50 protein-coding genes and 1 pseudogene (1 of these 51 only partly in view) are annotated in these 57,255 nt (G+C 64.3%); 18 read left to right on the forward strand and 33 right to left on the reverse strand.

The window, feature by feature from the left end; all coding sequences use genetic code 11:
* Window positions 1–3: 3 nt before the first annotated feature.
* From AC3WT0_RS13250 to AC3WT0_RS13265, 4 genes are all read right to left on the reverse strand, one after another.
* Window positions 4–1,011 carry a hypothetical protein gene (locus AC3WT0_RS13250; protein ID WP_492753869.1) on the reverse strand — a complete coding sequence of 336 codons (1,008 nt, stop codon included), beginning with the start codon at window positions 1,009–1,011 and terminating at the stop codon, window positions 4–6.
* 192 nt (window positions 1,012–1,203) lie between these two features.
* On the reverse strand, window positions 1,204–2,523 hold the full coding sequence (locus AC3WT0_RS13255; protein WP_492753870.1) for an RES family NAD+ phosphorylase: 1,320 nt from the start codon (window positions 2,521–2,523) through the stop codon (window positions 1,204–1,206).
* Window positions 2,524–2,694: 171 nt separating this feature from the next.
* Entirely contained in the window at window positions 2,695–3,564 is an 870-nt protein-coding gene (locus AC3WT0_RS13260) for a HEPN domain-containing protein (protein WP_492753871.1), read from the reverse strand.
* 131 nt (window positions 3,565–3,695) lie between these two features.
* Window positions 3,696–3,908 carry a sigma factor-like helix-turn-helix DNA-binding protein gene (locus AC3WT0_RS13265; RefSeq protein ID WP_492753872.1) on the reverse strand — a complete coding sequence of 71 codons (213 nt, stop codon included), beginning with the start codon at window positions 3,906–3,908 and terminating at the stop codon, window positions 3,696–3,698.
* A 412-nt stretch (window positions 3,909–4,320) separates the two neighbouring features.
* Between AC3WT0_RS13265 and AC3WT0_RS13270 the strand changes: the two genes are divergently transcribed.
* The 6 genes from AC3WT0_RS13270 to AC3WT0_RS13295 all read left to right on the forward strand — a co-directional run bounded on the left by AC3WT0_RS13270 (window position 4,321) and on the right by AC3WT0_RS13295 (window position 8,991).
* A complete protein-coding gene (locus AC3WT0_RS13270; RefSeq protein ID WP_492753873.1) occupies window positions 4,321–4,860 on the forward strand; it encodes an RNA polymerase sigma factor in 540 nt (179 codons plus the stop codon).
* Entirely contained in the window at window positions 4,857–5,873 is a 1,017-nt protein-coding gene (locus AC3WT0_RS13275; RefSeq protein WP_492753874.1) for a FecR family protein, read from the forward strand. Before AC3WT0_RS13270 ends, AC3WT0_RS13275 begins: the two co-directional genes overlap by 4 nt.
* Before the next feature lie 375 nt (window positions 5,874–6,248).
* Window positions 6,249–6,374 carry a benenodin family lasso peptide gene (locus AC3WT0_RS13280; protein WP_492753875.1) on the forward strand — a complete coding sequence of 42 codons (126 nt, stop codon included), beginning with the start codon at window positions 6,249–6,251 and terminating at the stop codon, window positions 6,372–6,374.
* Window positions 6,375–6,425: 51 nt separating this feature from the next.
* Complete coding sequence (locus tag AC3WT0_RS13285; RefSeq protein WP_492753876.1) at window positions 6,426–7,073, forward strand: lasso peptide biosynthesis B2 protein; 648 nt, start codon at window positions 6,426–6,428, stop codon at window positions 7,071–7,073.
* Complete coding sequence (locus AC3WT0_RS13290; RefSeq protein ID WP_492753877.1) at window positions 7,070–8,863, forward strand: asparagine synthase-related protein; 1,794 nt, start codon at window positions 7,070–7,072, stop codon at window positions 8,861–8,863. Before AC3WT0_RS13285 ends, AC3WT0_RS13290 begins: the two co-directional genes overlap by 4 nt.
* 2 nt (window positions 8,864–8,865) lie before the next feature.
* Window positions 8,866–8,991 (forward strand): hypothetical protein, encoded by a 126-nt coding sequence (locus AC3WT0_RS13295; RefSeq protein ID WP_492753878.1) that lies wholly within the window; start codon window positions 8,866–8,868, stop codon window positions 8,989–8,991.
* A 46-nt stretch (window positions 8,992–9,037) separates the two neighbouring features.
* Here AC3WT0_RS13295 and AC3WT0_RS13300 read toward each other — a convergent pair whose 3' ends face one another.
* From AC3WT0_RS13300 to AC3WT0_RS13340, 9 genes are all read right to left on the reverse strand, one after another.
* On the reverse strand, window positions 9,038–11,149 hold the full coding sequence (locus tag AC3WT0_RS13300) for an Atxe2 family lasso peptide isopeptidase (RefSeq protein WP_492753879.1): 2,112 nt from the start codon (window positions 11,147–11,149) through the stop codon (window positions 9,038–9,040).
* Window positions 11,143–13,734, reverse strand: a complete 2,592-nt coding sequence (locus AC3WT0_RS13305) for a TonB-dependent receptor domain-containing protein (protein ID WP_492753880.1) — start codon at window positions 13,732–13,734, stop codon at window positions 11,143–11,145. The genes AC3WT0_RS13300 and AC3WT0_RS13305 overlap by 7 nt, the downstream gene beginning before the upstream one ends.
* Window positions 13,735–14,009: 275 nt before the next feature.
* Window positions 14,010–14,549 carry a PRC-barrel domain-containing protein gene (locus AC3WT0_RS13310; protein ID WP_492753881.1) on the reverse strand — a complete coding sequence of 180 codons (540 nt, stop codon included), beginning with the start codon at window positions 14,547–14,549 and terminating at the stop codon, window positions 14,010–14,012.
* A 175-nt stretch (window positions 14,550–14,724) separates the two neighbouring features.
* Window positions 14,725–16,020, reverse strand: coding sequence for a PQQ-dependent sugar dehydrogenase (locus tag AC3WT0_RS13315; protein WP_492753882.1), 1,296 nt, complete (start codon window positions 16,018–16,020; stop codon window positions 14,725–14,727).
* On the reverse strand, window positions 16,017–16,460 hold the full coding sequence (locus AC3WT0_RS13320; RefSeq protein ID WP_492753883.1) for a DUF2231 domain-containing protein: 444 nt from the start codon (window positions 16,458–16,460) through the stop codon (window positions 16,017–16,019). Before AC3WT0_RS13320 ends, AC3WT0_RS13315 begins: the two co-directional genes overlap by 4 nt.
* Complete coding sequence (locus AC3WT0_RS13325; RefSeq protein WP_492753884.1) at window positions 16,450–16,608, reverse strand: DUF3309 family protein; 159 nt, start codon at window positions 16,606–16,608, stop codon at window positions 16,450–16,452. Before AC3WT0_RS13325 ends, AC3WT0_RS13320 begins: the two co-directional genes overlap by 11 nt.
* Before the next feature lie 137 nt (window positions 16,609–16,745).
* On the reverse strand, window positions 16,746–17,447 hold the full coding sequence (gene gst / locus AC3WT0_RS13330; RefSeq protein WP_492753885.1) for a glutathione transferase, Atu5508 family: 702 nt from the start codon (window positions 17,445–17,447) through the stop codon (window positions 16,746–16,748).
* Window positions 17,448–17,627: 180 nt separating this feature from the next.
* Window positions 17,628–17,906: a hypothetical protein gene (locus AC3WT0_RS13335; protein WP_492753886.1), complete on the reverse strand. Its 279-nt coding sequence runs from the start codon at window positions 17,904–17,906 to the stop codon at window positions 17,628–17,630.
* Between the two features lie 254 nt (window positions 17,907–18,160).
* Window positions 18,161–19,048: an SDR family oxidoreductase gene (locus tag AC3WT0_RS13340; protein WP_492753887.1), complete on the reverse strand. Its 888-nt coding sequence runs from the start codon at window positions 19,046–19,048 to the stop codon at window positions 18,161–18,163.
* A 203-nt stretch (window positions 19,049–19,251) separates the two neighbouring features.
* Between AC3WT0_RS13340 and AC3WT0_RS13345 the strand changes: the two genes are divergently transcribed.
* From AC3WT0_RS13345 to AC3WT0_RS13355, 3 genes are read left to right on the forward strand one after another with little or no spacing between them, the layout of a single operon-like run.
* Window positions 19,252–19,554, forward strand: a complete 303-nt coding sequence (locus tag AC3WT0_RS13345; RefSeq protein WP_492753888.1) for a DUF3175 domain-containing protein — start codon at window positions 19,252–19,254, stop codon at window positions 19,552–19,554.
* 13 nt (window positions 19,555–19,567) lie between these two features.
* The gene (locus AC3WT0_RS13350) at window positions 19,568–19,747 is read left to right on the forward strand and encodes a hypothetical protein (RefSeq protein ID WP_492753889.1); all 180 of its coding nucleotides are present in this window, start codon (window positions 19,568–19,570) and stop codon (window positions 19,745–19,747) included.
* 23 nt (window positions 19,748–19,770) lie between these two features.
* Window positions 19,771–20,037 (forward strand): DUF2171 domain-containing protein, encoded by a 267-nt coding sequence (locus tag AC3WT0_RS13355; protein WP_492753890.1) that lies wholly within the window; start codon window positions 19,771–19,773, stop codon window positions 20,035–20,037.
* A gap of 27 nt (window positions 20,038–20,064) precedes the next feature.
* Here AC3WT0_RS13355 and AC3WT0_RS13360 read toward each other — a convergent pair whose 3' ends face one another.
* Window positions 20,065–21,297: an NAD(P)/FAD-dependent oxidoreductase gene (locus tag AC3WT0_RS13360; RefSeq protein WP_492753891.1), complete on the reverse strand. Its 1,233-nt coding sequence runs from the start codon at window positions 21,295–21,297 to the stop codon at window positions 20,065–20,067.
* A gap of 34 nt (window positions 21,298–21,331) precedes the next feature.
* Window positions 21,332–21,940 carry a flavodoxin family protein gene (locus AC3WT0_RS13365; protein WP_492753892.1) on the reverse strand — a complete coding sequence of 203 codons (609 nt, stop codon included), beginning with the start codon at window positions 21,938–21,940 and terminating at the stop codon, window positions 21,332–21,334.
* Between the two features lie 171 nt (window positions 21,941–22,111).
* Between AC3WT0_RS13365 and AC3WT0_RS13370 the strand changes: the two genes are divergently transcribed.
* Window positions 22,112–22,624 carry a hemerythrin domain-containing protein gene (locus AC3WT0_RS13370; RefSeq protein ID WP_492753893.1) on the forward strand — a complete coding sequence of 171 codons (513 nt, stop codon included), beginning with the start codon at window positions 22,112–22,114 and terminating at the stop codon, window positions 22,622–22,624.
* 6 nt (window positions 22,625–22,630) lie between these two features.
* Entirely contained in the window at window positions 22,631–24,871 is a 2,241-nt protein-coding gene (locus tag AC3WT0_RS13375) for a hypothetical protein (RefSeq protein ID WP_492753894.1), read from the forward strand.
* Between the two features lie 6 nt (window positions 24,872–24,877).
* On the opposite strand, the gene AC3WT0_RS13380 is transcribed toward AC3WT0_RS13375, so the two are convergent.
* Window positions 24,878–25,171 (reverse strand): plasmid stabilization protein, encoded by a 294-nt coding sequence (locus AC3WT0_RS13380; RefSeq protein WP_492753895.1) that lies wholly within the window; start codon window positions 25,169–25,171, stop codon window positions 24,878–24,880.
* A gap of 127 nt (window positions 25,172–25,298) precedes the next feature.
* Between AC3WT0_RS13380 and AC3WT0_RS13385 the strand changes: the two genes are divergently transcribed.
* A complete protein-coding gene (locus tag AC3WT0_RS13385) occupies window positions 25,299–26,087 on the forward strand; it encodes an SDR family oxidoreductase (RefSeq protein WP_492753896.1) in 789 nt (262 codons plus the stop codon).
* 102 nt (window positions 26,088–26,189) lie between these two features.
* Complete coding sequence (locus AC3WT0_RS13390; protein ID WP_492753897.1) at window positions 26,190–26,573, forward strand: PRC-barrel domain-containing protein; 384 nt, start codon at window positions 26,190–26,192, stop codon at window positions 26,571–26,573.
* Window positions 26,574–26,895: 322 nt separating this feature from the next.
* Here the strand turns inward: AC3WT0_RS13390 and ligD are convergent, their stop codons facing one another.
* The 8 genes from ligD to AC3WT0_RS13430 form a co-directional block, all read right to left on the reverse strand.
* Window positions 26,896–29,400, reverse strand: a complete 2,505-nt coding sequence (ligD, locus tag AC3WT0_RS13395) for a DNA ligase D (protein ID WP_492753898.1) — start codon at window positions 29,398–29,400, stop codon at window positions 26,896–26,898.
* Between the two features lies 1 nt (window position 29,401).
* On the reverse strand, window positions 29,402–30,247 hold the full coding sequence (gene ku, locus AC3WT0_RS13400) for a non-homologous end joining protein Ku (protein ID WP_492753899.1): 846 nt from the start codon (window positions 30,245–30,247) through the stop codon (window positions 29,402–29,404).
* An 88-nt stretch (window positions 30,248–30,335) separates the two neighbouring features.
* Window positions 30,336–30,953 carry a cysteine hydrolase family protein gene (locus tag AC3WT0_RS13405; RefSeq protein WP_492753900.1) on the reverse strand — a complete coding sequence of 206 codons (618 nt, stop codon included), beginning with the start codon at window positions 30,951–30,953 and terminating at the stop codon, window positions 30,336–30,338.
* A complete protein-coding gene (locus AC3WT0_RS13410; protein ID WP_492753901.1) occupies window positions 30,950–31,444 on the reverse strand; it encodes a DUF421 domain-containing protein in 495 nt (164 codons plus the stop codon). Before AC3WT0_RS13410 ends, AC3WT0_RS13405 begins: the two co-directional genes overlap by 4 nt.
* Window positions 31,445–31,462: 18 nt before the next feature.
* Window positions 31,463–32,746: an NRAMP family divalent metal transporter gene (locus AC3WT0_RS13415; RefSeq protein WP_492753902.1), complete on the reverse strand. Its 1,284-nt coding sequence runs from the start codon at window positions 32,744–32,746 to the stop codon at window positions 31,463–31,465.
* Between the two features lie 176 nt (window positions 32,747–32,922).
* Window positions 32,923–33,540: a UdgX family uracil-DNA binding protein gene (locus AC3WT0_RS13420; protein ID WP_492753903.1), complete on the reverse strand. Its 618-nt coding sequence runs from the start codon at window positions 33,538–33,540 to the stop codon at window positions 32,923–32,925.
* Window positions 33,540–33,755: a hypothetical protein gene (locus AC3WT0_RS13425; protein WP_492753904.1), complete on the reverse strand. Its 216-nt coding sequence runs from the start codon at window positions 33,753–33,755 to the stop codon at window positions 33,540–33,542. The genes AC3WT0_RS13420 and AC3WT0_RS13425 overlap by 1 nt, the downstream gene beginning before the upstream one ends.
* A gap of 263 nt (window positions 33,756–34,018) precedes the next feature.
* Complete coding sequence (locus tag AC3WT0_RS13430) at window positions 34,019–35,020, reverse strand: sensor histidine kinase (protein ID WP_492753905.1); 1,002 nt, start codon at window positions 35,018–35,020, stop codon at window positions 34,019–34,021.
* A 133-nt stretch (window positions 35,021–35,153) separates the two neighbouring features.
* On the opposite strand from AC3WT0_RS13430, the gene AC3WT0_RS13435 reads away from it, so the two are divergent.
* The gene (locus AC3WT0_RS13435) at window positions 35,154–35,336 is read left to right on the forward strand and encodes a hypothetical protein (protein ID WP_492753906.1); all 183 of its coding nucleotides are present in this window, start codon (window positions 35,154–35,156) and stop codon (window positions 35,334–35,336) included.
* A gap of 265 nt (window positions 35,337–35,601) precedes the next feature.
* Complete coding sequence (locus tag AC3WT0_RS13440; protein WP_492753907.1) at window positions 35,602–37,128, forward strand: Fic family protein; 1,527 nt, start codon at window positions 35,602–35,604, stop codon at window positions 37,126–37,128.
* Window positions 37,129–37,835: 707 nt separating this feature from the next.
* Here the strand turns inward: AC3WT0_RS13440 and AC3WT0_RS13445 are convergent.
* The 5 genes from AC3WT0_RS13445 to AC3WT0_RS13465 all read right to left on the reverse strand — a co-directional run bounded on the left by AC3WT0_RS13445 (window position 37,836) and on the right by AC3WT0_RS13465 (window position 47,551).
* A complete protein-coding gene (locus AC3WT0_RS13445; protein ID WP_492753908.1) occupies window positions 37,836–43,808 on the reverse strand; it encodes a hypothetical protein in 5,973 nt (1,990 codons plus the stop codon).
* A gap of 393 nt (window positions 43,809–44,201) precedes the next feature.
* On the reverse strand, window positions 44,202–45,452 hold the full coding sequence (locus AC3WT0_RS13450; RefSeq protein ID WP_492753909.1) for a phthiocerol/phthiodiolone dimycocerosyl transferase family protein: 1,251 nt from the start codon (window positions 45,450–45,452) through the stop codon (window positions 44,202–44,204).
* 176 nt (window positions 45,453–45,628) lie between these two features.
* Window positions 45,629–45,985 (reverse strand): hypothetical protein, encoded by a 357-nt coding sequence (locus tag AC3WT0_RS13455; RefSeq protein ID WP_492753910.1) that lies wholly within the window; start codon window positions 45,983–45,985, stop codon window positions 45,629–45,631.
* Window positions 45,982–46,308, reverse strand: coding sequence for a hypothetical protein (locus tag AC3WT0_RS13460; RefSeq protein ID WP_492753911.1), 327 nt, complete (start codon window positions 46,306–46,308; stop codon window positions 45,982–45,984). The genes AC3WT0_RS13455 and AC3WT0_RS13460 overlap by 4 nt, the downstream gene beginning before the upstream one ends.
* A 118-nt stretch (window positions 46,309–46,426) precedes the next feature.
* Entirely contained in the window at window positions 46,427–47,551 is a 1,125-nt protein-coding gene (locus AC3WT0_RS13465; protein WP_492753912.1) for an SGNH/GDSL hydrolase family protein, read from the reverse strand.
* 318 nt (window positions 47,552–47,869) lie between these two features.
* Here AC3WT0_RS13465 and AC3WT0_RS13470 point away from each other — a divergent pair, with 318 nt between their 5' ends.
* Entirely contained in the window at window positions 47,870–49,108 is a 1,239-nt protein-coding gene (locus AC3WT0_RS13470; protein ID WP_492753913.1) for an MFS transporter, read from the forward strand.
* A 62-nt stretch (window positions 49,109–49,170) separates the two neighbouring features.
* Here AC3WT0_RS13470 and AC3WT0_RS13475 read toward each other — a convergent pair whose 3' ends face one another.
* From AC3WT0_RS13475 to AC3WT0_RS13485, 3 genes are all read right to left on the reverse strand, one after another.
* On the reverse strand, window positions 49,171–49,539 hold the full coding sequence (locus AC3WT0_RS13475; protein WP_492753914.1) for a DoxX family protein: 369 nt from the start codon (window positions 49,537–49,539) through the stop codon (window positions 49,171–49,173).
* Window positions 49,540–49,609: 70 nt separating this feature from the next.
* Window positions 49,610–50,665, reverse strand: coding sequence for a LysR substrate-binding domain-containing protein (locus tag AC3WT0_RS13480; protein ID WP_492753915.1), 1,056 nt, complete (start codon window positions 50,663–50,665; stop codon window positions 49,610–49,612).
* Window positions 50,666–50,894: 229 nt separating this feature from the next.
* Entirely contained in the window at window positions 50,895–52,382 is a 1,488-nt protein-coding gene (locus AC3WT0_RS13485) for a helix-turn-helix domain-containing protein (RefSeq protein WP_492753916.1), read from the reverse strand.
* Between the two features lie 132 nt (window positions 52,383–52,514).
* Here AC3WT0_RS13485 and AC3WT0_RS13490 point away from each other — a divergent pair, with 132 nt between their 5' ends.
* Both AC3WT0_RS13490 and AC3WT0_RS13495 read left to right on the forward strand, forming a co-directional pair.
* Complete coding sequence (locus tag AC3WT0_RS13490) at window positions 52,515–52,865, forward strand: helix-turn-helix domain-containing transcriptional regulator (protein ID WP_492753917.1); 351 nt, start codon at window positions 52,515–52,517, stop codon at window positions 52,863–52,865.
* Window positions 52,866–53,355: 490 nt separating this feature from the next.
* Window positions 53,356–54,505, forward strand: a pseudogene (locus AC3WT0_RS13495) (IS3 family transposase).
* A gap of 115 nt (window positions 54,506–54,620) precedes the next feature.
* On the opposite strand, the gene AC3WT0_RS13500 reads toward AC3WT0_RS13495, so the two are convergent.
* Window positions 54,621–57,255, reverse strand: the 3' portion of a protein-coding gene (locus tag AC3WT0_RS13500) for an ATP-binding protein (RefSeq protein WP_492753918.1). It continues 188 nt past the right edge of the window; 2,635 of the gene's 2,823 nt are visible here — the last part of the coding sequence; its start codon lies beyond the right edge, outside the window — the gene reads right to left on this strand; the stop codon is at window positions 54,621–54,623.

The following is a 57,255-nucleotide window of genomic DNA, read 5'->3' on the forward strand; positions in this document are numbered from 1 at the left end:
CGGCTATTTTTTACGAGCATCGAAACGGTTGAGGAAGAGCCGGGCGGTGATCAGCACGACATGGCGGCGGAATGTGCTGTCCTCCTGATCCGAGAGGCCTGGATGCGAGCCAGCCGGGTGAAGCCGCTTGAAGAGGCCGTTGACGTAGTTCTTCCCGTCGCTTCCCCACTCGTTCAGGTTGGGATCGATGAATCCGTCCGCAGCCAGTGCCGCCCGCCGGTTCTCGCTCGTCGTCAGCGATCGACCGTCCGGCAGGAGCTCGTAGGCAAACTGGTCGAACATCGCTTCGTAGAAGGTCCGCAACTGCGCGTTCGCGGACGCCCAGTCGCCACGGGTGTGCGATGCGAGCGCTTGGTCGAGGTGACCCTTCACAATTATGAAGCTGTGCACTTCAAGCAGTCTAGTCACATCATCCTGCGCTTGGGGAAGCTCGAGCTCAGCCGGTGTCGTGCGATTCAGACTGCCACGCTCGACGCGGAAGCCGTCGAGGTCGAGGAAGCGGATGAAGGTCTCCTGCTGGCGATTGTAGTGTGGCTCGTCGTAATCGCTGACGGGCAGCGTCTCGACCGCGCGCCACACGAGGACATCGACGAGGAACTCGCCGTCTTCGAGCCGATAGCCTGACGTGTCGGCGAGCTTGATGAGATGGTTGAACCGGTCCGCCAGGTTTCCACCGTCGCAAATTTCAGCGATTTCGGCGCCTAGCTTCAGCAACTCGCGGGTCGTCCGGGAGTGCGTCTGCCAAGCCGCCTCGAGGAGTTCAATCGAGGCGATGCCCGTTTTGCGGGAGAACGAAGGGGAGTCGGCCATCGTCGCATCGTAGCGACGGCGCGCCGGCCCCGGTAGCACCACTGTAGCAGAACGCCGTCGGAGTGAACGAATCAGATAGCTTGGTACCTGGAATGGCGACACGTGCGAACGTAAACCGATGCACGCATTGACCATTTTTAGCAATGGTGCGACCTGCTCGGCGGACCGATGTCGTTCTGCCAACTGGTGCTGATTGTTCACCGAACGTCTGCTCTTGAGATCATCAGTCGGGGCTGATCAAATGGCAGATTCTCGGAAGTAGCTCGAGGGAATTGGACGACCGCGATTAGGACAGCATAGCTGCCAACCGAGAGCGCCGGCACTTTCGTCATTCATGTGATTGGCTGAAGCTCCCCAACGGTGCCAAGTGTCGATGATTGATGTGCCCGCGGTCTACAGCAGATCGTCGAACTCATCCGGATCTTCGGACACGCCTGTCTTGGGGCTGAATTCCACACTGTCTATGACAGTCCAGCGCACCGTATCGGGCTCGACTGCCAATCCTGGTTTCTTGTCCGCCCGAACAGACTCCAGCTCATGCTCGAACCAGATGTCGAAATCGTCATGCTCTGCCGGGCCAGCGGGCTCGTCCAGGCCGCCAGGATTCCCGGCTGCCTTCGTCTCTACGATCGCCGCGTCCCCGAGAATGACAATGTTGCGACCTTCCGGCCGTTGGGCCGAACGAAAGATCACCGCGTCGATCGCGCGCTTCTCTCCGGCGAAAGTCAGCTTGAAGCGCCGGTTCAAAAATTCGGCCACCGCCTGGGTCGGGAGATATTGCAGATGTTCTTCGCCCGGGAAGACGGGTTGGGCGATCTCCTCCATGAAGGTCTGCATGAACGTCCACTGCCTCTTGCGCTTGAGCGCGCCCGAAGCGAACAGGTTGACCATCCGGGGCCGGTCGGCGAACAGGGTCGTATCGAGCACACAGATCTGACGCTTGAGCTCGAACCGGGCCGAGATCACGCCGCCGCCTACCGACGGGCGCAGCTCGGCGATGCAGGTTGGAAGATCGAAGGCCCCGTAAAAGGCGCTGATACCGGACGGATTGAGGCGCCCTGCCTTGCGAAGCTGCTCAGGCGGTGGTCCCAGCTCTCGCGCAAGATCTGCCTTGATGCGCTTCGCCTCCTCCCGGGTGTTGGCGATACGTGCCCTGAAGAAATGAGCTTCGGGCGTTTCCGGCTGGATCAGATAGACCGGCCCCTTGCCGTTGGCGTCGCGCAGTTGCTGGATCCCGTCAAAAATCCGGCCCAGTGCCTGCTCTGCGTCCGGGTTGAAGAAGCGACTTTCGAACATCAGGCTGCGCCGGAACGTCCTCCAGTCGTGCAGGTGCAGGCCTGCCTCGTCATCCTGCAGAACATAGAGCGCCTCTTCGTCATAGTAGGCTTCTTCCCCGTCAGGCGGCCAATATTCATCCTGATCGATCAGGGCGCTGCCCAACGCCCGGCTGATGTCATCATCGATCGCGCCGGTGAGATCATAGAGTGTTTCGACAAGGTCGCCGCCCCGACCATGATGCCAGACGTTGCCATCGTCAGCGGTCGGCCAGTAAAGCCCGCGGAATAACGGATCGACAATTTTTGCCAGCTCCTCGATCGGGATACCCTTGCGGTTGGGGTGCTCATCGCATTGTCCCTCCGAAACCTTGGGACGGACTTGAACAATCCTTCGGCCAAGGCCCTCATTATCGAAACAGTCCGGGCATACGTTCACCCTGCGCTCTCCTGATTCCCCGGATGCAGGCGCGTCCGTTTGTTGTGTGACCGTGCCTCAGGATGAAGCGGCCAGCCGACGTGCATCAAGGACCGCTTTCGGGAAAGCAACAGGATGGAAAGGCCGGAGTTCCGGACCCAAGCCCGCCGTCCCGACGGGCACACCCCGATCTCAGGCGGCCGCACTGCGTTCGAGCACCGCAATGTGTTCTTCGCAGATGACCTGCACCGCGCGGCCGAGTTCTTCCACCCGCTCACCGAGCCAGGTCAGCTCCTCATCGCTGATGCGGTAGTGTTTCGAGTAGCGCGCTTTCACATAGGCTTCCTTGAGCTTCTCGAAGCGGCCGCGATCGGCGCGTGTGTCGCGCGGCCACGCATCGATCAGGCGGAGATCGATCCGTTCTGCCTGCGTTCGGAGAAAACCGAGATTGTGCACGTGCGGCGTATAGAAGGTACAGACCAACAATACGCAGTGATATAGGCGCTCAACCGTCTGGTGCAGATCGAATGCCGCGTCTTTGAAATTCCCGCGCTCGATATGGAATTTAGCTCCGTCAAAGCGTTTGATCGCCGCCGGAAACCACTCCGCGAAATATTCCTTCGCCATTGCCAGCGCCTGCTGCGGCGTCTTGGGCTTCGGCTCATGCAGTTCGGTGCCGTCGCTCTCGTAGAGCGCGATGCCGTCGCGCGCGACATCCATGAAGAAGTAGCGGCCATGCGCCAGCCCGTCATTTACTTCCTGCAAGGTGTGGACGATAAAATTGACCGGCGTGCGGAGCGTCCGGGTGACCGCCAGCTCGCGGTTGAGCCGTTCCTCGGCGTTGGACCAGAAGGCGGCCCGATCGGTCAGCTTGTCGTGATTGACGATGATCAGCAGATCGAAATCGGATTGATATCCCTTGGCGGTATGCGGCTCATCGACCCAGCCGCCGCGCGCATAGGAACCATAGAGGATGACCTTGAGAATGCGCGCCTGGCGCTTCCACTCGACCGTGGCGGCGGCAGTGGCGTCACGGAATTCCTCGAACAGGATCTGCACCACGCGCTCGAGTTAGCGCTGCTTGGCGGGTGGCAGATGATCAAGGTCGGTGCGCATAGTCAGAATCCTAGACCGCCACGGCCGCGATGCAACAGGGGCGAGCGATATCCGCTGTATTTCCGGGCGGATGGTGGTCACCCGCCGTCGCCGAGATGCCGGTCGAGGAAGATGAGCGCGGTGGCAAGCAGACGCTCGACCTCCGCCTCGGTGATGAAGAGCCGCTTCGCGACCGTCGCATAGTCCAGGCCTTCGACAGCGGTGAGCATGAACACGCGCTGCTCGCTCATGGGCATGATGGCCAGCGCCTGATGCAGTCGGGCGGCGGGGCTGAGAGGGATGTCGGACATGGGAATTGCTCCTTCCTGCCGGCCAGGATGGGCCGGCGGCGACGCATCAGCGGGCGCGACAGGAGCGGTGGCCTGCACCGCAGGGCGAAGCGCCAGCGGAGCACCCGGCCGCAGGCCCGGGTTGCGGGCCACCGCGGCGCGCCCGACAAGCGGCGTCCGGCACGGGCCGGCAGGAGCGATCATTGACCGGCGACGTCCATGAAGGTTGCACCCGGCTGCGAAGTGCCGCAGACTCCGGCGTGCAGCGTGGTTTCGAGCCGGCAGCGCGCTGCGGACTGACCGCCAGGCATCAAGCGCTTCCGACCATGATGGTCGGGGGTCATCTACCGAGGCATCGCCCGGCACGAGACTGGCTCTCGTGCGATCGAATTCTGATGCCCGCGCGCCGCGCGGCGGCAATCCGGACTAGCCCATGCGGCGGTCCGATGACGAGACCGGTGCATCGCCTGGCGGCGACGGCAATGGCGAGGCGCGCTTCGACGATCTGTACCGCGAGCAGGCGCCGCGTCTGCGGCGCTGGCTCGATGCACGCCTGCGCTCGAGCGAGGAGGCGAACGATCTGGTGCAGGACGCCTTCGCCCGGCTGCTCGGCTCGAGGGCACGGCATGGGCTGCGTCAGCCCGAGGCATTCCTCAACCGGATCGTGCGCAACCTGCTGATCGACCGTTCGCGCCGCCTTGCCAATCGCACAGCGCATGTGCCGATCGACGAGGCGAACGAACCGCTTGTCCGGGCAACACAGGAAGACGGACTGGAGCTCGAACAGATGCGCAGACGCTATCGCGCCGCGGTCGACGCATTGCCTCCACGGATGCGCGAAGTGTTCATGCTGCACCGTGTGCAGGGACTGGGGTACAACGAGATCGCGACTCAACTCGGCATCAGCATCCGCACGGTCGAATGGCATATGGGTGAGGCGCTGTTGCGGATCGGCAGGGAGCTGGAGCAATGACCATCGCCGATCAGAAGCCTGGCGAAGACGGCAGCGGCCTCGCGAGGGAAGCGGCGCACTGGTTCGCGCGGATGCGTTCTCCGGAGGCCGATGCCGGCCGCGGGGAATTCGATGCGTGGCTGGCCCAGGGGCCTGAACAGCGTGCAGCCTATAATCGCGCCGCCGAGATATTCGCGATGGGCAAGCTGCTGGCCGAGCCCGACGAGGGCGCGCCTGCACCCGCGCCACGACGCAACAAGGCGCGCGCCGGGTTTCTGGCCGTGATAGCGCTCTGTGCGCTGGGCGGAGGCGCCTGGGTCGTCTGGCATCCGACCGGGCCGGCGCAGGACCCGCAACCGGCTATCGCCTCGATTACCGGCCCGCAGACATTCTCGACGATAGCCGGGGAAACGCGTGTCGTGCGGCTCGCCGATGGTTCGACGGTGCGCCTTGCCAGCGACACCGCGCTTGAGGTCGATATCAATGAGAGCCGGCGCCGCCTGAAGCTGTTGCATGGCGCCGCACGCTTCGAGGTCGCGCATGAACGCCGGCCGTTCATCGTGTTCGCCGGCGGCGGCAGCGTCACGGCGCGGGGCACGATCTTCGAGATCGCGCTGGTGTCATCGGGCAAGGTCGATGTGCGGTTGTTGCAGGGGGCGGTCGACGTGGCGCTGCCGCGCCGCGACCCTGGGTCCCCGCCGCCGGTCCGCAAGCTTGCCGCAGGTGAAAGCGTGTCCTTTAAGGGCCTGCCGGAGAGCGCTGCGACCATCGCCCCCACCAGCGCGATCACCGCACCCGATCAACCCGCGGCGAATGACTATGCGGCGATGCCGCTCGCCGAGCTGGTCGCGCTGGCGAACCGGGGCGCGGCGCGTCCGATCCGGCTGGCCGATCCCGCACTTGGCAGCGTGCGCATCTCGGGGCGGTTCCGCATCGACGATACCGAACTGCTTGCCCGGCGGCTCGGCGCGCTGTTCGACCATGGCGTGGACACCCACGATCCGCGTGAGGTCGTATTGACGGCGAGGCAATAGGCGTTCGCGCACCCGCCCGCGCGAAACCCGTGCCAGGCTGCCGTCTACGACGGCTAGGGTTACGCAAATGTGCCGTAGGCTCTGATCGCGTCCGCCTGTCGGTCTGTTGTGCGGGCGCGATCCGGCAATATACGCTTTGGCAATATCATCGGTGGACAGATCAATACGGCCGGGTGGCCACCATTATGTCCAGGCTTTACGGCTAAAGGTGGTGGCGCATGTCCAGACATGCTTTTCCCGCCCGGCTTCAGTGGCTTGACGTCTGCCCTGTGAAAACAATCGGATTATAATCCGATTATAACCTTCCTGTAATCGCGCGCTCGGGTACATTGGGCTGGTCATGGCCATGACGTTTCTCGCAACTGGAGAAAAGCCATGAACCGCGAACATGAAGACACGATCGAACTCGGCGTGGTGAGCGTCGATACCAAGGGCCTTCCGGTCGGCGGCGCCGACACGGAGTTCAGCCACCAGAAGCCGATCGGGCTCAGCGACGACTGACGGACCTGGCGCGTGCCCGGAAGGGCACGCGCCCTTCCGGGGAGCCTCGCCATGCCCTTCAGCCTGCGCTCCGGCCTGTCGTGGTGCGTCTGTGCCGGCCGGGCCGTGTTCCTCGACCTGCCGCGCAACCGCTATTTCTGCCTGCCCGAGACAGCTGATGGATTCTTTCGGCGCTGGGCGGATGGCGAGACACTCGCCGCCGACGAGCTGACGCTGCTCGCAGGATGTGGGGTGATCGAGACAGGCCCGGACGATCGTGCGGCCGCGACCCGTCATCCCGCTGCGGTGCAGGACTATGCGCCAGACGGCGCGGGTAACAGATCGCCTTCCGACGTGATCGCTGCGGTCGCGGGCCAGCTGCGCGCCCGATGCTGGTTGAAGCTGCGCCCTATGGCCGATATCGCCGCGCAGCTGGCGGCCGAGCGCGCCGATGGCCGGACACGGGACGAGGCGGCGCGGCGGAGAGTCGCAAGCGCGTTCGTGACCAGCGCGATGCTCCTGCGGGCGGCCGACCAATGCCTGCCGCGGGCGATCGCGGCGCGCCGGCTGTGCCAGCGGCACGGCCAGCAGGCGGCCCTCGTCTTCGGGGTGCGCCTCAATCCCTTTGCAGCCCATAGCTGGGTCCAGTGCGACGACGCGGTGATCGTCGGGGACCTCGAGCATGTGCGGCTGTACACACCGATCCTGGTGCTGCCGTGAGGCCGCGCTACCTCGTCCTTGCGTTGGCCGGCGGCGACATTGTCGAGGCGGCCGAACGTATTGCCGGGCGGACAGGCATGCGGATTGCCCGTTCCACGCCGCCCTTCGCAGTGCTGGTCAGCGAGGCATGCCGCTGCCTCGAGATCGATTCCGACGGCGTGGTGATCGGCACGCTGTTCCACCGGCACGGGCCGGCACGCGCCATCGAGGCGCTTGGCGAGACCGAGCGCAGTGTGCTGGCGCGCGAGGGCACCGATGCACTGCTGAAATCCTGGTGGGGCGGCTATCTCGCCGTGCGGTCGCGCGGCGATGCGGTTGAGTTCCTGCGCGATCCCTCAGGCGCGCTGCCTTGCTACCGGGCACAGATGGGCGGCATGACGATGTTCGCGTCCGACGTCGAGCTCCTGGCGAGTGCGGGGCGCGCACCGGACAGCGTGGCCTGGGACATGCTCGGGCGGATTCTCTATTCCTGCGGCCTCCCGATCGTCGACACGGCACTGGGCGGAATCACCACGCTGCTCCCGGGCACGGGCATCGCCCTGAACGGTAACTCCGAGCAATCCCTTCCGGGCTGGTCGCCCTGGGATTTCGTCGCGCCGCACGCGGGCGAGGACCCGTCCGAGACCGCAGAGCGGCTCCGCCGGGTAGTGGAACAATGCGTCGCCGCCTGGGCGTCGCTCTATCGGCATCCGCTTGTCAGCCTCTCGGGTGGCCTTGATTCCTCGATCGTCGCTGCAAGCCTGGCCCGCTGCCGAAGCAGCGCAACCTGCCTCACCATGTTCACCGACGACATAGCCGGCGACGAGCGAGCCTTCGCGCAATCCGTGTGCGCCAGTCTCGCACTGCCGCTCGCAGAGGCGCACTATGACCTGGATGCCGTGGACCTCGGCCATGCGCTCGGGGCGCATCTCCCGCGGCCGCTGGGACGGGCGGAAGCGCAACCCTATGAGCGCGCGCATCGCGAAACCGCCGCCCGGATCAGCGCGGACGCATTCTTCACCGGCAATGGTGGCGACAATGTCTTCGGCTTCTCGCAATCCGCAGCGGCACTGGCGGATCGGGCCCTGCACGAGGGGCCAGGCGCGGGAGCGTTCGCCACGCTGCGCGATATCTGCCGTCACACCGGTGCCGGACCGCTCAGGGTCACGCGCGCGGCGATGGGCATCGCCAGGCGCCCGCCCGCCTATCGGTGGAAGCCGAGCCCATCCTTCCTGCATCCCGACCTTGTGGCATCGCTGCAGGGCCTCGAGCTATGCCACCCATGGCTCGAGGCGCCTCACTCGGCGCTTCCGGGCAAGGCTGCGCACATCGCCGGGATCGTACGCGCGCACCCCACGCTCGAGTCCGATCGCAGCCGGTTGGCGCCGGTGATCAATCCCTTGCTGTCGCAGCCCGTTATTGAAGCCTGCCTTGCGATCCCGAGCTGGCAGTGGCGGGAGGGCGGTCGCGACCGTGCAATGGCCCGGACAGCCTTTGCCGACCGGCTTCCGGCGGCAATCGTCGAGCGGCGGGTCAAGGGCTCGCCGGATCCATTCTGCGGCGAGATCGTCCGGCGCAAGCGCGAGGAACTGCGCGAGCGGCTGATGGACGGCCGGCTCGCTGAACATCGAATCCTCGACAAGGGCGCGATCGAGGAATCTCTCCGGCCGGATCGACTGACTGCCGGCGAGGAGAATACGCGCCTGCTTGAGCTGATCAATGTCGAGGCATGGGCGACCGCATGGTCGTCCCGTCCCATGGGCACGACGATCACCGGGCACGAAAGACGGCAACTGCAACCTGGAGAATGAAGATGCGAACCGAAGACATGAAGGTGGTCGAGCTCGGCAGCGTCAGTGCCGATACCCGCGGATCCATGATGGGCATCTCGGACAATGAGTTCGGATGGATGCGGCCGACCGGCCTGCACAACGATTGACGCGGGGCGAGCGGGCGCTGCTGCGCCCGCTCGAACCTTCGCCGCTTCAGGGCGGCGGCGGTGCCCCGGTGGTAGCTTCGGCCGAACCCGACAGGCCGCGCCGAAGCGTTTCCCAGCGCGCGATTTCTTCCGCACGCCCGGGCGCCTTCACGCCGTTCAACCAATAGTCGAACCAGTCGATGGCGCGGGTATAGACGGCGAGCCGGTGTGCGGGCTGCCATTTGACGTGATGCTCATCGGGAAAGACATAGAGGTCGATGGGACGGCCGAGCTCGCGGAGCGCCGTGACGCTTTGCAGCGCAACCCAGAATTCGTCGTCCGAAACCTGTGCGAGGATCGGCGCCCGTATCTCCCCGGCATTGCGCGATACGGCGAACTGCCGCCAAAAGGCCCGGGCGGCCTCATCGTCGTCAACGGTTCTCGGATATCCCATGTAATAGAATTGCCGCGCCGCCATCGGCCCGACGCGGAGCGGGAGGCTGGTATCCCAGCAGCAGCTGCTCATGGCGAAGGCGGAGAACAGCTTGCTGTGGAGCAGCGCATACTGGACCGTGGACGAACCGTCGCTCAGTCCAGTGATCCCGATCCGGGCGGGGTCGGCGATGCCTCGCTCGATCACCGTCCGCACCGGGGTCTCAATTGCCTCGAGCACGCTGCGGCGGTCGGCGAAATCCTTGAGGTTGATCCGGTCGGCTTCGAGGAAGTCGGTGGTGGACTTGAAGCCGACGCTGCGTGGCCGATCGAAGCTCAGCACCGCGAAGCCGCGGTTTGCGAATGCCTGGATCGGATAGTCGTCGCCGGTCCCGCCCCGAAGGAAGCCCCGCGAATTATATTGCACAACAACCAGCGGATAGCGTCGGCCGGGCACGTACCCGACGGGCAGGACAAGGTCGGCGAAGGACTCGATGCCGAAGCTGTTGCGCGAGCGCAGGCGTTCGACCTGGCCCAATTTCAGGCTCGCGAATTCGGGGTTGGGATCAAACAGCAGCGTGCGCTGCCCACTGGCGGGATCGAGTCGCTCGAGGCGACGGGGCCGTAGCGCGCTCTCGCGCAGGCAGACGAGCGTCGTGCCCGAAGGAACGCAGCCCACAAACATGTCCTCGGTGCTGTAGAGCCTTCTCACCGCGCCCGCGCCTGGTGTCCACTCGTAGATCGCGGTGACGCTGTTCGCCCAGCCTTCGTGTCGCAGGAAGCGGACCCGGCTTCCCACCCACCAGGGCTGGCTCGCATCGGCGCAGGCCGCCGCATTGCATGACACCGTACGCGCCGGGCTGGTAACGGTCAGCCGGCCGCGCGAGGGGAAGAGCGTCCTGGCCGGGACTTTCAGCCATGCCCGCGCGCCCGCAGAGGATGTCGCCTCAGTCCAGCTTCCCTCCTGCATCGACGATCCGTCGAGCAGGGCCGATTCTTGCGATGTCGCCGCACGGACCGTCCCGCTGGCAAGGTCGAGGTGCCATGCGGTGCTGGCGATTGGCGCCTTCGGGAACGGGCGGCTGCTCGCCGCGGGGACGAAGCGATCGTCATAGTGGAAGCCGGACCGGCCCTCCTTTCCAATCGCGCCTAGCACATCCCGTAGTCCCGGCCTGGTCGTGTAGACGAGACTTCGTCCATCGCCGGTGACACGGAAATCGTCGATGTCGTCCGCGCTGTCAGTGACCGCTGCGCTGCCGCTCCCGTCCGCCTGGGCACGCCACAACTGTACGGTGCCGCGATCGCGACGCCGATAAACGATCCACCGGCCGTCAGGCGACCAACGCGGCGTGATCGGATCGGTATAGCCGCTCGGGAAGGCGGCGATGCCGCGAGTATCGTAGCGCAGGCGGATGAAGTCGCCGCCCCGGTCGACCACGCGCGCGGCTCCGGTGTGCAGATCCACCACCAGCATCGCGAGGCAGAATGTATTGGTGGCGGGATCGCCGCGGCGAAGCTGGAAGGCGGCCTGACGACCGTCCGGCGACACCGAAAACAGGCCGTCGTCCTGCTGGTTCGGGTCAACCGGGCCGATGTCGCGCAGCCGCACCAGATCCTCGGGCACGAGATTGCGTGGCGGAGACTTCGCCCCGGACGGCACCAGGTCAACACAGTCCGGGGCGGCCCACGCCGCCGCTGGCGCCAGGAGCAAGGCAACGGCGGCGAGCACCAGGCGCAGGCTCACCATTGCTTGGTCACCGAGAAGCTGACGAATCGTCCGATCGGCGACTGGTTGGTCGAATCGAACGGGATCGAAGACGCCGCCGCGTTCCGGATCGGGTCGGGCGCCTTGTTCAGCAGGTTCTGCAGGTTGAGGCGCAGCTCGATATTGCGGAACGGACCACGCTCCACTGCAGGGCGGATGGCACCGCTCAGGTCCAGCGTTGTGAAGGCACCGATCGTCTCGGTCTGGGGAAAGCGGTTGTCGCGTGTGCTGCCGACATAGTTGAGCGCGGCCGAAAGCTGCAGGCCACCCCGTTGCCAGCCGGCGGACCCGTGCGCTCGAAAATGGGGCGGCGTGAAGATCAATCCCGCGCGCCCCTCATAGGGCGCGCCAGCAACCGGCTGGCGTTTGCCATCGAGATAACTCGCCGATGCCGCCAGCTGGAACTGGCCACCACCCCTCAGCGCCGTGCTGTAGTCGATCGCCAGATCGACGCCGCGGGTATGCTCGCGGGCGGTGTTGCGCAGGCTCTCGTCGACCACGGCCGCAACTTGTGCAGGGTCATAGGCGTGACTGCTCTGGTTTTCGAGCCCGAGCGGTGCGTCCGCAATCAACCCCTGAAGCAGGCTCGCGCCGGGCGCGAACAGGACGAAATTCGCCGCAATCGGGTTGGTCAGCGCAGTCGTAAAATCGCTGATTCCGCTAGCGATACGGCCACGATAGTCGATGTCGAACCAGCTCGCCTCGATACGCAGGCCGTTCGCCGGTCTGAATTCGATCGACACCGTCGAGCTGGTCGCCCGCTCCGCGCGCAGGTCGGGATTGCCGCCGGCCAGCAGGAGCACTGTCGACCCGGCAGGAAGCGGCGGCACAGGCTGGGGGGAGAACTGGTCAAGGTCGAGCAGGACGGCTTCCCGGGGCTGGTTCACCTGCTGCAGCGTCGGAATCTTGAAAGAGCGTCCCCAGCTGTACTTGAGCGTGATATCGCGGTGCGGCGCATAGACCAGCCCGAGTTTCGGGGTCGCGACAGCGTCGATGCCCTTGTAGCTCTCGTACCGGACGGCGGCACTCAGGCTCAACGCATTGATGAGCGGCATGCGATTGGTGGCGCCAACGAGCGGCACCGAAAGCTCACCATAGCCGAAGAAGCTTTCTCGCCGCTCGACCGCATCGCGCACCACCTGCGTGACGCCGCCGCTGGTGGCCCGGACATTGAAGGCGAGCCGGAAGCGGCGATAGCCGCCCCCCAGGGCCAGACGCACGTCACCACCGGGCAGGCGGACGAGCGGGCCCTCGGCGCTTGCCTCGAAATTGGTGAGATAGTCGTCATAGGCCGAGCGTCCGACGAGCAGTGCGCCATTGGTATAGCGCTGCGCAGTGCTGACAGTGGAACTCTCCCCCTGGGTCGCTTCCAGTGTCGCCTCCCAGCCACCGCCGGGACGGAGATGAAGCGACGGCGTGATCGCATAGGAGCGCACCACGGGCAGATTGACCTGCCCGAAATAGGTGGCCGGCGCCGTCACGGAAAAGGCGTTCGCCTTGCGTGAGCGACGATCGGCAAGCTGGGCGTCCAGCTCGAACGAGACCCAGCTCGCGATATCCTGATGGCCCGCGAGCACGCCGCTTACCTGCCGGCTTCCTGTGCCGATCATCTGCGAAGGATTCAGGCTCCGCGAATAATCCCGCTGGTCGGCATAGATCGGTGTCGCCTTGCTGTAGTCGAGCGCGGCCATGAAGCCGCCGCCGGTCCAGCGAGCACCGCCGACACCCGAATATTGCTGCTGGACATTGCCTCCATCGGTGGAGGCGCCGACCCGGGCACTGGTCTGCAGGCCGCTATAGTCCCGACGCAGGATGAGGTTGGCGACGCCGCCTACTGCGTCCGAGCCATAAAGCGCCGAAGCTCCGTCCGCGATCACCTCGATGCGGTCGATGGCTTCGAGCGGAATGACCGAGATATCGACACCCTGGTTGACGGCATCATAGGCGAGCCGGTGACCATTGATCAGCGTCAGCGTCGCGTCCGGACCCAGACCCCGAAGGTTGAGCGTCGTCGAGTTGTTGATGTTGTTGTATCCGCCCTGGTCACCGCCGCCGGCGACTCCGGGATTCTGCCCCCCGGTGAAATTCTGCGGGATGATCCGCGAGAGGGCCGCAAGATCGGGGATGCCCTGCTCCTCGAGCCCCCGGCGCGTTATCACGGTGACCGGAGATGGGCCGGTCGTTCCCCGGATACGCGTGCCGGTCACCGTGATGTCGGCCTGTGACGGGTCGGTCTGGCCCTGTCGGTGACGCACCCGGACAACCAGCGCGTCGGCCTGTTCTTCGACAGTCAGGTCGCTGTCACCAATGGCGATGCGCACCGCCTGTTCGGCCGTGAAACTTCCCCGGACTGCCGGCGACCGCTTCCCCCGCACATCCTCGTCCGCGAACAGGATTTCCCGTCCTCCCTGGCGAGCGATCTCACGCAGGGTCGTCGCAAGATCCCCGGCAGGCAGATCGAAGCTTGCCGTTGCTACCTGGGCGCAAGCCGGCGTGGCGGCCATCCCGACATACGATACCGTTGCGGCGAGCAGCGCCGTATAAAATGCCTTTTTCGAGATCGTCATTCTTTCCCTCCCGCCGCCGGTGGTTCCGGCGTTGGGGGGATTGACGCAGCGGACGTGGAACTACGGGCAGGGCTGCAAAAATATTTTCGGCGGCGGAACCTCAGGCGCCCGTCAGTGCTGCTCCCGCGCCAGGGAATACTGATGGGCTGCCTGTGCCTGACGCCCTGGCCGCTCGCGCCTGAGCAAGCGGGCAAGCGCCGTCGCCTTGTCGCCATACCATGCGGAGCCCGGCGACGCGGGGGATGAAGCCTCGATGATGGATCCGTTTGCCAGTCCTAAACTGACTGCAATTTGTCGAACTGTGTGCGGGTCAGATCGGTGAGAAGCCGGTCGTCTTCGATGGAAACCTGGCACCACGGCACTTGCCTGAAGCCAGACGTCGCGGCGTCCTTGTCGGCGGTGCGAACCAGAACGAACCTGGCCTCGCCGTTCGATTTGTCGGCCAGCGCGCCAACCACGTCACCCAATACGATGCCCGCCCGGGTCCGGACCGTCATGCCGATCATGTCTTCAAAGCTGAAAAGCTCGCTGCCGGCACGACGATGACGGCGCCTGGATTTTGCGATGGCGTCCTCCGCCTGCGCGCGCCGGTAAAGCCACCGCCACACACCGAACAGATCGACAATGGCGAGGAACGCGTTTGACCACAGAAGCTGACGCTGGCCGGTGAACGCTCCAACGGCACACCAGGCCAATGCGCCAATGAAGAATATCGCAAAGCCGGTGCCGGTCACCCTCGCGCCCAGATTGGCGGCGGTCATGATGGCGGCTACACACGTCGCTGCCAGCGCCAGCCAACCAAGGCTATCGACCATCGGGAACGCCGCGGGCCTCGTATCTCTGCGTCAATCGCAATCGGCGCATCTGGGCGAGAATCTCGTCTGCCGGCCTGCCCAGAACGGAGGCCATCTGGTGTATGGGCCATCCTTTCCACAAGAATGCCCGAAGCCTGCGATTGGCGGCTTCCGGCCAGGACGGCTCCGTCATCGATCAGCCTCCCGTCACTCGCCAGACGGTGTTCCCGAGATCGTCAGCGATCAGGAGTGCCCCGGCCTTGTCGAGCGCAAGGCCGACCGGACGACCCCGCGCTTTCTCGCCGACGACGAACCCAGTCACAACGTCAATTGCCTTGCCCACCGGCCGACCGTTGGCGAATGGCACATAGATCACCTTGTAGCCGTTGAGATGGCCGCGATCCCAACTGCCATGCTCTCCGACAAAGGCACCTGATCGCCACTGCGCCGGCAACGCGGCGGCATCGTTCGAAAAGACCATGCCAAGCGGCGCGACATGGCTGCTCAGCCCGTAATCGGGGACGATAGCCTTCGCCACGAGATCGGGGCGTTGCGGCATCACACGCGGGTCCACATGCTGCCCCCAATAGCTGTAGGGCCATCCATAGAACCCGCCGTCGCGCACCGACGTAAGATAGTCGGGGACGAGATCGGGACCCAGTTCGTCACGCTCGTTGACCACGGCCCACAGCGCATGGGTCTGCGGCTCGAACTGCAGGCCGTTCGGGTTGCGCAGCCCGGTGCCGAACAGGCGATGCGCGCCGGTTGCGCGGTCGACTTCCCAGATCGCTGCACGGTCGCGCTCGGCGTCCATGCCGTTCTCGGTGATATTGCTGTTCGAACCGACCCCGACATAGAGCTTGCTGCCGTCGGGGCTCGCAACCAGGCTTTTGGTATAATGATGGTCGATCGGGCCGCCCGGCAGGTCGACCAGCCTGGTGCCCGGCGCGGTAATCCGGGTCTGGCCCGGCTGATAGGGATAGCGCACGATCGCGTCGGTATTGGCGACGTAGAGATCGTTGCCGACCAGGGCGACGCCGAACGGTGAGTTCAATCCGGTGATGAATTTGGTCCGCACATCCGGCAGGCCGTCGCCATTGGTGTCGCGCAGCAGGATGATGTCCATCCCGGCGTTGGCATCGCCATGGCCGTGGGCCTGGATCATCGCCATGACAATGTCCTTGGGCCGGTGGACCGGCTCGGGCGGTCCGTCGGTCTCGACGACAAGGATGTCGCCGTTGGGCAACGTGTAGAGCGAGCGCGGATGGGCAAGGCCGGTCGCCAGCGCCTGCACCTTGAGGCCGGCCGGCACGCTCGGCGTCGCGCTGCCCCATGGCGCCGGCGGAACCACGTGCATGGGCGGGACAAGATACTGGCTGATCGCCGGCAGATCCGGATTGGCGCCGATCTGCCGGGTGGGATCGCCGCCCTGTCTGGCGCAGGCAGCGAGCGTCAGGGAAAGGCTCGTTCCGAGAAGAGCGGCGCGGATCATCGCACACTCCCCAAGTTCCGGCGGATCAGCAGCACGCCGATGACCGCGGTTGCCGCCAGCGCCAAAACGGTCAGTACCGAAAGAACCAGTCCGACGGGCATCGCGCCATAGGCATCGCGGCTGTGAACGAAATTGTCGGACAGAGCGATGATCATGGCGACAGCATAGGCGGAGGCATATGGCCAGATCAGCCGGTTGGCGCGTACCCGGGGACGAAAGAGATCGATCAGGCCGACGATCGCCGCCAGCGCGCCGACGATCATGCCGGCGGCCAGCAGCCAGTCGGAGAAATTCTTCCAGGTGACGTCAAAGGTCCGCGCATAGGCGATATCAGTACTCATCGCTGCTACGAAACAGACCAGCGGTGCCGCGAGCAGCGACAGATGCATCGGGCGGCTGGCCGCCAGATGCGGCGATACGGCTCCACCATCAGATGCCATTGCTGAGTACTACAACGAGAAGGACAATCAGAAGGATGGTGCCCAGGCCAACCGGCGCATATCCCCAATTGGCGTTGTAGGCGCCCTGGCGGGGAAAGGCACCCGCCAGCCACAGCACCAGCAGGATAATGAGGATGGTGATCAACATCTCCAGGCCCTCTCGGTTATGTCCCACCAGAATGCGCACGACGGAGTGGAAGTTCCCCGCTTCAGGTCCGGCCGGGAAATCACTGCATGCTGCACGTCTCCGGTGATGCGGCGCCCGCGAGACCCGCAGCGACCACGTCAGGCACCAAGGACCTTGCGCAGCGAGGCCTCGATCTCACCCCCGCAATAGGCATCGCCGTAATCCTCACGTGCCCTGGCTGCGAGTGCCGCCAATGGCGGCAGGGAGGAAATCCGTCTCGTCAAGGCGGTGGTCATTGGCATCGCCTCCTCCAGGATCGCGGCGATCGCGGCAAAGCGATCGGCCATGGTCGACCACAGGGTGGCGGTCACGATATCGGCAACGCCCGGTGTTTCGCCGCCGAGCATATAGCCGGAATGGGTCGACAGCCCGTGGCGACGGCCGGTTTCCTCCCAGAGCGACGCCCATTTTCTCAGGCGCGGAACGAATTCCTTCCACCGTTCATGCGTCCACATCTGCCGGCCGCCGTCGAGGGTGATCTCATCTATCACGTCATTCGCATCGTTGACGATCTTCATGGTCAGCGCGCGCAAGGCTGAACTGGCAGGCAACAGCTCCAGCGTCTCGCCGAGGTAGAGGATGATCGCCGGCATCTCGGCAATGGCGACGTCGGCCTGGTTGTCGATCAGAAGCGGCGGTCCCATGAACGGCACCGGCATGTCGCTGACCGGCCCGTCCATCAGCGCGGAGATCGCGGCGTCGCCGGCCTCGCGCCATGATTTGCCGGCATACGCCAGAACGGCGCGCACGAACTGGCCGCGAAACGGCGCAGACCAGTAATACAGGTCATAATCGGGCATGAGAACTCAGCATGGCTTGTGATTTCCCATGGCGGAGGGGCAAGATCGTGCGGTTCCCGGCAGGATCAAGATCCGGTCCTGCACAATTACCCCCAACCCATCAGCCGCGGCGGCAACGCGGACGTGCGGATCGGATGCCGGGAAGGGAATGCGCGGCGGGATCCGCCGCCGCGCCAGACATTAATGTTTGTTCCTGTCCATCGCGTCGGCCTTGTTCTCGCCAGCCGCGCGAACCGCATCAGCCTTGTTGTTCAGGGCATCGGCGGCGTTGTCCATGGCGTCTTCGGTGTTGCTGGCCATGGCACTGCCTTCGTCGCGGATCGCTGCCGCATTGGCGTCCATGGCATCCGCGACGTTGTCGGCATTGGATGCGACGTTGTCGGCCGCGTCCGTCCTGTGACCGCAGGCCGCAAGCGGCAGGGCCATCGTTGCGGCGATCAGGAGAAATTTCTTGTTCATGGGCTTTCCCTTCCGGAACAGTTTATAAGGCCGGCCGGTTGGACCTCTCAGGTGAGAAGGTCCGTAGCCGCCCTCGTCCCAACACCTGTAAGTGCCAGGAGTTGCGAGGGCGGCCCGGATTTCTCTCCTGGACTTCGGTCGGGAGGCTGCCCTGCCAAAATGCTCCCGGCGGGGCAGCCTTTCTCGAACGGAATGCGCAGCCCACGTGCGCCAGCAAGACACGGTGCCCGGCGCGCATGATCCTGCCAGCGCACTCAACTCACGCCTGTGCCGCCGTTGGCGCCAAAGACGCTGCCGGTCGTGAAGCTGTTGCCGGATTCAGCCAGGGTCACGTACAGCCCCGCGAGTTCAGCGGGCTGGCCCGCACGGCCGAGCGGCGTGTCCTGTCCGAACCCTTCGACCTTGCCGGGAAGCTGGCCGCCCGAAATCTGGAGCGGCGTCCATACCGGGCCCGGCGCCACGGCATTGACGCGGATGCCTTTGGGGGCGAGCTGCTTGGCGAGTCCCTTGGTGAAAATCTCGATTGCGCCCTTGGTGGTGGCATAATCGAGCAGGTCGTCGGCCGGGTTGAAGCTGTTGACACTGGCGGTGTTGATGATCGCCGATCCGGCCGGCATGAGTTCCGACGCACGCTTCGACATCCAGAACATCGCATAGATATTGGTCTTCATCGTGCGGTCGAACTGTTCGTGGGAGATATCCGCTATCGATTTCTGCGCCTGTTGGTAGCCGGCATTGATCACCAGGATGTCGAGCCCGCAAAGACACTCCCTGGCATCGTCCACGAGTTTAACGCAGAATTGCTCGTCGGTCAGATCGCCGGGGAGCTGGACCAGATCGAGGCCATCGCGTGCCAGAACGCCTTTCAGATCGTCGGCATCGACCTGCTCGCGCGGGTGATAGTTGATCGCCACCTGCGCGCCTTCGCGCGCGAAGGCGATGGCGGCGGCCCGGCCAATCCCTGAATCACCGCCGGTGACCAATGCGCGTCGACCTTCGAGACGGCTGCTGCCGCGATAGCTCTTCTCTCCGCAATCGGGCACCGGGTCCATATCGCGTTGCAGGCCGGGCCAGTCCTGCGGCTGCTCGGCAAACCCTTGCGAATGATATTTGTCCTTGGGGTCGATCAACAGGGATTCCATGGCTGGCTCCTCGGTCTCGGGTGCTGGCAATCTTGCTCATGAACCTTGGGCAGCGCGCGGCGGTTCCGCCGCCCGCAGAAACCGGACCGGCTGATCGCCGGTTATGCGACGACACGAGCGCGATTCAGGAAAGACCGAGTGCGCATGAGAGGCCGACCGCGCCGAACGGGCGTTGAGGCATCATCAGCGAAAAGGCAGCAATCATGGCGCAGGAAAAATGGTCGCACGAGGTAACCAGGCACAGCGACGCGCTGGATCTCGACGAGGGCGTGTTCAAGCAGGACGATCCGGCGAAGATCGCCGCCTCGCTCAAACGATCGGCCGAGCACAGCAAGCGCCGCAAGGGCACGCCGCTGCAATCGGCGATGAGCATGCTCAATTTCTATATCAACCGTGCAGGCGACAATCTGGGCGAGAGCCAGCGGCATGTGCTCGAAAAGGCCAAGGATGAGCTGCGCGAGGCATTCGGCAAGGACCCCGCCCCCCGCTCGAAAACCCATGGCTGACCAGGAGATGACAATGCAGGACCGGTCAAAAGATCGCGGCGATCGCGACGATGTACCCCGCGGCCCGTTGGGCGATGCCCGGCCGGACGCCGGCGGCGACGGGCAGACCGAGGGCGGGCAGCCCCCGGAGAAGGTGGAGGATCGGCCGGGTGTCAGCACCGTCAAGCCCGAGGACTATCCGTCGCAACAGTGAATTCCCGCAACAGGAGCATGAACATGACCGATCTCAGCCAGATTCGCGAGCATATGGAAATCATCGGCGCTGACGGCGTCCATATCGGCACCGTGGACAAGGTCGAAGGCGACCGGATCAAGATGACGAGAGCGGACAGCGGATCGCACGACGATCATCATCATTATCTCTCGGGCGGTCTGGTGGCGGCCATCGAGGGCGACCGGGTTCGCCTTTCGGCGGCCGGCGCGGCGGCAGTCATGCTCGAGGAGGAAGAAGACGGGGAGCCGCTCGCTGACAGGAATCCCTGAGCCGGCGGGCACGAGGCCCCTTGGCACTCATCCAAACCGATAAGGGCTGAAACAGTCGCGGTCGGGATCCTCGATGCGGCGTATTTCGCGCTCGAGGATATCGGCGGCGAGGCTCGCGAACGCGATGCCGTTGCCACCAAAGCCCGCCGCAAGCCAGACGTGCGGCATCGTCGCTACGGCGCCGATCGCCGGCAGGCCATCGGGCGAGGAGCCGAAAGTCGCTGCCCATTGGCGATCGATCGCGACCGGGCCGGCCTGGAGCATCGCTTCCAGCCTCGCGGCGATCGCCCCGGCCTTCGCCCCGGCCTTCGCCCCGAGCAGGGCATCGCGCGCGCTTTCGTCCGGCGACGCAATGTCCTCGCCCCCGGCAATGATCCGGCCCAGCCGGTCGGTGCGGACATAGAGGTACGGGTCGGACGCTTCCCAGATCATCGCCCGTTCATGCCAGAGCGGCGCCGCGCCCGGCGCGGTGGCAATCGCGAATGTCGAATGAAGCGCAAAGGCGGGAGGCAGGAACAGGCTCGCCCGCTCATAGCCGGTGGCAAGGATCACCTCCCTTGCGCGACAGCGTCGCCCATCGGCGGTTTCGACGACGACGCCGTCCCCGGCGGGGTGGAGCGCGGTGACGTCGGCGGGCCAGACCAGCGTGGCGCCCCGGCGACAGGCGCTGTCGAGCATCGCATGGCAGAGGCGGACCGGTTCGATTTCGAATCCGCCTTCCGACACGATACCCGCGCGCGGGGCGATACCGAAGCGTCGCGCAACGTCATCGGCGCCAAGAAAGTCTGACGGCAGGCCATGCCGCCGGTGCATCGCCGCCTCCTCGACCAGCCCGTCTTCGTCGAGGATCGTGCCGTCGAGATAGAGGACCGGGCATTCCACCCGGGCGCCGTCGATCTCCAGCGCGTCGATCCTGTCCGCGAAGTTCCGGACCGCGTGGTGCACGCGTTGCCAGCGCCGGGCCGCCTCCGCCTCGCCGATCTCGCGCGCAAGGTGTGTCAGCGGCACATCCGCTGCCCACATGATCTCCGCCGTCGATGCGGCGGTGCTGCCGCAACCGGGCGGGCGGCGGTCGAACAACGCGATGCGCCGGTCCCCGTCGCTCAGACGTTCGGCGATGATCGCGCCCGCGATCCCCGATCCCACGATGGCGATATCCACCGGACCCGCCGGAAAGCGACCGGGCGGATACACCGCCCACTTCGCTTCGTCCCAGGGGACCTCGCCACTGCGCAGATCGTGCGCTTCGGTAAGTGTCATCCGGCAAGCGGCCCGGCGCCGGTCGATATACCCCTCATCCGGGATAGGCCTGCCGGCTGAGCAGCCCGGCCAGATGCGCGGCATTGCCTGCCACCATCTTCGCGGTCTTCGCCACCATCTCCGGCGTCGCGTCGAGATCCTTGAAGTCGGTCGACCCCATCGCCTCGCCGACCCAGTAACATGCCGCGACAGCGGGAATGGTCCAGCCGACATCGTTGAGCGCCTGGAAAATCTGCGCAGAGCAGAAATGCGCCCCGTCCTCATTACCGACGATCGCCGCTACGGCGACTTTGCCATAACTCGGCATCCGCCCCTCATCGTCGGTCTCGGACAGGAAGGCGTCCATGCGTTCCAACACGCGCTTCGCAATGCTGCCGACCTGTCCCAGCCAGATCGGCCCGCCCAGGATCAGGATGTCATGGGCGAGAATTTTCTCGCGCAACGCCGGCCAGTCGTCGCCCTCACCCTCGTCGGAGGTTACGCCGGGCTTGATATTGAGTGCGGCGACGCGGACGGTATCGCTGACCGCAACGTCCCGATCGCGAAACGCCTGCGCCAGCACCGCGATCATCGCATCGGTGGATGACGGTTCGTCGGAATCGCTTTTCAACGTGCAATTGAGCGGCAGCGCCTTGATCGCCATGACGTCTCTCCTGTTCGCAGCCGTCTTTCGCCTTGTCCTGCACGGCTGGAACTCAACCCCTTGGCCGGCCCGGCGTTCCGCCTGACCGATAACAATCCTGTCGATACGCCAAAGGCGGAACCCGAACATCATCCGGGCTTTTCACCATCAGGAGAGTTCGGGAGAATATCGATGGCCGACCAGACCTATACCGACGCAATCGCGCTGCTGAAGGCCGACCACCGCAAGGTCGAGCAGTTGTTCGAGCAATATGAAGCCGCGAGCGGGTCGGCGAACAAGAAGAAGCTCGCTCACCAGATTTGCACTGAACTCAAGGTCCACACCGCGATCGAAGAGGAAATCTTCTACCCCGCCTTCCGCGGCAGGATCGAGGACGACACGCTGGACGAAGCCTATGTCGAGCATGACGGCGCAAAGGTGCTGGTCAACGACATCGAGGCCGGGGCGCCAGGCGATGAATTCTATGATGCCAAGGTCCATGTGCTTTCCGAAGAGATCAAGCATCACGTCCATGAAGAGGAGATGCCGGCGGAAGGCATGTTCGCGCAGTGTCGCAAGGCCGATGTCGATCTGGTCGCCTTGCGTGATGCGATGCTGGCCCGCAAGAATGAGCTGATGGCGACGGCCCGGACGGGGACCCTGCCACCAGCCGAGCCGCGAGCGGTCAATCTGCAGCCCGCTTGAGGCTGCGTGAGTGCGCATCATCGGCCCCCGGCAGCCAGGCCGGACACGGTAAAGGGAGTCGCGCCAGGCGTCGCATTGCTGCGCGAGGAATTGCGCGGGAGGACGATGCGGCGGCTGGGCGAGCTTCGCCTCGGGATGCATGCGGTGCGGCTGTGTGCGGGCCATGATGCGGCCTGGGTGATTATCAGGCGCGCAGGCAGGGGCGGCATCGCGATGCGGGCGGCTTTCTGTCCTGCCGGATACAAGGATATGCGCCTCGTCCCCCCTGATGCCGGTGAGGCGGCGCGGATCGAGATCGACAGCGCGATCGGTCGCCATCGTATCGCGGTTCGCCTCCATGACGACGCAATACCCGTGCTGCGCGTGACCACCACGCTGGAACCCGCAGAGCCGCTGCTCGCCAGTTTTGTGCCGCGCGACCTCTATCCGCTCGATGCGCAGGGCGATCCCCTCGGTGCTGAGGGCACGGTCGAGGCGGCGCAACGCGGATACAACACCGGCGCAGTCTATTTCCGGCTCACCGAACCGGCATTCGGCAGCGCGCTCTATGTGCAGAATTTTACGGCGCTCAACGACTATTTCCGCGCAACCGACACCAGGCCCGACGGTGCCGTGGGCGGCGTGTGGCCGGAGATCGGTTTCCTGCTCCCGACCCCACCCCAGCACGGCATTCCCCCGGTCGAGCCGCTGCCGCAGACGCGCGAAACGGTGATCTCCGACGCCCTTCTCGCCATTCACGAAGATGCCGCCGGCGACGAACAGGATATGGCCAGGCGTTATCTGTCACTGCTTGGTGCGGCGCGACGGCATATCGATGCGCCCGAGACCCGGTACCGGGACTGGGTGAGCCGCGCCGAGCGCACGCTGGACGACCTGTCCAGATCCCCCAAGGCGACGATCCGCCATTACGGGCATCTGTATGTCCACCCCTATACCGATGCCGAATATCCGGATTCGATGGTCCAGCTGTCGGTGCTCGCGGCGCTCCGCGACTATGAGGTCTGGAGCGGCGCCAAAGCGCCGCTCGGCGCCGAGATGGCCGCGGGGTTGGGGAAATTCTACGACCCCAGGCTCAAGGCGCTGCGTCGCTACCTGCCCAATGTTGGCAGGGACAAGGACCGCAACGCGGTCGACAGCTGGTATCTCTATCACCCCCTGTCGCGGCTGGGTCGACTGGCGATCGATGGCGACAGGCGCGCGCGCCGACTGTTCGAAAAGTCGATCGGGTTCGGCATCCGCGCAGCCCGTCATTTCGGTTACAAATGGCCGATCCAGTATGATCTTCGCGATTTCCGGGTGATAACGCAGTCGCGCGACGATACGGGGCTGGGCCAGACCGACGTCGGCGGGCTCTATGCCTATGTTATGCTGCAGGCCTTCGAGCTGACCGATGAGTGGTGCTATCTGGACGAAGCACGCGCCGCGATCGACGCAGCGAAGGGCATGCGGTTCGAGCTCAACTATCAGGCCAATCTGACCGCCTGGGGGGCGGTGGCCTGTCTCCGGCTGTGGCGCATCACCAACGAGGAAGCCTATCTGCGCCAGAGCTACGTCTTTCTCGCCAGCTTCTTCCACAATACGGCGATGTGGGAGTCGCAGATTGCGAATGCCCGTCACTATCGCAATTTCCTGGGCGTCACCGCCCTCCACGATGCGCCGTATATGGCGATGTACGAATGTTTCGACAGCTTCGCCGCGTTCGAGCGCTACCTGAAGGACAGCGGACCGGACCTTGATCCGGCGGTGCGGTTGTTGCTCACCGACTATTGCCGCCACGCGCTTGACCGGGCGTGGTTCTATTATCCCGATGCGCTTCCGGCGGAGGCGATTGCCGGCGAGCAGCGGGAGAATAACGGCCATGTCGACCGTTCGCTCTCCTTTCCGCTGGAGGATCTCTATATCGATGGCCAGCCGGCGGGCCAGGTAGGTCAGGAGATTTACGGCGCCGGCGCGGCGTTTGTGTTCGCGAGCCGCGCGTTCCATCACGTCCACGAAGCACCGTTCCGCATCTTCTGCGATCATTTCCTCCTCGCCAGCGAGCGCCCCTCGGAACGCACGCTCAGTTTCCAGCTTGGCGGGGTCGAAGGCTGGGAGGCAGGCCTGTCGCTCGTTCGCGTCGGTCGTGCCAAACTGCCCGAATTCCGCGTGACGACGCTGGCAGGTGATCCGATCCCCGTTCACGCCAGTCAAAAAGACCGCGTCGACTATCGCGTGCCGGCGGACGGGCGGATTTCAATTGCCTGGTGACGAAACTCAATGCGCATTTGCGCGTCGCGTTTCCCAACCTTTCCTGGCTGCCGCGGAACGACTGGACGCGCTCTGCGAACTGCCGCCCTTGTGGCCGCCCTTTCGCGCGCTGTCGTGATTTCCGGTCTTTCCGCGACCGGAGCCCGATTTCTTGCCGCCTCCGGATTCCTTGTTCACCGTCGCCCAGGCGCGACGCTCCGCTTCCTTATGGCTGACGCCGCGATCCTCATATCCTTCCTCGATATGCCCGGCCTTGCGCTTTTGCTTGTCAGTATAGCTGCTCTTGTCTCCACGGGGCATGGCTCTTTCTCCCTCGACAATCCTCAAGGCGTAACGCGCGGGGAAACCCGAAGTGCCGGAAAGCACGCGATACATGCCCGCGGAACCGGGGCTGGCTCGTTCGGGTTCAGCACAACGGAGGAACATCATGTCCGATCTTGCCCAAGTGCCTGAACCCGGGACCATTGATGCAGGGGATGCTCACACCGGGCAGCCGGGCCTCGCCGGCCGCAAGGCGGTGGTCACCGGCGGAACGACCGGCATTGGCCGCGCGATCGCCGTCCTGCTCGCCGCCGGAGGAGCGAAGGTGTTCGTCTGCGGCCGGACGCCCGGGCACCTTGAAGACGCGCTCACGCGAATCCGTGCAGTTGGCGAAGGCGACGGGATCACTGTCGATCTCGCCAGCCGCGACGCCGTAGAAAAATTCTTCGACGCTGCGGGAGCCTTCCTGGGCGGGTTGGACATTGCGGTGATCAACGCCGCAGTGCCGGCGGAAGCGCTGGAGGAGACGCGGGATGACGAGACCGATTACCAGATCGCGGTGGATTTCACCGCATATCTGACCACTGCGCAAATGGCCGCCAGGCGCATGAAGGCCGGCAGCGACATCATATTGATCGGCTCGACATCCGCAGTTTCGCAAAGCGGTGGCAATTCGATCTACGTCGCAGCCAAATCGGGTATACAGGGATTTGCCCATTCCCTGCGCCAGGAACTCGCCGAGCAGGATATCAAGGTAGGACTGATCGAACCGGGTTTCACCGGTGCCGACTTCCAGTATCCCGACTTCCCGCCCGAAAAGCAGCGTGAGTTGATCCGCGAAGCCAGAATGCTGCGTGCGGAGGATATCGCTGTCGCGGCGCAATTCATGCTCACCCAGCCGCGCCGGACCGCCGTTTCGCTGATGCGGGTCGAAACACGCCGCGAGCACCCCTGAAGGCGCGCGAGCCGGAATCGACGCGATGATCTCTCGGCGCGTCGCATGGTGGGGATAGCGACGAGGGCTGACGGGTTCATCTCCGGGGCATGAAGGAGAAGGATGATGAACGACACCATCGCGACCACCGAGACCACCGAGACTCCTCGGCTTATCGCTTCGAACAAGGTCGACGGGACCTCGGTCTATAATCTCGAGGGCGAAAAACTCGGTTCGATCTATAATTTCATGGTCAACAAGCGCTCAGGCCAGGTCGAATATGCTGTCCTGACCTTTGGCGGGCTCTTCGGGCTGGGCGCCGATTATTACCCGTTGCCCTGGGACGTACTGACCTATCAGCCGGAACAGGGCGGCTATGTGATCAATCTCGACAAAAGCCTGCTTGAAAAAGCGCCGCATTATCCTGCCGATCGCGAGCCCGAATATAACGAGGACTTCGGGCGTCGCGTCCATGATTATTACGGGCTGGGCTATCCCACGCTCTGACTGCCGGCCCGGCCAGCCCGGCCGGGCCGATTTTTCCTCTATTCCACATCAGCACCCGTCACCTGCGCCAGCCTCGCACAAGGTTCATCAGGCGGGGAAACGCCGCGCTCAAAAGCGCGGGCGCGATATTCGCGCCCCATTGCGCGGTGCAGATTTGCGATGGCTGGCGTCGCGGCGCAACGCGCCCGCTCCTCGGATTGCAAGGCCCGCTTCAATAGATATTCGCTGTCTGGTCCGGGCATCGACTCTCTCCTGCCCGCCGCCCGATCTTCTGTATGACAGAAAGCCAGCGCGCTTGCGAATCCCTGCCCGGAAGCCCTGACTATATCGGAGGAAGCGTCTGCGCGACGCGGCACCAGTCGTGCAGTTCCTTGCTTCGTGCCCTACCGACCAGTGCCGCCGCATCGTCGATATGAAACGGGCGCGCGTCCTTCAGGTCAGCCAGTTCGTCCCAGCTGATCGGCGCCGCCACCGACGACACCTCGCGGGCGCGCGCCGAATAGGGCATCACGGCGGTCGCGCCGCGTTCGTTGCGCAGCCAGTCGATGAAGATGCGCCCCTTGCGCTGGGCCTTGCGCATGTTTGCGGTGAAACGCTTTGGGTGTGCTTCGGCGACGGCGCGGGCGAAACGCGAGGCGAAATCCTTCACCGCGCTCCAGTCGGCCGTGCCGTCGAGGCTGGCGATCACATGAATGCCCTTCCCCCCGGTCGCCATCGGGAAGGTCGCCAGCCCCATTTCGCCCAGCAGGTCGCGGATCTGCAGCGCCCCGCGCCGCACCTCGGCGAAGTCGAGCCCTTCCTCGGGATCGAGATCGAACACCAGCCGGTCGGGATGCTCGATATCGCTCGCCGGTGCTCCCCAGCCGTGAAACTCGATGCTGTTCATCTGCACGCAGGTGAGCAGTGCCTCGCCGTCATTGACGACCAGATAATCCGCCGTTCCGCCGTCCTTCTCGCGGATCGCGACATGGTCGACCTTGCCGCCGAACGCACCGCTGTCGTGCTTCTGGAAGAAGCAATGTCGCGCGCGACCCTGCGGGCAGCGCACGAGACTGACCGGTCGGCTGGCGAGCCAGCGCAGGATAGGGTCGGCGACGGTCGCATAATAAGCCGCCAGGTCGCCCTTGGTGCGGCCATCGCGGTCGAAGATCACGCGGTCGGGGTGGGTGATCGCCACACCGAACGGCGGTTCGCCGGAGGTGCTGTCCATGATCGCCGGAGCCTTCTCCTCTACCACGTCCGCTGCAGGCTTGTCCTCACGCAGGCCGAGGAAGCTGGCGTGACGCACCATGCCGTCGCCGGTCATCTCGGCAAAAGCGACCTCGGCGACGAGTTTCGGCGTTACCCAGACGACACCCCTCGCCGCGGCGCGCGGCACGTCGGCAGGCGGAGTCTTGCGGCGCAGCGGCGCGAGGCGCGCGAGCAGCATTTCGCGCGTTTCGGCGTCGAACCCCGTCCCGACCCGCCCGACATGACGGAACGCGTCGCCGTCATGCACGCCCAGCACCAGCGATCGCAGCCCGCGCCCCTTCTTGTCGCTCTCGACATAGCCGATGACGACGAACTCCTGGCGGCGGGTGCATTTGATCTTGAGCCAGTTGCGCGATCGCGTGCTGCGATAGGGCGCATCGGCGCGCTTCGACACCACGCCCTCATAGCCGCCGCGGCACAGTTCGGCGAACAGCTTCTCGCCGCCATTCCCGACATGCTCGGCGAGGTGGAGCGGCGCCTCCGCGCCGGCAAGCAGATCGGCGAGCCGCGCCTTGCGCTCGGCATTGCCCAGCCGGGTGATGTCCTCGCCGCGGTCGCGCAGCAGGTCGAACGCGAAATAGCGTAACGCGCCGCCATGCTTGAGCGCGTGCTGGAGCGCCGAGAAGCCGGGGCGTCCCTTGTCGTCGAGCGCGACGATCTCACCGTCGATCAGGCTGGGGCCCGGCAATCGCGCCGCCGCCGCGACGATCTCCCCGAATCGGTCGGACCAGTCGAGACCCGCGCGCGTATAGGCGATCGCTCGCCCCCCGCCGACGGCAAGCTGCACGCGATAGCCGTCATACTTCACTTCATGCAGCCAGCCCGGCCCGGCAGGCACATGATCGGCCAGCGTCGCGAGCTGCGGCGCGACGAAGGCCGGCGGCTTCGCGTCGTCGGGCGCAGCGCGCGAGCGCGGCGGCTTCTTCCCCGGTGCGTTGGCCGCCGTCCGGTCGGCCCTGGCCTTGTCGCGATCCGAATGCCAGACGGGATCGCCGCCGCCCGCAATCTCCGCCATCGTCCGGCCGCTGTCGACGCTGGTCAGCGCGATGTCGACCAGCCCGCCCGATGCGCCGGCATAAGCATCCTCCACCTTGCGCAGCAGCCAGTTCTCGCGCTTCTCACCCGGCCGCGGCTTCATCCTGACCAGCAGCCACTCGCCCTTCATCCGTTCGCCGTGGAGGATGACATGGACATGCCCTTCCTCGATCGTCTTGGCCGGGTCTTTGCCCCCGACCGCTTCCCAGGTGCCGCGATCCCACAGCATCACCGTCCCTCCACCATATTCGCCTTTGGGGATCGTTCCTTCGAACCCGGCATAGGCCATCGGGTGATCCTCGGTCCGCACCGCGAGGCGCTTGTCGGCGGGATCGAGGCTGGGCCCGCGCGTCACTGCCCAGCTTTTGAGCACGCCGTCCATCTCCAGCCGGAAATCCCAGTGCAGCCGCGTGGCATCGTGCTTCTGGACGATGAACAGGTGGCCGTTGTCGCGCGACCGGGTGCCCTTCGGTTCGGCGGTTCGCCCAAAGTCGCGCTTGCGCTTGTAGGTGGCGAGCGGATCGGGGCTGCGCGCCGCCATGTCAGGCGCTCTTGCGGCGGCTCGCGGCGGGTTTTTTCGCCGCCCGCCTGGTGGCGGCCGGCTTGTCGAGCGATTTTTTCAGCGCCGCCATCAGGTCGATGACATTGCCGCCGCCCGAGGGGCGGTCGTCAGCCGCCTCGACCGAGACCTTGCCCGATTTCGACTTGCGTTTGCGCGCGATCAGCTCGCGCAGCGCGTCGACATAGCGATCGTGGAACTCGCCGGCATCGAACGTGCCGCCCTTCTTCTCGATAAGCGAGGTGGCGAGGTCGAGCAGCTCGGGATCGGGTTTCGTGTCGGCAATCTCGCGGAAATAGCCCGTCGCCTTGTTGACCTCGTCGGCGTAGCGCAGCGTCTCCAGCAGCAGCCCGCGCCCGCACGGCTTCAGGGCGACGACATATTCGCGCCCGCGCATCGCGAGCTGGCCCAGCCCGACCTTGCGCGTCTTGCGCAGCGCCTCGCGCAGCACGATGAACGCTTCCTCGGCGAGGTCGTCCGCCGGCACCACATAATAGGGCTTCTCGAAATAGATCGCGTCGATCTCGCCGATATCGACGAACTGGGTCAGCTCCAGCGTCTTGCGGCTTTCCAGTTTCACGCCCTCGACCTCGGCCTCGTCGAGCAGGACATATTCGCCCTTCTCATATTCGAAGCCCTTCATGATCTCCTCGGGGTCGACCGGACCGATGCCGTCGACCACCTTCTCGTAATGGACCGGCTTGCCCGACGGCTCGTGGATCTGGCGGAAGGAGACGCTGGCCCCGCTCTTGGTCGCCGAATAGATTTCGACCGGTATTGACACCAGCGCCAGCCGGATCTGGCCTTGCCAATAGGCGCGGGCGGGCATGGGCGGTCTCCTTCGTTGCTCGGGCGATTCAATTCGTGCTTGCCGACATGGTTCCAATGCGGCGTGCCGGGCCTGCCGGGAGCTGCGTTCAACCTCGCTTCGGATTCAGCCAATGCGCCAGCTCGGCTTTGGAGGCAGCCGTTGTATGCGTCTTCATCGCCGATCGCATCAGTGCCAGCGCGGCCTTGCCCCGTTCCTCGTTGATCGCCGCGACGCAATCTTCGGGCACCCACGTCTCATAATCGCGCATATGTGCGTCGGCAGCCGTGAAGAGAATGCAAATCTCGGTGGAGATCCCGGTCAGGATGAGGCGCCGCACGCCGAGCTTGGGCAGCAGGACAGCCAGGTTTGTCGAGTAGAATCCTGAAAATTGCGGCTTTATCACGAAGAAATCGCGATCGCGCGGTTCAATGCGTCCATCTGCCAGACCGGGCCGCGTCCGCTCGACAAGCCGCGATTTCTCCGAATGCCATTCACCGAAATTATCGTTCACATAGATAGCGGGAATCCCTTCCGCGTCCGTCCAGTTCCGCAGGGATGCGATGGCGGCCGCCGCCCTTTCAGCCTTGATACGCAGTGCGTCCCCACCTTCGAAATCGAAGGGGTTGATCGTATCGACGATCAGCAGTGCAGATCGATTGCCGGGTTGATCCCTGTCGGGCGCGACAGGCGAGCGACCGGCGGCGTCTGCGCTATGCCGGATCATCTCCTGTCCCGCCGTACGACGCTGATCTTGCCGCCGCGCTCCATCGTGGCGAGCTCGACGTCTTCCACGCATCGCACCTGTTCCATGCGGAGTCCCTCCAGAAGGTCTTCATCGCTGATATTGTAGCGTAGCATCGTCGCGCGATCGGCCATTCCGTCCCTTACCAGGACGGCAGGACGCCCCTTGACGAACCGGGCCAACGGGTTTGATCGCACCGTGGCCATTGCCACAAACCGGTGCAGGATCACGAGCAGGAGAGTACCGGCCAATGAAGCGAGAAAGGGGGCCTTTCCGGTCATGGCGCGGCTGATGTTGGATCCCACCACAATCGCGACGATGATGTCGAGCGGACTGAGACTGGAAAAGGTGCGCCGGCCGGCGATCCTGATGCACAGCACACCGAATGCGAACAGGATGACGGCCCGCGCGCAGAACTGGAGGATGCCGGGCGTCCCGTCATCGGGACCGACGATCGTGACGATCCATTCCATCCTGGGTTTCCTTTTGCTTCAGCCCGGTATTGCAGCCATCGCGACCACGGCCGTGGCCATCACGATGGTGGCAAGCCAGCCGAACAGCTTGAGCGATGGCGATCCCGCAAAGTCGCGCATGATCCGGCGCGACGAAACGACGACCATCAACCCGACCATCACGGGTACCGCCACGACGCCGTTGATCACCGCGCTCCAGAACAACGCCTTCATCGGGTTGACCGGCGACCAGTCGATCGCGACACCTGCGGCAATGCCGAGAGCGATAACCATATAGAACAGCTTGGCTTGCGCCGGCTTGCTCTCGAGACTCGCCGCCTGTCCGCCAACCTCGCACACCGCGTAGCCGGAAGCGCCGGCAAGGACAGGCACGGCCAGCAATCCGGTACCGATGATGCCCAGGCTGAAGATCAGGAATGCCAGCTTGCCGGCGATCGGCTCCAGCGCGCTTGCCGCGTCAGCCGCGCTCTGGATGTCGGTCTTTCCGGCAGCATGCAGTGTTGCTGCCGTGCCGATCATGATCGAAAGGGCGACGATATTCGATACGGCCATCCCGGTGAAGGTGTCCCATCTGATACGGCTGAAGGCATCCGCCGCCTGGTCTCGGGCCTGTTTCAGCGGCTCGCGTTCTTCAACCTGCTCCAGTTCCTCGACTTCCTGCGCTGCCTGCCAGAAAAAGAGATAGGGGCTTATCGTCGTCCCGAAGATCGCCACGATCGTTGTAACTGCCTGCCTGCCGCCAACATGCGGTATCACCAGCCCCCTGGCGATGGCCATCCAGTCGAGCCTGACCATGAACAGCAACGCGATATAGGCGAGCAGCACAAGGGTCAGCCATTTCAGGAAGGCCGCATAGCGATGATAGGGAATATAGAGCTGGAGCAGGAGCGACAGGATCGCAAAGGCCATAGTGAAGCCGTGCTTGCCGCCGCCCGCGACCAGCGCCGAGGATTCGCCCATAGCGGCGAGATCCGCGCCGATATTGATGGTGTTCGCGAGCACGAGGAGCGCCACCAGCGTGACAATCAGCCAGGCCGGCATGACGGTCCTGAGGCTGTGGGCAAGGCCCTTGCCGGTGACGCGTCCGACCCGCGCGCTGGCCAGTTGCACCGCCACCATCAACGGATAGGTCAGGACCATCGTCCAGAGCAGACCAGTGCCGAACTGCGCGCCGGTCTGGGAATAGGTGGCGATGCCGCTGGGGTCGTCATCGGCTGCCCCGGTGACCAGACCCGGGCCCAGACGTTTGAGCTTCTCCGCAAGACCGTGGCGTGTCCCGGCATTTCCGTCGCTGGCCGACATCCTGCTCTCCCCGGCTTCCTGTATTTTTATGGGCCGGAGTCGCAACGCCCATATCGGCAAATCGTTCGCTTTGGCTGTTGCCTGCTATCCGCCACGATGGCCGGGGAACGCCTGGCATAAGCCAGACCAAAGCCATGCAGGGCTGCCGGGCGCCTTACCCTCGTCCTTCATCCTGTTCATTTCGCCGGCTTTGCCGGTGCGCAGCGGGCAGCCTTGCGGAGATCCTCGATGAAAGCGTGACGTTGGGCCGCACGGTCAACGGCGTCGCGAATCCGCAGCAGGAAGCTCGGGTGGATCGTTGCAAACAATACCGGCTGTTGATCCCATGGCACGGGATGTCTGCGGAGCGGGGCGAGCGTCTGCCGGGTGCCGGTCAACGCCTGGAGTGCTGTGGCGCCCAGCGCGACCACTACCACAGGGGAGACCAGCTGGATTTCGCGCATGAGCCACCAGCGATAATGAACAATCTCTGCGGTGGTTGGGCGGGCGTGTATTCGCCGCTTGCCCCGCAGCGTGAATTTGAAGCGCTTGACGGCGTTGGTGAGGAAGACCGCCTCGCGCTCGATGCCCGCTTCTTCCAGGCTGGACGTCAATAGCTGACCGGCCGGACCGACAAACGGGCGGCCGGCCCGGTCCTCCTGATCCCCCGGTTGCTCGCCAACCAGCGCGAGAGGCGCAGATGCCGGACCTTCGCCGAACACGAGTCTCTCCGAAAAATGGCCGGGAGACGGATTGTCCTCCCGGACCAGCGCCGCGTACAGTTCGGCCAGGCTTGAAAAGGCTCGTTCAGCCATCAGTCGTTTGTCACACGAATGGCCACGATCGATCCCCAGGGAAGACAGTCAGTGACCGTCCTGTCCTCTTCCGATCGAACGAAACACGCGCCCTGCGGGTCTATCGCCACCAGGCTGCCTTCCAGCCATCGCGGCTCCTGGTCGATACGGCCGAGATAGTGCACGGCAAGAGGCACGTGCCCTGCGGCCAGCTTCCGGCCGAGATATGCGATCATTCACGGTCTCCCATCTTCGCTCGTCCGATGCCGGGGCTTTGTCTGGGCCGGAAACGCATGATCATTGTTCGGAGAATCATCGCCTCGCGCGAATAGAGACAGGACGGCCCGCAAAACCGCCAGTCACCCTCAAACTTGGCCTTGTTTGCAACAGCCGGGCGAAAGGACGGATCGATCAGAGACGGGGAATGCCAGTTCGGACTTCGAGTGCGCGGCCGTAAGGCAGATCCACGAAGGTTCTGAAACTTGCGCAGGAGATCCGATCAGCGCGCCAGGATATTGCGCGGGAGCGTCAGGGAGATCTCGAAGAATACGCCGCGCCAGTGGCTTTCCATCGTTCCCTGAAGCCCTCTCAAGCTTGCCTGCAGCAGGGTGGTGCCAAAGCCGGCGCGAGGGCTTTCCGACCGCTGGCCACCCGTTTCGCGCCAGAGGATGGAAACGAATTGAGGATCAACGGTAATTTCGACGCGGAGCGATCCGTCCGGGTTGGAGAGCGCGCCATATTTGACCGCGTTGGTGGCGAGTTCGTGGAACAGCAGCGCAAGCGAGGTCATCGCTCGCTGCCCGACCACCGCGTCGCAATCCATCAGGGTGATACCGTCGCCGCTATAGGGTGCCATCACGGCCGCCAGAATCTCGCCCAGGGTCGTGCAGGCACCTTCCTCTCTGTCCTCGCTCTGAAGTACGAGCGCCTGTGCGGCAGCGAGCGAAGTGAGGCGTGCAGTCAACAGCTCGGAGAAGGACCGGACATCGTCGGTTCGGCGGCTGCCGATAGTGACAAGGCCCTGAACGATCGACAGCAGGTTCTTGATCCGATGCCGCATTTCGCTCAGCAACAGCGCCTGTTCGTTCGCATGGCGCACACGATCGCTGATATCGCGCGCAATCGTCGAGGCGCCGATAATCGCCCCTTCTGCGTTTCGGAGCGGCGATATGGTCACTTCAACCGGAATCGATATCGCGTTGCGGGTTCGCCGGACGGTCTCGAGCCGACCGATGCGTTCGCCCAGACGCAGGCGGGCGACGATATCGGCCTCCTCGTGCAAATGGTCTTCCGGGATGATCAGGCTGATTGGCTGGCCGACGGCCTCCTCCTGCGAAAAGCCAAACAGGTGCTCGGCTCCCGAGTTCCAGCTGGTGATCGTGCCGTCCAGCGTCTTGCTGAGGATGGCATCGGTCGTGTCCTCGACGATTGCTGCAAGCCAGGCTGCGGTGTCGGCGGAAAAATTGGGATCAGAGAGGGAATGCAGGCTGGCGGGGGGCATGTCTCATCCTTCCTTGCGACTGCGCATTCAAGGAGAGCATGTCGTCTGCGGCAGATTCGCGGTTGAGTTCCGACTGTGCATTGGCCGGCGGCCAGCCAGCGGAATAACAGACCCGCCTGCTGACGACAAATCAGTGGCGCCGTATTTCGATATGATCGAGCCTCTACTGGCTCGAACCGGCCTTGCTGGCGATCTGGACGACGGATGTATTGCGCTCGCCAGGAAGGCGGACGCCGAGGCATTCGTCGCCGCGCTGTCGCCCCTGCGCTTCTGGGCGCGCGAGCCGCTGATTGACCTCGATGCCCCTTCTTCCTGACCCGTCGCCAGGAGAATGCCCATATGCGGAAATAATTTTCAGCGGCGAGGCCTGGCGCCTCGCGGCATCACCGGCCCGGTGCAGACGGGCCAGGTCACAGCAGTTTTTCGCCCTTGGCCCAAAACTCCGCGCGCGATTCAATTTCGCAAATCATCCATTCTGTGATAGTTTTACGCATATCGTGAACCGTTTGCGCAATCGGGCCATGGCCCCGTGAATATTTTTCGCGGAATTAATAATGAAAAAATGGCTTTCGCAGCCTGTGATGGAATTTCGCACGCTCCCCCTTCCCGAACCGGGGATACCCGTAGGCTATGCGGCGCTGATCGACCGCTACAGCCTGGAAGTGCCTCTCTCCGGACGCCTGGCGGCGATCGCGGAGCGCCATCACCCCCGCTCGTCCGACGGGTGGTTGATGCTCACGCCCCGCCATGCTCCAGCCCGCGATCTTGCTGGCCAGTTGACCTTTGCCCTTCGCTACGAAGGCCTGGACCTTGTGGTGCTGGCGCGGCTCTTTCGCGTCGTGGCTCCAGGTGAGATTGCCGCGATCGTCGAAGCCAGCCCGACCGGCGCCTATGCGCGCCGGATCTGGTTTCTTTACGAATGGCTGACCGGCACCCATCTCGACGTGCCCGATGCCGGCAAAGTGCGCGCGGTGCCCGTCGTCGATCCTGGCCAACAACTCGGGCTCGCCGAAGGCGAGCCTTCGACACGCCACCGGGTGATCAACAACTTGCCAGGCACGCCCGCCTTCTGTCCGATGGTTCGCCGTACGCCCGCGCTCGACGCCTATCGCAATCACGCCCTCGACGTGCGCGCACGCGAGGCCGCCGGACGGATTCGACCGGACCTGCTGGCGCGGGCAGCGGCGTTCCTGCTGCTCAACGATTCCAAATCCTCGTTCGCGATCGAAGGCGAGCGGCCCTCAGGCACGCGCGCGACGCGCTGGGGACAGGCGATCGCGCAGGCGGGCACGCGCCCGCTCAGTCTCGCCGAGCTCGACCGGCTGCAGCAGGTCGTGATCGGCGACGCACGCTTCGTGCGGCTGGGGCTGCGAGAAGAGGGCGGCTTCGTCGGAGTCCATGATCGCGACACCAATATGCCGGTGCCCGATCATGTCAGCGCGCGGGCGCAGGACCTCGGATCGCTGCTCCAGGGCCTTATCGACTATTCCGGGCGCGCGATCGGGGGAGGCATGGACCCGGTGGCGGCAGCGGCCTGCCTGGCCTTCGGTTTCGTCTACATCCATCCCTATGTCGATGGGAATGGACGGCTCCATCGCTGGCTCTTCCATCATGCGCTGGCGCTGGCGCGCTTCAACCCGCCTGGACTGATCTTTCCGGTGAGCGTGGCGATCTACCGCAGGATCGAGGAGTATCGTCGTGTGCTCGAATCCTATTCGGCGCCGCTGCTGCCGCTGATCGAATGGCGTCCGACGCCCGACGGCAATGTCGAGGTGCTGAACGATACAGCAGACTTCTATCGCTATTTCGACGCAACGACGCATGCCGAGTTCCTTTATGCGTGTGTCGAACAGGTCATCGAGCAGGACATGCCGGCGGAAGTCCGCTTCCTCGAGGCGTTCGATGCGTTCAGCGATCGCATCCAGCAGATCGTCGACATGCCAGCTTCCCAGGTCGAATTGTTGCGCGGGTTTCTGGCGCAGAATGACGGGCGGCTATCGCAACGAGCCCTGACCCGTGAGTTCGCGGCATTGAATGAGGATGAAGTGGCTGAGGTTGAACGCGCCTATGCGCTGACCTTCATCGAGTGGCCGGTCAATCCTGATTGATTGCGGAGCGCGTTGAACCCACTGCGTGATGACGGCTGTTCGAGACAATAAAATTGATGGACCCGCGCAAGTCCGTATGGACATGTCCATGTCAACACAGTATAGATCAGTTGTCGGAGAAGATAAGAGGAAGACTGGTATCCGAGAACTCAAACCGCATACACCGAGGCTGGAAAGGTGTATTTTGCTGGTACAAGATTACCACCGATTTTGGTTGGGTAAATATTCTCAAATTTATACAAATATTTGTTGAGTTCTCTTCTGCACTTTCCCCATCCGCAGACATCCGTCGACGTCGCGCAAGTGGCTGGGGAAACAGCGTTTTTTCAAATATCATTCCGACGAAATTTGGGCGGGTTCGCCGAGAGACCAACGCTTTTGTTGGTCTATTTCAGCCGCGGATTCGCCCGTTTTCGGACGGAGATACCAACATGGCTCTTACCGCACTGGGGATCAGGAACGCACAGCCCCGGGCCAAGGCGTACAAGCTCAGCGACGAGCGGTCCCTCTACCTCCTGGTGATGCCCACCGGCTCGAACTCGCCGCCGCACTCGCATTCCGGATCTGAATGAGTCTCAACCCCAAGACGGCGGCGGGACAATATACCGGGATCTCGGCGAGCGGTGAATTCCATCGCGCTACCCCCGGCGGATCGCTGCGGGAGGCAGCGGCCCACCGGGGAGAGGCAGTGTCTGACGCTTTCAGGTTCAAAAGCGCCAGGTAAGACGGGCGAGACCACTGTTAGAGGTATAGCCCTTGCCGATGTCAGGTACGTATTGCACCGAGAGACTGACATTCTTCAGGCCGAGCAACTCAGCACCGACCGAGAAGCGTCCGAGCGTGCCCGGCCCGGCTGTTCTGATGTCGAAGCTCTGGCTCTGTGGTTGATCCGCAAAGCGCGCGTTGATGGTCCAGTCGCGGTGTGTGCCGAACTCGACTGCGGCACTGGCAAAGGGCCGGAGCGTAAGCGTGCGGCTGAGCTTCAGCGTTGCACCAAGTTCGGCGCCTGCAACGCCGATCAGCGCTGTGTCGGCCCGCCCTTCGACTGCCAGAAGGAATGGCGAGTTGCCGGTCTCGGTGAAGGCCTTGTCGACCACGTGGATCGCGTGGCCCTCGACGAAGGGGCGCAAGAAGCTGCTGGTCCCCAGCGGCAGGCTGTAGGCGGCGCGGAGATGCGCACCGACCTGCCACTGCCGGGGCTTGGCGTCGGCCTGGTCGGTCAGCCCGGCCACCGTCACCTTGCGCGCCGAGCTATACCAGCCATAGGCACCATCGACCCCGCCCGACAGCTCGACCGCGCCCGAGGCATAAAGCGCGCCGATGCCGCCGACGAGCGCATCGCCCGACACGCGCGCCCCGCCTTGCTTGTCACGCAGGTTGCTATGTTCGTAGGCCATCGACCCGGTGAGCGCGAGCTCAGGCGAGAGCTGGATCTGCCCGCCCATCTGCCAGGCAGTCGCCGTTGCATGATAGCCGAGCGTATCGACACCTTCCTTCTGGTCCGAACCGTTGACCAGAACGCGACCCCATACGCAGCTGTCGGTATCCTTCGCGCTCAGCGGCGCGCCCGAGCATCCGCCATAGAGGTTCATCGCGAAGGTGCGGCTGCTGTTGAAGCGGAACGCGCCGATCGCGCCCAGCGCCCTGCCCGACATGGACGAGAGGCTGGACATATAGTCGGCATCGCCATTCACGCCGCTGAGCCGCGCGAAGCCCTTGTCCATCGTCGCGCCGCTGTCGAACAGCGACTGGAGGTTGTTCGCCACTGCGCGCTGGTTGGCACCCATGCTGCTGGCCTTGTCGCTGAAGTGTGCGCTTGGCGTCACATGCAGCGCCTTGCCGTCAGTATCGAAGGCGAAGCTGTAGAGGTGCGTATCCGATGCCGAGGAGATTGTCGGATCGAGGCTGAGTGTGCCCGTGGCGGTCGCCAATGTCGTGGTGGCCTTGCGCATCACCGTCGGATGAATCTCGACCTTGCCGCCGATCTTGGCGTCGCCATCGATCGTCAGCCCGACGCCCGACTTGTTCGAGAAGTCGCCCGTCAGCACCAGCGTGCCGCCTGCGCTGTTGGTGAAGCCACCCGTGATCGCCAGCGCCTTGCCACGCACGTCCATCACGCCATTGTTCGTCACGCCGCAGGCGCCGACGGTCACCTGGTCGCCGCCGCCATAATGGCCGTTGTTGGTGAAGCAGCCAGTGCCGCCGCCATTGGTCAGCAGCACGTCGCCGTTCATCGTGCCGTTATTGATCACCTGCGTGTAACCGGCATTGCTGTAGACCGCGACGGCGTTCATTTCCGTGCCATAGGTCTGGATCGTGCCGTTGTTGGTCACGGTGTTGACGACGGGCTTGCCGTTCACCTCGGCGCCGGTGCCGCCATGGTCGATATAGATGCCCGCCGACGTGCCGTTATAGCCGGTCGGCACGCTATTGGTGCCGATCTGGATCAAGCCGCCCGACGCCACCGTCACGCTGATCGGCGAGTTGGATTTATCGTCTCCCTGGCTTTGCGCGAATACGCCCAGCGAGGAATAGCCGGTGGTCTGGATGGAGCCGCTGATCGTCACATCGATCGCGCCGCCCTGACCGGACCCGCCGGCGGTGCCGATGAACGCGCCGTTCTTGTTGGAGATGCGGCCGCCACCGCCGCCGATCGACTGGAGGAAGATCGCTGGCGTGCCGTCACCCGTGGTGCTGATCGACACGCCCGCGTCGACATTGACGTTGATATAGCCGCCGCTCCCCGACATGTGCGTTCCGCCGTTCATGCCGAAGAATTGTTCGGTCCAGCCGGTATCGCCGGCAAGGCCGCCGCCGCCGCCGATCGACTGGGCCAGGATGCCGATCGCACCCTTGCCGCTGGTGGTGATATTATCGCCGACGGAGACGAACAGGCCGCTATTGCCGCTGTTCGGATCGTTGACGCCGTCGTCGTTCACGCTCCCGGAGCGGCTTCCCGAACCGAAGAAGTCCGCAGTGGTGCTGCCGACCGGCTTGCCGCCGATCTGAAGGCCGCCGCCGCCCGAGATCGACTGGGCAAGGATGCCATAGCTGTTGTCGCCCTTGGTGGTGATCGCGCCGCCCTTCTGGGTCGTGACGTTCACCAGCCCGCTGACGCCCGCGCTGTAGCTGCTCGACCCGCCGAACTTGAACTGGATGTCATAGTCGGTGCCGCTGGTGCTTGCCGAGCCGCCCGCGCCTTCGAGGTTGGTCGCCAGCGTTTTCACGATGCCGCCGCCGCCGGCGATCGACTGCGCGATGATGCCGATCGAGTCATGCGCGGTCGTCGCGATCGTGCCGCTCGACGTGATCCGCACCTGGCCGGAGGCATCGCTGCTGCCGCCATTGCCGCCCGCCGAGATGGACAGCGACTTGAAGGCGCCGTCATTGGCGTCGTCGTCGCCATTATTCTTGCTGTCGGTGCTGACCGAGCTGGCCGATGCGCCGCCGATGCCGCCGCCGCCCGAGATCGACTGGCCGACGATGCCGGCCGCGAGCGCGCCCTTTGTATAGATGCTTCCCGTGTTGCTCACGGTGACCTGGCCGCCAAAACCGCCGCCGCCGCCGCCGCCGCCGACCGACAGGTTGCCGCTATAGTCGTTGGTCGAGGCCGTGCTCGCCGCACCGCCCTTGCCGCCGCCGCCGCCGATCGCCTGCGCGAGGATCGCGTCCGAATGATTGCCGAGCGTCGCGATCTCGCCATCGTTGGTGACGGTGACGAGGCTTGCCGCTCCGCCGCTGCCGCCCTTTGCGCCGAGGGCGACGGTAAGCTGGATGCTCGTCGATTCATTGTCGTCGTCGGTCTCGCCCTTCGACTGGGCTTCGCTATCGAGCTCGCTGTCGATATCGTCGTCGGCGACCGCGCGCACGCTCGTCGTGCTGTCGCTGAGCAGGCTGCCTGTGAAGCTCACCGCATTGTTGAGCCCGAGATAGGCGCTGAGCGCGCCGCTCCCGCCCGCATCATAGGCCGCCTGCAACTGCGAGAGCGCCGTCAATGCGTTCCCGCCGCTGTTGCCGCCCGCAGTGTCGGACTTCTTGGTGCCGATATTCGACCCCGCCTTGCCCCCGACGCCGCCGCCGCCGCCGATCGACTGCGCGACGATGCCATTGGCGTCGGCGCCGAAGGTGACGATCGTCGAGTTGGCGTCGTTGAGCACGGCGACCGTATCGATCTCGTTGCCGTTGCCATCGGTATGATAGGTGCTGCCGCCATTGCCGCCATTGGCGCCCAGCGTGACCGTCGCCACATAACTGCCCTTCGACGAGCCTGCGGCACCTCCGCCATGGCCGCCGCCGCCGCCGATCGCCTGTGCGCCGATGCCGAACGCACCGTCGCCAAGCGTGATGATCGTGCCGCCGATATTGTTCGCGATCGCGCCATAGCCGTCGCCGCCGCTGCCGCCGGTGCCGCCCATGGTGAGCGTGGTCGAGATGGTGTTGCCGTCGCCGCTCGACGTGGCCTGCCCGTCGCCCGCGCCGCCCGCGCCGCCGCCGCCGCCGACCGACTGGACGAGCATGCCAGCTGCAGACTCGCCGGTCGTCACGATGACGCCGCCGCTGTTGGTGGCGGTCGCGTTGCCGCCCGCGCCGCCGGTCTTGCCCTTGCCGCCGAAATCGAGCGTGGCCGTAATGGCATACCCGCCGCTCGATGCGGTCGAGGCCGAGGAGGCGTCGCCGCCGGCGCCGCCGCCGCCGCCGACGGACTGGACGAGGACGCCGACCGCACCCTCGCCGGTAGTGGTGATCAGCCCGTTGTTGGTCGCCGCCAGCAGACCGCCGTCGCCCGCCTGGCCGCCCGATCCGCCGATGGCCGCCGTGATCGAGATCGCGACGTCTTCGGCTGCATAGACGTGCGCCTTGGCAGTCGACGCGCCGCCCGCGCCGCCGCCGCCGCCAATCGACTGGGCGAGGATGCCGTAACTGTCCGAACCATCGGTCGTAATGCGTCCGGCGTTCACGGCCGTGGTGCCGGTGCACCCGTCCGATGCCGCGCAGGCATCGCCGCCTTTGCCGCCCGAGCCGCCAACCGACATCGACACGCCGAGGCCCGCGCTCGTCACCGAGCTATAGGCGGACCCGCCTTGTCCGCCGCCGCCGCCGATCGATTGGACGAGGAGCCCAGGCGAATGCGCGCCATGCGTCAGGACCGAACTGCCGGCGAGGCTGGTCAATGACGAGGTGAAACCATTGCCGCCCTGTCCGCCGGATCCGCCGACGACATAGTTGAAGCCGGCGCTGGTTCCCGTGGCATCGCCCGCCTTGCCGCCGCCGCCGCCGATCGACTGCGCCGCGAGGCCGTCCGAGCCGAAGCCGAAGGTCTCGACCGTCGACTGGACCGAAACCGAAACGCTGTTGCCGTTGACGGCATTGCCGCCGTCGCCGCCGACCGCGAAAATGCCCTTCGAGTCCGAGCCGCTGCCGCCGCCGCCGCCGACCGACTGGGCAAGCAGGCCGGGCGATCCCTCGAAATTTTCCGGATCGACATAGACGCCGGTCGTGACGGCCATGCCGCTGCCCGTCACGATAACGGTGCCTGCCGTCCCGCCGCTGCCGCCCGATCCGCCATTGGGGCCGATGACATATTTGCTGGGCGTGCCGCCATCGCCGCCATTGCCGCCCAGCGACTGCACCAGCACGCCGGGCGCATAAGTGCCGTTCGCCGCGATGATGCCGCCGGCGCCGCTGAAGGTCAGCGTCACGTTGCCGGCGTTGCCGCCGCCTCCCGCGTCGCCGCCCGAACCGCCGGTCGAATTGCCCTGTCCGCCTGAACCGCCCATGGACAGGACGTGGAGCGCCGCATCGCTATCGGCGGATTCGACTATCCGGACATTCGCGCCGATCGTGACGTTGACGTCGTTGCTGTTGCCGCCGCTGCCGCCGCTGCCGCCTTGCGATCCGTCGATATTCTCCGCGCTGCCGCCGTTGCCGCCGGTGCCGCCGACGCTCTGGACGAGGACACCGGTGGCGCCCACGAAACCGTTATTGTTTACATTGCCGCCGGCGTTGAGGAAGGTGGCCGTTACCGCGCCACCATTGCCGCCCGTCGCACCGTCCGCGCCCTGACCTGAAAGGCCAACGCCCCAATCGCGGCCTCGCCCGCCCAGGCCGCCCTGGCTGGAAAGGAAGACGCTGCGGAAATTGCCGGTGAAGAAGCCGTCAAGCGTGGCATTGACGTTGCCGCCTTGCCCGCCATAGCCGACCGCATCAGCATTGCCGTTGTCGAGATTGCCCTTCCCGGTATAGCCGCCCTCGCCACCCAGCGAGTAGATCGTCATCGCGCTGATGCCGATCGACGTGTCCTGCGACGTGCCGGAAACCTGCGTGCCGACCGAAATGGTGATGTTACCGCCGCCGCCGCCGACGCCTCCTTCGGCGCCGCCGGTGTTGTTCTCGCCCTGCTCGCCATTGCCGCCGATCGACGTAGCGTTGACCGGCGAGTTGATCGTCGCACTATCGTCGAAAAGCTGGGGATTGAACGCGACGACAAGATCATAGTCAGCCGCCGTTCCGCCAGGCGTGCCGGGATTGCCCGAGCTGTGACCATCCCAGGTCGGCGTGCCGGCCGTATAATAGACGCAGGCCTGCCCGATGAGATTGCAGCCAACCGTCTGGGCGCGCACCGGGGCGGCACCGAACGTCCCGACACCGGCAGCGACAAGCAGAGCCGCGGAAGTGGTCATGCAAGACGACGAGAGCAACGGCTTCTTATCTTTTGAAACATAGATCATCGGAAAACCCCTTCGCAAATGGCGCTGAAGCCATATGAATGTGCTTAAGTGCGCCATCTCCACAGGGCGCGGGTATGGTGCGTCACAAATCAACTTGATGATTTGCGAACTTATTCGATCCAATTTCTTGGCAACGCAGCCTGTACCGCGCCACTGCACTTCAATTTGATGGGTGCCTAATATGTCTTGCCGGCCGCGTCGTCTTGTCACGAATCGGAGAAATTTTTTCCATTTCCCGAAAATCGATGAAATTGTGGGCTCTTGCCATTTGGCGGGGAGGCCTGCTTGGGCGAACCGTCCGGTCCAAATCGGGCCGTAGACGCCATTGCATCACATCCTGGTGGATCATGGCCGGGCTTCCGACTGCAACTGGGAACGACTGGCCAATGTCAGGATTCTTGCGACGGACTGAGCAATATTGCGCATGATTCGAGGGTCGCAAAACTCTTCCACGTAGACGATGTTGACGATCAGCTTTCCGTCAAAGGCCGTCACCGACACGTTCGGATATTTCTTCATCCAGCCCAGCGCATATTCAAAGCCGTTCACTTGGAGCCGTGCGAGGGGCCAGTGGAACCGGACCGACTGCATGTTGGAGACATTGAGCGCGACAGGGGGCTGAAGCGGGTCGCCGAAGGTCTTCGGATAGGTCACGTAATCGTGAAAGATGGTGCCGTTGGCCGCGCCGGCGTGGATGTCGTCGAAAACCAGCTTCGCAAGATCGAAGAACGGCCGATCGAGATCGGGGATTGGGGTGATGTGTCCGGTTATCGCCGTGAAGACAAGATCCGGCGAAATATGCGGCTCGAGCCTGCGACGCATGTCAATCGACGACCGCATGAGAATCCGGCCGGGTCGGTCTTTCGCCTCGCTGCGGATCGCGCAGGCGAAGGCGACCAGAAGAAGCGCATGCACGGAAGATTCCCGCTCATGGCTCAAGGTGCTCAGCCTGCACAGGATGTCGGCGTCGATGACGACCTGCTCCAGGCAATGATGCACGGGCAGCCCGTCATGCGGCGCACGCATCGGGATTTCCGCATAGGTGCCCGAATAGCGGGGATATTCTTGCGACTGGCCGGTTGGAAGGGAGGCGAGGCTCCGGTCCACGGCCGGGTCGACGGGGGATGGGAAGGGCTGTTCCTCCAGGGCTGGAACGATGCCGCGCACAATGCAGTCGCACAGATAGGCGAGGCAGGAGTGCAGTTCGACCAGCGAGGTTGCGTCCGTGATCGCGTGGGATGTGAGCATGAAGATATCGAGACTGTCTTCGCCAGCGATCACGTGGACGGTGTAGAGCTGCGACGCCGTATCCAACGTCGCATTCAGCAGCCTGGCGTAGAGCGTCTCGACCGCATCCGCACTGGCAGGCAGCCATGCCTCGATTGCGGAGCGGTCGTCCGTGCGCTCTACGAAGCGGCCGTCCTCGACGACGGCGCGGAGTATCCCGTAACGCCTTTCCAGATGTGCGACGGCCTGCGCGAGCTGCGCTTTGCCGACGCTACCGGCGATGCTGCTCCGGCTCACCACGATCGTGCCGGTCGCGATATAGACCAGCTCCGTCGGCGAGGCTGCGCGAAAGACGCATCTGGCGGTCATATAACCATCCTTTGGCCGCGTGCCTGCCGGACATGCGCGGCAATCCCTGCAAACGATCAGCAGTCCGCTTGCGCGGTTGCCATATGCCGATGCGAACGCGCATGGCAGCGCAGTTCCTGTAACTATTTGAGATAAAGCGACACAATATCGGCTGCCGATGGCGCCATCGGCGCAGCTTATGGCTTGTTATGCGCGTCCGACCACGTCTGGCGCATATCGCGCAGAACCCATGTCAGGCCATCGTCCGGGATGAGATAGCCGCCCACGCCGTCGGTGAAGAGCAGGTCGAAGATTCTCCGGCTCGCCGCATCGATCTCGGCATCGCTGGGATCGCCGGGTGGTGGCGCGGGGATCAGGATCGTGATCCTGTCATGGTCCTGCGCGATTGCCTCGATGCGATAATCCCCGTCCGGCATGGACCCGAAATATTCCGCTAGGCCCTTTACGGGATCGTCGATCAGGCGTCTGCGAAGCGCTGCGTCATGCTGCAGGGCACGGTAGTGTGCCGTGAAGAAGTCCTGCTTGTCGGTCATGGATGCGCTCTCCTGTAGGATTGGCGCATGGCAAGCAGGCTGAGCTTGAGCGCCTGCGGCATGATCCAGCAGAAGGATTCCGCGCTTTGCCAGAGATCCATCTGGTTAAGCACCCTGTCGCTGTCCTCGCCCGGGTCCGCCAAGGGCGGAACCACGAAGTAGAGCGTGTCCCGCCGCTGGATGCGAATGTCGAGGCGAACCTCGTCGGCGACGTCCACCCCCAGGAGCGCAAGCGCCTCCTTCGGGGCGGTTTCAAGCAGGCTGGCGAACTGGGGATCGCGCCAGGCGTGCTCGACGATCGCGCGCTCAAGGGACGAATTCATCCCGCCCTGATCGATCTTCTTCCCTTGAGGCACGGTTTGTTTCTCCGCCGGTCAGGTTGGATGTAATGACCGGCTCCGGTCATGCCGGGGCCGGCGGGACAGCCATCATCGGCCGGGCTCAGGAGAAGTGCAGGCCAACCGGGCGCTTGCGGCGCATCGCATATCCGACCGCGCCGAGCCCGACGATCATCATGGCCCAGCTGGCGGGTTCTGGAACGGCCGGCTGGGGGCCGGTCAGGAGCACCGAAGAGATGCCGTCGGCCCAGAGCTTGTGCACCTGCTGGGTCGGATGGACATCGTTCCAGTATGCGAAGCTGTCGATATTCTCGGCATTGGCGCCGCAGGCGGCGGTCGTGCTCGTGTCGAACGGCGCGTTCTTGTAGCAGAAATCGGTCACATTGGTGATGCCGTAATTGGCCGCGTTGGCCAGGATGTTGGCGTTGAACGCGTGCAGATCGAAGAAGGTCACATCGACCCCGCCGCCGGCCTCGAAGTCATTGACCCCAGCCGCCAGCAAGCTGTTGTAAAGCAGAGTGTTGGCAGTCGCCTCGGCGACAAGGTCGGGATGTTCCTGGCCGAATTGCGGGATTTCCCCGACGTCCGGGACATTGATGATGAGAAACCGGGTCGCGCCGGCGCTCTTGAGCGCCTCGATGACGGACAGCTCGGAGGCCACGCCGGCCTGGATGTCGACTGCGCCGCCGCCGCCCGGCAACGTCGCGCCGCGGATGTCATTGCCGCCGATGAAGATGGTGTAGAGCGCGTCCGGGTCTGCCGCCCCGCCGGCATGGCCGAGATAGGCCGCAAGCTGATCGGGCAGATTGATGCCGTCGATCCCCTCAGCCTCGGCCAGCGCATGGGGCAGGCTGGCCGGATCGAACGCCCCTGTGCCGTTGCCGGTGCTGGGCTGCGCGGTGGCGCCGCCAACCGCATAGCTGGTGCCCGGCACATAGTCCGGCGAGAACAGGCCATTGCTGTCGGCGAAGCCGGTGAGCCAGAGCGAAGGATCTGCCGACAGTCCGAAACTGTTGGCGACCAAGCTGATCGCGGTGGGCCCGTTGGTGAAGCTGTAATGATAGCTTGGCGGGTCGGGGAAGGGGCTGCCGAACGCTTCGGCGAGGTTGCCGCGATCCGAAAGACTGTCCCCGAACACATAGATCGCGCTGTAGGGATCGGCTGACGCCGTCGTCGCAGACAGGGCCAGCCCCGCCACGGCCAGCACGAGCTTGAATGGGTGGAACATGATGAATCTCCCGACCTGAGCAGTTGAGAGGCTGGCTATCAGGGGTAGGCAAGCGGCACGAATAGGGTCTCGATATGGCGCCATCGCCTTTACTTATAGGCGTCCCGGCTCTCTCCCGATCGCGCTGGCGCGAATGCCCTGGGCAGCCTCGCCTAAAAGCGACTGACCGTCGCCGCACCTCCATTGCTCTGCACCTTTGGAAGGCAAGCGATAAGCGTTGCCGATGGGGCAATAGCGAACGGGTCTTTCCCGTGTGCCCCCACGCCGTGCCATCCGGCCAATCAGCACTTGGAACGCATAGATTGGAAAGGCGCTCTCATGGCCACGATTGCCGCTTCCCCGCCGCCGTCACTCCTCAACTCCGCACAAAGCCGGCATGTCTTGCTCGCCTGCTATCTCGGCTGGACGCTGGATGCGTTCGATTTCTGCATCATGGCCTTTGTGCTGAGCGATGTCGCCAAGGCTTTCGGTGTGCCGCTAGGCAGTGCGGCCTTCGCGATCACGCTGACGCTGATGTGTCGGACCTTCGGTGCGCTGATCTTTGGCCGCATCGCCGACCGTTTCGGTCGCTGGGTCACGCTCATGGCCAACATATCATGCTTCTCGGTGCTCGAACTTGCTTCCGGCCTTGCGCCGACCCTCACGACCTTCCTCATCCTGCGCGCGCTGTTCGGCATCGCCATGGGCGGCGAATGGGGCGTGGGCGGCGCGCTCGTCATGGAGAGCATTCCCGCGCATCGGCGGGGCCTTGCCTCGGGTATATTGCAGTCCGGCTATTCCGCCGGATACCTGCTGGCCTCGCTGCTTTATCTTGCCATGCCGGCGCTTGGTTGGCGCGGCATGTTCATCGCCGGCGCGGCGCCCGCGTTGCTCGTCCTCTACATTCGTCGAAACGTTTCCGAGAGTCCGGCCTGGCAGGCCATGCCCGCAGAAGCGCGCAAGGTGAACATGGCGCCGACACTGCACACCAATCTGCGCCTTGCGCTCTTCGCCATTGCGCTGATGACCGCCTTCAACTTTCTCGCCCATGGCGCGCAGGATCTTTATCCCAGTGCTCTGTTGAAGGGGCAGCGCGGCCTCTCCACGGATATGATCTCCGTCGTGATGATTGCCGCCAATGTCGGCGCTATCCTGGGTGGGATTCTCTTTGGGCAGATATCCGAGATGATCGGCCGCAAACGCGCTGTCATCCTCGCAGCGCTGCTTTGCCTGCCGGTCCTGCCGTTCTGGTACAGCGCAAGCACGCCGTTCGCGCTCGGCCTAACTCACTGCGCGCTGCTGTTCTGCGTCCAGGGCGCATGGGGTGTCGTGCCGGTATACCTCATGGAGATGTCGCCGCCGACGGTTCGCGGCACTTTCCCCGGCGTCGCCTACCAGGCAGGCAATTTCATCGCGGCCGCCAACGCCAACGTCCAGATCTGGATGGCGGTCGGCCTGGGCGGCAACTATGCGCTGGCCATGTCATCGACCGTTGGCGCCATGGCAGCGCTGATCGCCCTGCTGGCGGTCATCGGACCAGAAACCAGGGGCGCCCCGATCGGAATCGACAGCATCTGAACGGCGAGGGCGCCTGTCCAGTCGGGCAAGGGCGTGATCGGCGATCTATCCGTCCGCTGATATTATCCGCCCAGGCCAGCGGTGACCAGAAGTCCGCCGACAACGCCGATGTTGGTCAGAAAGGCGTTGCTTGCTCCATGGCGTGCAGGGCCGACGGGCATCGTCCAGAAACGCAGCACCATGAGCGTTGCCGCCGCCGTGAAGATAGCGAGGCCGAGCGCTGCGGGCATGACGTAAAGGCCGATCGCCAGCAAACCACCCGCGACGATCTGGAAAAGACTGCCGATGACGAGAATGGTGCGGGAAAAAGGAATGCCATTTTGCGTCATCAGGGCGGACACCTGGTCGAGACGCCAAAAATGCGAAACGCCGGCAAAAACGAAAAGGAAGCCAATCGCGGCGTGGCCGGCTATGATAAGAATATGATTCATCGGTAATTTCCCGAGACATGGGTATTGAATGAGTGGAGATGGGCCGCATCGCGCCGAGAAAGGGCGGGCGTCAGTTTCTCACCGGCTCGATGCCGTTGGTGCCGTCCTTGCCGACAAGGCCGATAATGAACTCGCTGAGCAGGTCGCGCACGGCGGCATAGGCAGCGGAGAGCGGCGTGTCGTTTGACCACAGAATGGAGGATGTGAGGACCAGCGGCGGATCGAGCGGGCGTGGTGCGGCCAGGCCGGCGAGCGAGGTCTCGAAGTCGGGATGGGTCTTCGGCGTAATGGTGGCGCCAAGGCCGCCGCGCACGGCTTCCAGCAGCATCGGTCCCTGATCGGCTTCCGCGGAGAGCCGCACTTCTGCGTGCTCACGCGCAAATGCCCGATCGAGCAATTCACGCAGTGCGCTCGGGGCCGGCGGCAGAATGAGGCGCTCGGCGGCGATTCTGTCGAGCGAAACCTCGCCACAGTCATTGGCAGCGCGTGCGCCGGAAAGGAAATAAAGCCGATGCCGGAAAAGCGCTCGGCGCTCGAAGCGCGTGGAAAGCTGATTTTCGAAAACGCAGGCAAGATCGAGCTTGCCGTTAGCGAGGCATGCCTTGATCGTCTCGCTATCCCCGACCGAGATGCGCAATTTGATGCGCGGGAAGCGATCGCTGGCCGCCCTGATGAACGGTATGGCGATCAGGTCGGAGAATTTCGACGAGAGGCCGAGCGAGACCACGCCTTCGAGATCCTGATCGCAGGACAGGATCGTCGAGAGTCGTTCCATCCGGCGCAGAATATGCTGCGCTTCGCGGTACAGCGTCTTGCCTGCGGGCGTGGGCATGATGCCGCGCACGCTGCGGACTATAAGCGCCGTGCCCAGGTCGCGCTCCAGTTCGGCAATCTGCTGGCTGATTGCAGGCTGGGCGACGTGGATCGTCTCGGCGGCGCGGCTGATACTTCCCGCATCGATGACGCTTACGAAATAGTGCAGGTGTCGCAACCGCGAGTGAGCGACCTCGCGCCGCAGCGGACGCTGCGCGGGCGGAATGGCCGCCGCTCCGGATTTGCACGCTCCCAATGGCCCCGTTCCCATCATCATCGCCTCCACGCAGGTCAGGGCAAGCTGTTCAACCATCCGCCCCAGCGCATGACCCTTTGCGGCGCGGAACGGCAAGGAAGCGACTATGTCCTGTCCCGACCTTCGCTACCCGAATTGATCAGGCGCGGCTTGTCGTGTGGCGGGGATTCTCTTTCCATTTTTCGGTTTGGCCTGCGGGGCGGCATTGCTCCGGCTGCTCCAGGAAAGAGCGCGAGGTGAAGAAGGGATGTTCAGGTGAAGCGGAGATTATGGCGACGCCGCATTATCAAGACGCAAGTGCGGAGACCGCTGCTACCGATTGGTCGATGTCGAACAGGCGCAGGTCGATTCCCGTTGTGGCCAGGGCGGTGGCATGTGCGGCATCCGCTGTTTCCATAACCAGCTCATCTTGGCCGCTAGCTCGCGCGGCGACGAAGACATTGCGCAGTATGACCGATTGAATGATGAAAGTGGCCGCGATCACCCGACGCATTTCCGGATTGGCATTCGCGAAGGTGGCGCTGGCTTTCAACGCGAGGCGGACGCGTTCACAGAACGCATCGATATAGCCTACTGTCGGCACCGTCGCTCGCTGTGCAACCACCTGAGCGATACAGAGATATGCTCCGACGACATGTGCGAGATCGTTGAGGTCGACCAGATAGAAGCCATAGGCTCGACGGTAGAGATCAAGAAAGTCGTTGTTCTCAAGCATGGTTTCGAGGCGCGCTGCGTTCTCCGGATCGCTTGCGCGCAAGCTATCCGTGATCTGTTTCGCGAGCTGAGACCAGTCGAAATCCCCCCCCAACCCGCTCTCGGCAGGGCAGGTGACTGCGGCAGGCCAGGACAATCGCTGGAAGTTCAACGCGAACGCTGGCGTGAACCAACGGGACGCCGTGGGGAAGACGGCCTTGGCGAGGCCGTAGGAAGGCATGCGCGCACTTTCGGGCGAACCCCCTTTGATTTTGCCGGACGTGGATGGCAGCGCCACGATGCTCGGCCGGTCGCCGCTCCTGGCCCATTCGCCGGGGGTGGTGCCGACCACCTCCGAAAAGACACGATGGAACTGCGAATAGCTGCCGAAGCCTGCTTCCAGAGCGGCGGTTAGAAGATCACCGCTTTCCGGGTAAAGAATGTGGAAGCGCTCCAGGCGCGTCAGATTACGCCATTCGATGAACCCGCGCCCGGTATGCTCCATTAGCAGTTGGCCGAGATAGTCCTGGGTCACGCCGCACATCTTGGCGATTTGCGTGGAACTCGTCGCGTCCGCGTTCGAGCGCAGGATCGACAGCGCCTGCATTACGGCCGCATGCATTGGGCGGGACGTCGGACCCGCGGTGTGCCGGGTCGCGGACCAGGCACTGAGGAGCACATAGGCTAATCCGGCTTGATAGAGCAGCGGCTCGTCGGCATCCTGCGAAAGATGCGCAAGGAGCCGGTCCAGTGCGACCGCGTCCGGCGTCGACAGCACGCGGCAAGGTCGCCGGGAGATATCCTCCAGCATTTTCTCATCGACCGAACTGAGTTCGTGCGTGACGATCCACATGTCGAGATCGGGTGAGCGCATGAGGCGATGTGTCTGCCCGGGGAGGATCCACACCAGAGTGCCGGGCACCAGATCATATTGACGGTCGGCGAGAAAATATGTGCCGCGCCCGGCAATCACTAGATTGAATTCAAACGCCTCGTGCGCGTGTTCGATCTGCAGCGTTGTGCCGGCGCCGGAGCGTCGGACTTCCGATATGGCCGAAACGGATGGCTTGCCCGCGCTCATAGCCAAGGAATTATGCCAGATAAACGCCCGTGAACAAGCGATATCGCCTGCGGAACGAACCTCGAATCGCTTACGGTAATGCGGCTCTCGGATCTGATCTGCAGGGCCTCCGCTTCCGATTTTTGCGAAAGGATGGGCCGCAGGACGGCAAGAGCGGCGCGATACGCGCGGGTAAAATCCGATCCGGCGCCTGCCATCGGCGCACCAGCCGATTTGAGGATGAAGTTGAAAAGCTCGACATTCACGAATGCGCACTTCCTCCGGGGAGAAAAGTCGCAGATTCTTGCGTTGAGTGACGCACTGGAAAGGGGGAATGGCGCTGCGATCTGCGCCGCCTTTCTTGATGTGGCGCGATCACGCGGCATCGCGCAAATCGCGCTCAAAGCGAAACTTTCCGAGCAGCAGGTCTACGCGGCGTTCGCGGACCCGGAGAAGCCCGATATTGTTGTTCTGCAGGTAATATTGGAGAAAATTCAGGGATAAAACGCGAACACCGAGGAGAGCGGGAATTTGCAATCGACTGACGGCAGGATGGCATAGCAAAAGGGCCCACGCTTGCGCGCAGGCCCCGATACTTCGCTGACCTTGGACCCACCACCGCCAGGGATCGGCCAGCGCGGCGCCTCCGTCGTGCGGTATTGTCGCGATACCGTGAGTCCGGCGCCCAAACAATATGCAGCTTTTGCGAACAGACTGCGCGGATCGGTTCGCATCTCGTGCGATGTCGCTACATATTTCACGGATCGTCGCGCGTGCTCACGCCCAGCGATGCCTCAGCCGATGCAGCTTCAAGGCTGTCAGCCAGCCGCTCGAGCATCGAAGTGCTGTGTTCCATACGATCTCGTCTTTCGTCCAGTCACTTGCCGACGGCTTGAGGCGCCAATGCGTCGATCTCGGCTTTTAACGACGTGGCGTGCTCCCCTGAAATGTGACCGATCTTGAGTAGAGTCCGACGCAAAGGAGTCGGACGAAGATGAAGCGCAGCAGGTTCAGCGAAGAGCAGATCATCGCGATCCTGAAGGAGCAGGAAGCGGGCATGGCGACGGCCGATGTGTGCCGCCGCCAAGGGATCAGCTCGGCGACGTTTTATAAGTGGAAGGCCAAGTACGGCGGGCTCGAGGTGTCCGATGCCCGGCGCCTGCGGACGCTCGAGGAGCAGAACGCCCGGCTGAAGAAGCTGCTGGCCGAGGCGATGCTCGACAACGTGGTGCTGAAGGATCTGGCATCAAAAAAATGGTGACGCCCGGCGCCAAGCGGGATGCTGTCGCCCATGCCCGTGAGCATCACGGTCTGAGCGAGCGTCGGGCGTACAACCTGGTCGGCGTGATCCGCCGCGTGATCCGGTATCGGTCGTCTCGGCCGGACGATGGTCCGTTGCGGCAGCGGCTGCGTGAGCTGGCGGCAGAGCGCCGCCGGTTCGGCTATCGCCGTCTGGGTTATCTGCTCGCTCGCGAGGGCATGACGCCTAATCACAAGAAGCTGCTGCGGATATATCGCGAGGAGAACCTGCGGGTGCGTCGCCGTGGTGGCCGTAAGCGCGCCCTGGGCACCAGGGCGCCGATGATGTTGTCGGACGGGCCGAACCAGCGCTGGTCGCTGGACTTCGTCTCCGACACTCTGATCTGCAGCCGGCGGTTCCGCATCCTGTGCGTGGTCGATGACTACACGCGCGAATGCCTGGCGCTGGTGGCGGACACGTCGCCGTCGGGCATGCGGATCGCCAGAGAGCCGACGCGGTTGATCGGGATGCGCGGCAAGCCGCACATGGTGGTCAGCGACAACGGCACCGAGCTGACCTCGTCGGCCATCCTGCGCTGGTCGCAGGAGCGGCGGGTCGAGTGGCACTACATCACGCCCGGCAAGCAGATGCAGAACGGCTTCGTCGAGAGCTTCAACGGGCGCCTGCGTGACGAATGCCTCAACGAGACGCTGTTCACGTCGCTGGCTCACGCCCACTTCGTGCTCGACGCCTGGCGACACGATTACAACCACGTCAGGCCATACTCGAAACTGGGTGGGAGACCCCTGCCGAGATCGCCGGCCAACGTGTCTGGGGGCATGCCCCCAGACACGTTGCCATCCCATCAAACAACCATCATGACGGAGCGAGACTCTACCTCTGACTGGTAACAATCAAGGAAGCACGTCAAACAGTTAAGACTTTTGGAGGAAATTGCGCTGAGTGCGCCGACGCGTTCCTGGCGATGTCGGAGCAGCTGTCCGGCCGCGTGGCGGGGCTTAACTCTCGCGGAGGCGAGTCAGCAGACTTCGGGCATTCCGAAGATCGCGCGTATCCACCTGATCAGCGAACGGCAGACAGGCCCGCGCGAGCAGGTCATGCGCGCCGCGCGTTTCGCCGCGTTGGTGCATCAGGGCAGCGCGGTCGTGGGCGACCCGCAGCGACCATGCGACGGAGCCGCTTTTCCCGGCATAGTCCATAGCCGACCGAAGAAGCCTCTCCGCATGCTCGGTGCGGCCAAGGGCCAGCTCGGCAGCGGCTTGCAGACGGAGGAACTCGGAGTGACCCCAAGGCTTGGGGCTATTGTCGAGGACGTGCTGCACGACCTCCGTCGCATCTCTCACCTGGCCATTTGCGAGCATCGCCTCGGCGAGCATGGCGTAGCGGGCGTCGTGCCGAATCTGCGGAGCGCCTGCGCGGACCCCGTAAAAGGCGCTGCGCAGGCGCGCCGGGTCGGGCCGCTCGCCAAGGAAAGCCGCGATTGCAGCCGAATATGTATCGGCGACCGGAACCCACGCTGCGATCCCGTGCCGGTAGATGGCGGTACGGAGCGTTCGGATATGCGGCAGCACGGCTTCATATTCGCCGCACTGGATAAGGGTCCAGACCACACCCTGCGCGAGGCAGTGGACGATCGTGAGCCCATGTTCGACCTGTTCGGCTTCGCTAGCCGCCATCGCGGCGATCCGCAGGGCTTCGCCCGGTCGCCCGGTCAGCCAGTTCAGAGCGGCCAGCTGGATATGCACGCTCATCTTCTGGTGGATCTGGAACCGCGGCGCCGCCCGCTCGGCTTCCCCCTGCATTTCGCCCGACAAGCGCAGAACGCGGCTTAACGCCGCATCGAAGGCGCAGATCCGTATCTCATACTGGGCGCGTAGCTGCCCTTCTTCCCAGATGGCGGCAGGGTGATTGGCGCGCGTCGCCGCAGCCCGCATGGCGTCGAGAGTTCCCGATACCGCATCGCTGCGACACCGCATCAGCTCGTAGCTGGCGAACGCCCCCAGCGCCCGGCACTCGGATTGGGCGTCTCCGGTCGCCCGCGCGAGTTCGATCGCCTGCTCGAACAACCTACCGGCATGATGCGGGTCGGTCGCGAGATATGTGCTCACCGTCGCCAGCCCGACGACCAGCTTGAGCTTCAACGACGCGTCGGGACAACCGAGCCGCATGAACTCCGACAAGGCGATGTCGCAATTGCTCCGGATTTCCTCGCCAAGCGACAACTCGTGCCACAGCAGCAGCCCGGCCGCCACGAGCTCGATCCCCAATTGCGGATCGGCTGATCGCCGCAGGGTCCAATCGATCGCCTTTCTAAGATCGTGGATCAACGCCAGATATGCGTTGCGCCAGCCGACCTGCGACATGGCCGGCCGATCTGCGGCCGCCAGCCTCAACATCTCCAATGCCCATCTGGCATGCGATGAAAAGACGCGAAGCCGTTCGTCGCAGCCGTCGAGCAGGTTGCGTGCGAATGTGCGCGTGCTGTCTAGCAGATGATAGCGAAGCTCATGGTCGCGGTGCTCGACCGCGATCATGGATTTCGATCGCAGCCCCGCGATGGCATCGATGACCTCGACTGGCGAAAGCGAGGAGCTTGCCGACACGAGCAACGCCGCCTCGGTACTGAATGAGCCGGCAAAGACGGAGACCGCTCGCAGGACCGCCGCCTCCTGATCGGTGAGCAGCGAATAGCTCCATTTCAGCGTATCGAGCAGCGTGCGGTGGCGGCGAGGGCCTTCCCGTCCGGGCCGCCGTAACTGTAACAGATCGTGCTGCAGTTCGGCCAGCGCGGTTGCTGCGCCACGCGCTGCGACGCGGGGTGCGACCAGCTCGATCGCCAACGGCGATCCATCCAGCTCGCGACAGATCTTAACGATCGGCCGGGCGTCCGAGTCGCGCAGGGCGCGGCCGTCTTTCGCTGACATTCTGGTCACCAGCAGTTTCGGCGCGGCATAGCGGAGCATGGAGTCGAGTTCGTCGATCTCGTCGCCGTCCGGGACGGAAAGGGGGGCGAGCCACAACACCTGCTCCGAACGAACCCGAAGCACCTCGCGGCTGGTCGCCAGAATGACGACGTGCGCGGTTCGCGCGAGCAAGACCTCGCAGATATGGGCGACGGCGCTGAGGACGTGCTCGCAGGTATCGAGCACGAGAAGTATCTTCTGCCGGGAGAGGATGGCGCACAGCGATTGCAGGCTGTCGCCACCCGAGCTGATATTGAGCGCGGCGGCGATCGACGCGGCGACGAATTCCTCGCCCCTGACCCGCGAAAGATCGACGAACGTGGCGGGTCGGCCGGTGTCGGCCGCCGCTTCGCGCGCTACCGTTGTGGCGAGGGCGGTTTTGCCGATCCCTCCCGCCCCGACCACCGTAACCAGCCGATACGCGTCGAGATGGCGCCTGAGCGCAGCAATCTCGTCGGCGCGACCGACGATGCCGGAGATTTCGGGGAGTCCCGCGCCAGCGGTCGCCGTCGGGACCGAGGATATGGCCTCTGCGATGTCGCTCGGCGCCCCAAGCCAATAGCCGCGTCCAATCACCGTATTGATGAATTCGCTCGACGGCGCGTGTCGCCGGAGTATGCGACGCAGGTTGGCGATCGTGACCTTGAGATTGGAATCCTGAACGAAAGTG

Source organism: Sphingomonas sp. EU05-FHT14C10, assembly GCF_058790595.1.

Bases quoted from the DNA above. Each gene is read 5' to 3' on its own strand.
- AC3WT0_RS13470 (WP_492753913.1), top strand. From the start codon at position 47,870: ATGGCCACGATTGCCGCTTCCCCGCCGCCGTCACTCCTCAACTCCGCA.
- AC3WT0_RS13480 (WP_492753915.1), bottom strand. From the start codon at position 50,665: ATGGTTGAACAGCTTGCCCTGACCTGCGTGGAGGCGATGATGATGGGA.
- gst (WP_492753885.1), bottom strand. From the start codon at position 17,447: ATGCCCGATTATGACCTGTATTACTGGTCTGCGCCGTTTCGCGGCCAG.
- AC3WT0_RS13280 (WP_492753875.1), top strand. From the start codon at position 6,249: ATGAACCGCGAACATGAAGACACGATCGAACTCGGCGTGGTGAGCGTC.
- AC3WT0_RS13440 (WP_492753907.1), top strand. From the start codon at position 35,602: ATGGAATTTCGCACGCTCCCCCTTCCCGAACCGGGGATACCCGTAGGC.
- AC3WT0_RS13475 (WP_492753914.1), bottom strand. From the start codon at position 49,539: ATGAATCATATTCTTATCATAGCCGGCCACGCCGCGATTGGCTTCCTT.
- AC3WT0_RS13390 (WP_492753897.1), top strand. From the start codon at position 26,190: ATGATGAACGACACCATCGCGACCACCGAGACCACCGAGACTCCTCGG.
- AC3WT0_RS13315 (WP_492753882.1), bottom strand. From the start codon at position 16,020: ATGATCCGCGCCGCTCTTCTCGGAACGAGCCTTTCCCTGACGCTCGCT.
- ligD (WP_492753898.1), bottom strand. From the start codon at position 29,400: ATGGCGGCGCGCAGCCCCGATCCGCTCGCCACCTACAAGCGCAAGCGC.
- AC3WT0_RS13415 (WP_492753902.1), bottom strand. From the start codon at position 32,746: ATGTCGGCCAGCGACGGAAATGCCGGGACACGCCACGGTCTTGCGGAG.
- AC3WT0_RS13420 (WP_492753903.1), bottom strand. From the start codon at position 33,540: ATGGCTGAACGAGCCTTTTCAAGCCTGGCCGAACTGTACGCGGCGCTG.
- AC3WT0_RS13385 (WP_492753896.1), top strand. From the start codon at position 25,299: ATGTCCGATCTTGCCCAAGTGCCTGAACCCGGGACCATTGATGCAGGG.
- AC3WT0_RS13340 (WP_492753887.1), bottom strand. From the start codon at position 19,048: ATGGAATCCCTGTTGATCGACCCCAAGGACAAATATCATTCGCAAGGG.
- AC3WT0_RS13445 (WP_492753908.1), bottom strand. From the start codon at position 43,808: ATGACCACTTCCGCGGCTCTGCTTGTCGCTGCCGGTGTCGGGACGTTC.
- AC3WT0_RS13325 (WP_492753884.1), bottom strand. From the start codon at position 16,608: ATGTTGATCACCATCCTCATTATCCTGCTGGTGCTGTGGCTGGCGGGT.
- AC3WT0_RS13455 (WP_492753910.1), bottom strand. From the start codon at position 45,985: ATGACCGACAAGCAGGACTTCTTCACGGCACACTACCGTGCCCTGCAG.
- AC3WT0_RS13335 (WP_492753886.1), bottom strand. From the start codon at position 17,906: ATGAACAAGAAATTTCTCCTGATCGCCGCAACGATGGCCCTGCCGCTT.
- AC3WT0_RS13490 (WP_492753917.1), top strand. From the start codon at position 52,515: ATGGGCCGCAGGACGGCAAGAGCGGCGCGATACGCGCGGGTAAAATCC.
- AC3WT0_RS13345 (WP_492753888.1), top strand. From the start codon at position 19,252: ATGGCGCAGGAAAAATGGTCGCACGAGGTAACCAGGCACAGCGACGCG.
- AC3WT0_RS13275 (WP_492753874.1), top strand. From the start codon at position 4,857: ATGACCATCGCCGATCAGAAGCCTGGCGAAGACGGCAGCGGCCTCGCG.
- AC3WT0_RS13305 (WP_492753880.1), bottom strand. From the start codon at position 13,734: ATGACGATCTCGAAAAAGGCATTTTATACGGCGCTGCTCGCCGCAACG.
- AC3WT0_RS13360 (WP_492753891.1), bottom strand. From the start codon at position 21,297: ATGACACTTACCGAAGCGCACGATCTGCGCAGTGGCGAGGTCCCCTGG.
- AC3WT0_RS13450 (WP_492753909.1), bottom strand. From the start codon at position 45,452: ATGACCGCCAGATGCGTCTTTCGCGCAGCCTCGCCGACGGAGCTGGTC.
- AC3WT0_RS13380 (WP_492753895.1), bottom strand. From the start codon at position 25,171: ATGCCCCGTGGAGACAAGAGCAGCTATACTGACAAGCAAAAGCGCAAG.
- AC3WT0_RS13310 (WP_492753881.1), bottom strand. From the start codon at position 14,549: ATGGTCGATAGCCTTGGTTGGCTGGCGCTGGCAGCGACGTGTGTAGCC.
- AC3WT0_RS13295 (WP_492753878.1), top strand. From the start codon at position 8,866: ATGCGAACCGAAGACATGAAGGTGGTCGAGCTCGGCAGCGTCAGTGCC.
- AC3WT0_RS13320 (WP_492753883.1), bottom strand. From the start codon at position 16,460: ATGGCATCTGATGGTGGAGCCGTATCGCCGCATCTGGCGGCCAGCCGC.
- ku (WP_492753899.1), bottom strand. From the start codon at position 30,247: ATGCCCGCCCGCGCCTATTGGCAAGGCCAGATCCGGCTGGCGCTGGTG.
- AC3WT0_RS13410 (WP_492753901.1), bottom strand. From the start codon at position 31,444: ATGGAATGGATCGTCACGATCGTCGGTCCCGATGACGGGACGCCCGGC.
- AC3WT0_RS13485 (WP_492753916.1), bottom strand. From the start codon at position 52,382: ATGAGCGCGGGCAAGCCATCCGTTTCGGCCATATCGGAAGTCCGACGC.
- AC3WT0_RS13350 (WP_492753889.1), top strand. From the start codon at position 19,568: ATGCAGGACCGGTCAAAAGATCGCGGCGATCGCGACGATGTACCCCGC.
- AC3WT0_RS13365 (WP_492753892.1), bottom strand. From the start codon at position 21,940: ATGGCGATCAAGGCGCTGCCGCTCAATTGCACGTTGAAAAGCGATTCC.
- AC3WT0_RS13265 (WP_492753872.1), bottom strand. From the start codon at position 3,908: ATGTCCGACATCCCTCTCAGCCCCGCCGCCCGACTGCATCAGGCGCTG.
- AC3WT0_RS13465 (WP_492753912.1), bottom strand. From the start codon at position 47,551: ATGTTCCACCCATTCAAGCTCGTGCTGGCCGTGGCGGGGCTGGCCCTG.
- AC3WT0_RS13270 (WP_492753873.1), top strand. From the start codon at position 4,321: ATGCGGCGGTCCGATGACGAGACCGGTGCATCGCCTGGCGGCGACGGC.
- AC3WT0_RS13355 (WP_492753890.1), top strand. From the start codon at position 19,771: ATGACCGATCTCAGCCAGATTCGCGAGCATATGGAAATCATCGGCGCT.
- AC3WT0_RS13300 (WP_492753879.1), bottom strand. From the start codon at position 11,149: ATGGTGAGCCTGCGCCTGGTGCTCGCCGCCGTTGCCTTGCTCCTGGCG.
- AC3WT0_RS13405 (WP_492753900.1), bottom strand. From the start codon at position 30,953: ATGATCCGGCATAGCGCAGACGCCGCCGGTCGCTCGCCTGTCGCGCCC.
- AC3WT0_RS13430 (WP_492753905.1), bottom strand. From the start codon at position 35,020: ATGCCCCCCGCCAGCCTGCATTCCCTCTCTGATCCCAATTTTTCCGCC.
- AC3WT0_RS13285 (WP_492753876.1), top strand. From the start codon at position 6,426: ATGCCCTTCAGCCTGCGCTCCGGCCTGTCGTGGTGCGTCTGTGCCGGC.
- AC3WT0_RS13460 (WP_492753911.1), bottom strand. From the start codon at position 46,308: ATGAATTCGTCCCTTGAGCGCGCGATCGTCGAGCACGCCTGGCGCGAT.
- AC3WT0_RS13370 (WP_492753893.1), top strand. From the start codon at position 22,112: ATGGCCGACCAGACCTATACCGACGCAATCGCGCTGCTGAAGGCCGAC.
- AC3WT0_RS13425 (WP_492753904.1), bottom strand. From the start codon at position 33,755: ATGATCGCATATCTCGGCCGGAAGCTGGCCGCAGGGCACGTGCCTCTT.